A 57304-nucleotide genomic window follows, 5' to 3' on the forward strand; every position below is an offset into this window, starting at 1 on the left:
GCATCAGGTACACTTCTTCGGCCAGACCGTTATTGGCGGGATAGGCCGCAGCTTGTTCCACCATCGCAGAACTGCGCGGATCGGCCGCCAAGCGCGACACCGAAATCAACTGTCCTTCATCCGCCAGCAGCATCGCCAGCTGGTCGGTACACAAATTCAGCGACACAACGCGAGAGGGGGCATCCGCCGAAAGCGGCGCCCCCCCGAAGAGTGCGCAAAGCGCAGCCATGCCCGCTAGATTGGCGGACAGACTGCGCCGCGTGCGTTGTTTAGAAGTCCGCACGAAGACCGAAGTACGCAGAACGGCCGGGTGTATTGTAACCACCGGCTGTCTCGTAATCTTCGTCGAACAGGTTCTCGACCCGCAGATAGGCCTGTGCAGAGTCGGTCAGATCATAGGATACACCAGCACCGACAAGGGTGTAATCGCCGACCTTGTGATCCGCCGGAGCAAAGGCGCTTGGCACCACATCCCCGACAAAGCGCACATCCATCGACGCGCTGAGGCGGTTGGTGATATCCGTATCCAACCCGAGCACAAGATCGTGGCGCGGTGTACGCTGCAGGCGCGCGCCATCCGTCTTAGCATCGGTGTAGGTGTAGTTACCGTAGAGTTTGGTTGTGTTGTTCAACGCATACGTACCGGAAAGCTCGATCCCGCGGGATTTGGTGGTGCCTGCAACCTGATTGTAGCAGCCGAACCCGCTTCCGCAGGCGGTCGAGGCGCCGTCAAATGCAATCAGATCGTCAATCTCGGTATAGAAAAGCGTGGCTTTGATGCTGGCGATCTGGCCATAGGTTTTTTCAATGCCCAACTCGAAGCTGCGGCTTTCTTCGGGGCTCAGGCCTGCATCACCATAAACGCTGAACCGCTCGTAAAGCGAAGGCGCGCGGAAACCTGTGCCGAACACAGCGCGCAGGGCCAGATCCTCACGCGGGCGCCAGACGCCTGCCAGACGACCCGTTGCCTTGCCGCCAAAAGCGGAGTTATCGTCATAACGCAGCGCAGCAGAAAGATCGACGTTGTCTGTGGGTTTGAACAGCAGTTCCGCCTGTGCAGAAACAGTGTCTTCCTCGCCGTTTTGACCGCCTGAATCAAACGCTTCTTCCGTGCGGTCCAGACCGAAGTTCAGGGTGTAGCCGTTTGCAAGTGCGGCAGTCGCCAGATAGGATAGGCGTTCACGCTCGCCGGTGAACAAGGTGGTGAAGCCGGTAGGATCACGGCGCTCAATGTCGAAATAGGAATAGGCAAGGGTGTGAGTGACATTGCCTGTCACCAACTCGCCGTAAACACGCGCGCCAAGCTCTTCGAAATAGTTCTGTCCGGAATTGTCGGTGGTGGAGCGGTCAATTTCCAGCACGCCATCACGGGAGTTGACGGCAATGCCGACCTTGAAATCGTCGGTCACGGCGTAGCCGCCTGTGAAGGTCAGCGTGGTCTGGCGGAAGCTGTCGTCTTCGTCGTCATTGGCGCGGGCGGAGAAGCCGTCACTGACGATGCGCCCGTAGGTGAAGGCGATCTCGCTACGATCGGTCAGATGGCCAAGGCTGAGGGTGCCGGAGGTGGTGCCGTAGCTGCCTGCTTCAATCCCCGTGCGAACAGAAAAACCGTCTTTGGTGGGGCGGTAAGTGGTGATGTCGATCACCCCGCCAATCGCTTCGGAGCCGTAAAGCGCGGATTGGGACCCTTTTAGAACCTCGATCCGCTCGATCCCCGAAGGGGTCAGCGCGCCGAAGTTGAATGCGTTTTGCGTGCCTGACGGATCGTTCATGTCGATACCGTTCACGCGCACAACAACATAACGGGCAGGCAGGCCGCGCACCTGAAGCGATGCATTGGTGCCGAGGCCGCCATTGGCGGTGGAGCTGATGCCGGGAAGGCGGTCAAGCCGCTTGATCACGGTGGTGTCGCGCGCGGTGATATCGTCGGCTTCAAGCACTTCGACGGTTGAGCCGGTCTGATCACGTGCAACGGGTGACAGGCTGCCCGAAATGATGAGTTCACCCAGATCGAATGCCTGCTGGGCCGCTGCGGGGGTGATCAGGGAAGGAACAATGGCGACGGACGCCAAAAAATAGGAGCGGAGCATAAATTAACCCTCGGGTACGGCCTGTTTTGGACCGGTAGACGCAGATATGTCATTAGAGGGACGCGCCCCCGCAGACGGTGATAACACCACAAGCGGAAGTTCCGCAGTTCTGACGCCCCTCGCGCCCGAACAGGGTGAACACCTCGGCAGGTCTCCTGACTCGCGGGTCGATGCTGCACCGGTCCTTCCCACCACGCAACGTGCGGGGCAGTGGATATACCGGCTTCGCTCTCCGCCTACAGTTGCGGGGGCAGTCGTGGATTTGATCGCTGATCGAACCACGTTCCCTTTTAACCGGACGACGAAACCGTCCGGACCGAAGTGTCCTTTCCCTACACAGATGCCGCGATTCTGGAAAGGGCAATCTGTAAGGATTTCCTAAACGCTGCCAAATGGGACGCGGAGCTGCCACCGGTCTTATGTTTGTCTGTTCCGTCACAGCGGATAACGGGGCGTTGTGACGACGCCTTTAAAAGTGTCATATATTCTGTGAATATCGATGGTCCAGCTTGAACAGCGCAACCACTGCCGCTTATTCAACCATTTATGGCGGTTTTAATGCCTCAACCGTGGTGCCGCCCTTCTAGGGTTCCGGCAAGACGGTAAAGGCAGGCACGATGGGCGATCTTTGGGCAGGATTATCAGAGGCATTCCGGCTGCTTGTCACGCTGGACAGTGACCTTGTGGAAATCACCTTGCGCTCGCTTCAGGTGACGCTGTCGGCGCTGCTCATCGGTTCTGCAATTGCTTTGCCACTGGCCTCGTTTCTGGCCGTGCGCCGGTTTCGCTGGCGGCGCGGCGTGATTGCAATCCTCAACGCGTTGATGGGGTTGCCTCCCGTAGTGGTCGGACTGGTTGTATATGTCATCCTGTCCCGTTCTGGGCCATTGGGGGTGCTTGGCCTGTTGTTTACCCCTACGGCGATGATCATTGCGCAGGTGATTATTATTGTGCCGCTGATCGCCAGCATCGCCCACCAGTCGTTGCGCGATTTATGGTCGGAATATCATGATTTGCTGATTTCGATGAACGTCACACAGGGTCAGAAGATGCGCACGTTGCTGTGGGACGCGCGGCGTGCGCTGCTGACAGCATCATTGGCGGGATTTGGGCGTGCCATCGGTGAGGTCGGCGCGATTATGATTGTTGGCGGCAACATTGATCACGCAACACGCGTGCTGACCACAGCAATTGCGCTTGAAACCGGCAAGGGTGATTTTGCGCTGGCACTGGGCCTTGGCATCATTCTGGTCGGGTTGGCGATTGCGGTAAATCTGTGCATACACTGGCTTGGCCGGACCGAACAGGAGGGCCGCTGGTGAGCATGTTTCCTCTCAAGGTGCGCGGCGCACAGACTGCGCGGCGCGGCAAGGTTCTGGTGGGGCCGGTGGATCTTGATCTGCGCGGCGCAGGGACCACTGTTGTTATGGGGCCGAACGGATCGGGCAAGACCACATTGTTGCGGCTGCTGCATGGGGCGGCGCGGTTAACAGCGGGACAGATTGAATGGGCCTGCGACGAGGTGCAAGCGCGCCGTGATCAGGCGTTTGTGTTCCAGCGTCCGGTGATGCTGCGCCGCAGTGTTCTTGAGAACCTGATGTACCCTTTGCGTATGCGCGGTGTGGCACGCCCTGCCGCATTGGTTGCGGCGGAACGCTGGGCCGTGCGCGTGGGGCTGGACGCGATGCTGTCACGCCGCGCTACACATCTGTCGGGCGGGGAGCAGCAAAAGCTGGCGCTGGCGCGGGCGATGATCACCAAGCCACAACTGCTATTTCTGGATGAACCAACGGCGGCGCTGGATGGCCGTGCCACTCGCGAGGTCGAGGCGGTTTTGCGTGCTGCACGTGATGGCGGCACGCACCTGATCCTGTCGACGCATGATCTGGGGCAGGCCCGCCGCCTTGCCGACGAAGTTTTGTTCTTGCTGCACGGGAGTGTGCGTGAACACGCCTCCGCGCAGGAGTTCTTCAACGGGCCTGAATGTCCTCAGGCCCGCGCGTTCCTCAGAGGAGATATAGTGGAATGAAACGTATGATTTATGCTGCCGCCTTGATGGTTTGGGCAGGGGGCGCTGTGGCGCAGGATGTGATGCGCATGGCCGTTACAACTTCCTTTCATAACTCGGGGCTGGCGGATGTGCTGCTTCCGGTCATCGCGCAGGATCTGGACCTTGAGGTGCAGCTTCTGGTGGTTGGTACCGGACAGGCGCTAAAGCTGGGGCAGGCGGGTGATGTGGATGCGATCCTTGTGCACAGCCGCAGCGCGGAGGAGGCGTTTGTGGAGGAAGGTTATGGCCCGCACCGCCGCGAGATCATGTATAATGACTTTGTGTTCATCGGCCCTGATGATGATCCGGCCCGGATCAGTGAGGCCAAAAATGCCGCCGGTGCGCTTCAGGCGATTGCGCAAACCGAAGCAGTCTTTGTCAGCCGCGGGGATGACAGTGGCACCCATAAAAAAGAGCTGAGCCTGTGGCGCGCGGCGGCTGAAGAACCGGCTGAATTCGGCTCTTGGTACAAGGCAGTCGGCGCTGGCATGGGCGCAGCTCTTAACACTGCTTCGGGGCTGGATGCCTATATCCTGTCGGACCGCGCAAGCTGGCTGAACTTTGGTAACAAAGGTGATCTGGCGATCCTGTTTTCGGGCGATCCGGTGTTGTTCAACCAATACGCCTATCTGCCTGTCAGTGCTACGCGACATCCGCATGTAAAGGCGGAACTGGCGGAAAAGCTGGAAGGCTGGCTGACCAGCGCGCGCGCGGCAGAACTGATCAACGGCTATACCGTCAGCGGCGAAACCCTGTTCTCTTTCAATGCCAAACCCTAGGCTTTTATACACGCAACCTTGTGATCGGCAGCCACTGCATCAAGCGGTGGTTGTGCCGCGCGGCAGGCATCCTCGACCAGTGGACAGCGCGAAGCAAAACGGCACCCAGCTGGCGGATTGAGCGGATCGGGTGGATCACCGGGGATCAGCATCCGCTCCACCTTGCGCTTTTGATCGACCGAAGGCACCGCAGACAGCAACGCCTTGGTGTAGGGATGGCGCGGATCGTTGAACAGCGACAAGCGGTCGGCGTGTTCGACAATTTTACCCATATACATCACCGCGATATGATCACTCATGTGCTGCACCACGCCTAAATCGTGGCTGATGAACAGATAGGTCAGCCCCAGTTCACGCTGCAAGCGGCGTAGCAAGTTAAGAATTTGCGCCTGTACCGCCACGTCCAGCGCGCTGACGGCTTCGTCGCAAATGATCAGCTCGGGGTTGGTGGCAAGCGCACGGGCGATGCCGATCCGCTGGCGTTGACCGCCTGAAAACTGGTGGGGGAACAATTTCATTTGTTCGGGCCGCAGGCCAACCTGTTTGAACAGTTCGGCGACCCGCGCGGGGCGTTCGGCGACGGGCAGGGTGCCCAGACTGTCCATCGGCTCCCGTACAATAGCCTCTGCCCGCAAACGGGGGTTAAGCGATGAATACGGGTCCTGGAAAATGACCTGTACTTTCGCGCGCGCCTTGCGCAACGCTTCACCCTCCAGCGCCAGAAAATCACTGCCGCCCAGACCGACTGTGCCGCCGGAATTTGCGACCAGCCGCGCGACGCCGAGGGCGGCAGTTGTCTTGCCAGACCCGCTTTCGCCCACAATCGCCAATGTTTCCCCGCGCTGCACCTCAAAGGAGACATCATCAACAGCGTAGAGCCAACTGGTTTGCCCCCAGCGGCGTTTGATCGGGAAACGGACAGAGAGGTTTTGCACATTGAGGAGCGCGGTCATATCTGGTCAGCCTTCCAGCAGGCGGAGCTTTGATCGCCAAAGACGATTTCAGGTGGGCGTTTGCTGCGGCATTTGTCATCGGCCAGATAGCAACGTGAGGCGAAAAGGCAGGCATCTACCCCGAAACTGTCGAGGCTCGGTACAATGCCGGGGACTTCGGTCAGGTCTGGCCGCTCTTCGGTCAGTTCAGCCAGCAGGTGCGGCACACAAGAAATCAGACCCTTGGTATAGGGGTGGCGCGGGTGGCTGATTACGGGGGCGACCGGGCCATATTCGGCCTTGCGGCCTGCATACATTACCACCATGCGATCCGCCATTTCGGCCACGGCACCCATGTCGTGGGTGATGAGGATAATTGCCGTTCCTGTTTCACGCCCCAGATCGCGCAGCAGATCGAAAATCTGTGCCTGTACCGTTACATCCAGCGCGGTTGTCGGCTCATCCGCGATAAGGATTTTGGGCGAGCAAGCCAGCGCGATTGCGATCATCACACGCTGACGCTGGCCCCCCGACATCTGATGCGGGTAATCGGAGATACGCGCCTTGGCGTTGGGGATGCGCACGGCATCCAGCAGTTCGATTGCACGCTTCCATGCGTCGCGTTTGTTCATCCCTTTATGACGGCGCAACACCTCTGCAATCTGTTCGCCCACCGTGTAAACGGGGTTCAGCGAAGTCATCGGCTCCTGAAAAATCATCGAGATTTCGTTGCCGCGGATTGCGCGTAACTGGCTACTGTTCATCTGGGCCATATCATTGCCCTGAAACAGGATGCGGCCCTGTGCGATTGAGCCAACCTTTTCCGGCAGCAGACCCATGATGGCGAGCGCGGTCATCGATTTACCGCAACCGCTTTCGCCGACAAAGCTGAGCGTTTCGCCTGCATTCAGTTCCAGTGACAAATCGTCAATTACCGGTGCTTGACCGCTGCGCAGCGCAAGTTCGATCCGCAGGTTTTCGATTTTAAGGAGGGGTTCTGTCATCGCTGTCTCAGTTTCGGGTTGAGCGCGTCGTTGAGGCCGTCACCGACCAGTGAAATCGCAAGTACCGTGATGAAGATCGCTACACCGGGAACGGTCACCGCATAGCTGGCATCAAGGATATATTCGCGGTTGCTGCCGATAATCTGGCCCCAGCTTGCGACATTGGGATCGGTAAGGCCGAGAAACGACAGGCCCGCCTCGAACAGGATCGCAGAGCCGACCATCAGCGCGGCCTGCACAATGATCGGGGGCAGGGCGTTTGGCAGGATCACACTGAAAATCAGCTTGCCGTTTTTGACACCACCTGCTCGGGCTGCGGTCACATACTCCAGCTCGCGGATGCGCATGAATTCGGCGCGGGTGATACGGGCCACGGCGGGCCAGCTGACCAGTCCGATGGCGAGCGTGATCATAAACAGACTAGCCCCGAACAGGGATACGATCACCATGGAAAACAGCAGTGTCGGAAGCACCTGAAAGAACTCTGTAAGGCGCATGAGCAATTCTTCGACCCAGCCGCGGTAGAACCCGGCAAGCGCGCCAACGGTTATACCGATTGAGACAGTTACAACAGCCGCGGAAACGCCGATCGTCAACGAAACTTTCGCGCCGTGGATCAGCAGGGAAAGTAGGTCGCGACCCAGATAATCAGTGCCCATCAGGTATCCCTCTTCACCCGGCGGGGTGAAAGGGACCCAAACCATATCGAACGGATCACCGGGATAGACCATCGGCCCGATGATTGCCACTGCGACAATCAACAACAGCACCACCAATCCGGCGACGGCTGCATGGTTGCGGCGAAACATCTCGGACGCTTCGGAAAACGGTGATCGCGCCTTGGCGGGAATATCGTCTATCTGGGTCATGCGCGGCCTCTTACACGGGGGTCGATGGCGCGAAGCACCAGATCGGTCAACAGGTTGCCGATAATCACGACGAGGGCTGAGAAAAACAGGATGCCGAGGATCGTTGGCGTATCACGCGCAAGGATGGAGGTAAGCGCAAGCTGCCCCAGACCCGGCCAGGAGAATACCGTTTCAACCAGCACCGCGCCGGAAATCACCGCAGAAAACTGCAAACCGGCAAGCGTGACAACAGGGGGCAGTGCGTTTTTCAGCGCGTGCTTTAGCACGATCTCACGCTGGCTCAGCCCTTTGGCTTTGGCTGTGCGCACATAGTCGGAGCCCAGAACCTCTAACATCGAAGCGCGCGACAGGCGCGAATAGAGTGCGAGGAAAATAGAGCCAAGCGTGATCACAGGCAGAACCATATGGTGTGCCACATCCACCGCTTTGACGAAGAAGTTACCGTCAACAGTGATGTCGCTCATCCCTGCGACAGGAAACAGCGGGATTTTTAGAGAAAAGGCGATTAGCAGCAAAATACCCGTCCAGAACACCGGCGCGGCATAGCCAAACAGCGCAATCAGCGTGACGAAGTAATTGGCGATGCCATTAGGGTGGCGCGCAGAGAAGACGCCCAGCAAAACCCCAACAACCAGCGCGAGGCTTTGAGCCACAAGAACGAGTAGAAGGGTGGCAGGGAGTTTTTCAAAGATCAGCGTAGTTACGGGAGCGTTATAGAAGTACGAATACCCCAGATCAAAGCTCAGCACGCGGCTGACATAGGCGAGGAGTTGCACAGGAAAGGGCTGGTCCAGCCCGTATTCCGCACGAATTTGTTCCATCATTTCGGCGTCCGCTCCCCCCATCGAAGCGGCGATTGTGTCTGCTATATCGCCGGGGGCGAGGTTCATCATGGTGAAGTTCAACACCAGAACCGCAATCAGCAGCAGTGCGGCGTACAACAGCCGCTGGAGTATTGTCATGAAAATGGCCATGGGCACCTTGCGAACGCTGGGGTGAAGCCTGCCCCACAGAATACGGAGCAGGCAGTTTGCAGATTACTCTTTCAGGTAAACCAGATCATAGGGTGAGCCGGAAGCCCAGATGCCCAATGGCGGATTGCCCACTTTGGTGGAGTAAATCGTATGGTAGGGCAGGGTGTTGGTCCAGTAAACCGGCAGGTCTTCGGCCAGAATTTCCTGAAACTTGGCGTAGATTTCCTTGCGCTTGGCAGGGTCGATCTCTTTTGCGCCCTGCTCCATCAATGCGTCGATCTCCGGGTTGACGTATTGCTGGGTGTTGGACCAGATCACACCGGGCTTGATATTGTCCGAGGAGTAGGTGCGGTGAACACCGATTACCGGATCGCCCCAGTTGAACACTGTATCCCAAGTCATGTCGAAATTGTGGTTCGAGATTTTCTGTGCCCATGTGGGAAAGTCGACATAGCTGTTCACGCTGACATCAATACCGACCTTGGCCAGTGACGCCTTGGTAAATTCTGCCTGCGCTTTGGTGGTAGGGTTGCCATAGTCGATGGTCAGGCTGAAACGGTTGCCATCTGCGCCGCGTTCGAAACCGGCTTCGTCCAGCAGGGCATTCGCTTTGTCCAGATCCAAATCATAACTGTTTACGTCGTCGTTATAGAGCGGCGATCCAGGGTGGATACCAGTCTTTGCATCGGTGCTGAGGCCTTGCATGATTGCCTTCAGGATGAACTGCTTATCGATTGAATAGGCAATCGCCTGACGCACACGCTTGTCTGACAGTGGCCCTTCTGAGCCTGTGTTGAACGCCAGCCAGTTCAGCGGGCCAACAGCGGCGTAACCTTCATCGGTTACAATCAGGTTTTCGTTCTTTTTCATCCGCGCGATGTTGCGCACAGTTGCTTCAAACGTCGCCATGTGCAGCTCACCATTCTCAAGGCCGATGGCACGGGAAGAAGCATCCTTGATGATACGGTAAACGATTTTGTCCAGATAGGGGCGACCCTCGATGAAGAAATCGTCATAACGTTCCAAAACGATGTTCTGGTCGCGGTTGAATTCCGCCAGCTTGAAGGGGCCGGAGCCTACTACGTTTTCGCTGTTCTGCGGATGCGACTTTACGTCCTGTCCGTCGCCGTAAACGTGCTTTGGAATAATCGGCAGCAACTGGCTGGACATCGCCAGCAGCAGGGCTGGGTGCGGCTGGCTGAGCTTGAGAACGGCAGTGTTTTCGTCGGGTGTTTCAACAGAGGTAACAACGTCGAACATGGATTTGAAGGGGTGGTTTTCCTGCACTGTCTTTACAGAAAACGCGACGTCTTCTGATGTGATCGGTTTGCCATCATGGAACGTGGCACCCTTCACCAGCTTGAGTGTCATCGACAGCCCGTCATCAGACCAATCCCAGCTTTCTGCGAGATATGGCTGCGGTGTCCAGTCCTCGTCATACCGCAGGGGGGCGGCAAACAACTGTGTGCCGGGCGCGCCTGTCGCGATGCCGGATTGTACCGCTGGATTCAGGTGGCGGGGATTCTGGGGTAGCGAGTGGATAAGCGTACCGCCGCGCACTGGTTCTTCGGCCTGTGCGCCAAAAGCAATAATGCTTCCCAATGCTGTCGCCGCCAGCATGGATTTGAAATGTTTGGTCACGTGTCGGACTCCCTTTTATGATTATTGGTGATGAGGCTAACGTGAGGTCATACCCACACAAAACAGTTTTTCTAAATTCAGTTAGTGCATTTTATGGTGGAATAGTTCGTCAGCTAATGATTGTTGAAAACCATCAGGGGATACGCACTGCCATATGTTCAAAGCCCCCCTGCATGCGGATCATTTCGCAATGGGCGTGAAAATCAGCGACCGCGCGAGGCTGGCGAACGCGGGTCTGCATGACCAGACCAAAATCTCTGGGCTTGATCCTGTCCCGCAACGGCACAGCGACTATTCCGGCGCGCCGGTCTATTGCAGCGAGCGGTTTTGCGTTGAGCAGGGTAAACCCCAGATTCGCAGCAATCATAGTGCGAATCATCGCAACCGAAGACGAGCTGTGTACAACATTCACATCTATCTTTGCTTTGCGGAACAGATCGGAATAATGGCTGCGAGTCTGGGGCAGGAACAGTTCGATCATCGGCTTTGCAGCCAATTCGGACAAGCAGGTGCTGGGTTGGTTTGCGATGGGATCGTCCGCGCAGAGCAAGGCAAAATAGGGCAGATCTATAATCTGATGAAACAGCTGATTGTCTCCTACCGTTTCGTGATAGGTAAAGGCCAGATCAGCGCGCCCGTTTTCCAGATAGCCGACCACAGTTTCCATATTCCCTTCGACAATTTCAAACCGGATGCCGGGATGTTGGCGTTGAAAGCTGGCGATTGCGTTGGGCAAAAACGTAGCCGCAGCAGCGGCAAAGCAGGCAAGCCTGATAACGCCGGTCGAGGTGCCGCCGATTGCGCTCAGCTCGGCTTGGAATTCGCGAAAGCGACCCAGAAAATCAGCGATCAATGTGAGACACTGCTGACCGGCAGAGGTCACCAGCAGCCCTTTCGCAGGCACGCGGGTGAACAGATCAAACCCGACATCCGCCTCCAGCGCGTCAATTGCTGCGGTGATCGAACTTTGTGAGATATTCAGATCAGCTGCCGCCGCAGCGATTGATCCGGTGCGGCCTGCCGCCTCTACATAGCGAAGTTGTTTGATGGATAGGGTGGTTACGGCTTCCCCCAGAAAATGTGTTTACTGCTGTAGTTAAAACCAGTTTTTGCGAGGAAGCAAATTCAATAGCGTTTGACCAACCGATTAACCCGAGGAGATACCGATGATCACCATCTACAAAGCCCGCAAGATCATCACGATGAACCCTGCACACGCCCACACAACCCATGTGGCGGTGCGGGATGGAAAAATTCTGGGCACCGGCCCGCTGGAGGATCTGGAAGGCTGGGGTGACTATACGCTGGACGACCGATTTGCCGACAAGGTGTTGATGCCTGGCCTGATCGAAGCGCACAGCCACCTTATGGAAGGCTCGCTTTGGGCCTATACCTATGTCGGGTTCTTTGACCGGATGTCGCCCGAGGGTGAGATGCAGAAAGGCTCCAAGAACCTGCAAGAAGTGCTGGCCAAGCTAAAAGAGGCCGAATCGAAGATCGAAGACCCCGATGCACCGATGCCTGCGTGGTCCCTCGACCCGATCTATTTCGACAACGTGCGCGTAACGCGGCACGATTTGGATCAGGTCTCGTCAACCCGCCCGATCGGAATCATGCATGCGTCCGGCCACATCATGAACGTGAACACCAAAGCGCTTGAGCTGGCTGGCATGATGCGCGCAGGAGTTAACCATGACGGCGTGCCGTTGGGCGATGATGGTATGCCCTTGGGAGAGTTGAAGGGACCGGACGTGATGACACCCGTGTCGCCGTTTGTAGGGTTTGATCGTGATATGCTGGCCTGCGATGAAAAGGGTATCTGGCGTTTTGGCAAGCTATGTGTGCGCGCCGGCGTGACCACCGCAACCGATCTGGCGAACAAGCTACCGGACGAGACAGTAAACATGTTCACCAAGATCACGGGCCAGACCAAATACCCCACACGTATCGTTTCGCTGAGGTTTCATCACGGGATCAGCCCCGAAGACCTGATTGATCATGCCATTGCGCTAAAGCCGAAAAGCACCGAGATGCTGCGGTTGGGCAAAATCAAGGTGATTGTTGACGGCTCTATTCAGGGGTTTTCGGCGCGTCTTCGCGAGCCTGGGTATTTTAACGGGGCGCCGAACGGGCTGTGGTATATCTCTCCCGAGCATCTGAAGTACATTCTGGAAAACGCTTTGGAGAAGGGTATTCACATCAACACCCACACCAACGGCGATCAGGCTACGCAACTGGTGATCGAAACGATGACCGAAGCCTTGCGTAAACACCCCAGCTCCGATCACCGCTTTGTGCTGCAGCACTGCCAACTGGCGGATGCCGCGCAGTTCCGCAAGATCGCCAAGCTGGGGATGTGTGTGAACCTGTTTGCCAACCACCACTTCTACTGGGGGGACGAGCATTACAAGCTGACGGTCGGGCCAGAGCGTGCGGAGCGGATGAACGCCGCAGGCACGGCTCTGCGGGAAGGGGTTCCGATGACAATCCACTCGGACGCGCCGATCACGCCGCTGGGGCCACTGTTTACCGGATGGTGTGCGGTCAACCGCCTGACCGCATCGGGGCGGACCCTTGGCGAAGCGGACAAAATCACCGTTGACCAAGCGCTCTATGCGATCACGTTGGGGGCGGCCTATACACTGCACATGGATCAGGAAATCGGATCAATCGAGGCAGGCAAGCGCGCGGATTTTGCGGTGCTGGAGGACGATCCGGAAGAGATTGGCAGTGACAAGCTGAAGGATGTGCGCGTCTGGGGCACGGTGCAGGGCGGTCGGGTGTTTGCCGTGGCAGATATATGAGCCTGCCCGTCACCATCCTGAGCGGGTATCTGGGGGCTGGCAAAACGACGCTGGTTAACCAGATGCTGCGGCAGGCAGATGGCAAGCGGCTGGCGATTATGGTCAATGAATTCGGCGATCTGCCGATCGATGCAGACCTGATCGAAGCAGAGGGCGACGATATGATCGCCCTCGCGGGGGGGTGCGTCTGTTGCAGCTATGGGGATGATCTGATGGCGGCGCTGACGCAGATGGCTGCGATGCAGCCGCCGCCCGATCACATCATACTCGAAGCAAGTGGCGTTGCCCTTCCCGGTGCCATTGCTTCCAGCCTCGGCATTGTTGCGGGGATCAGAGCGGCGGGTGTTGTTGTACTGGCAGACGTGGCCCAGATCGAAGGGCAGCTTGCCAACGACTATATCGGTGACACCGTCGTACGCCAGTTGGCTGCGGCGGATCTGGTGGTGCTGACAAAGGGTGACATTGCAGGCGCGGCACAGGTTGCACATGCGCGCACCACGGTTGCAGCCCACGCCGACAGTGCCGCTGTGGTGGAAGCGTCCCATGGCCGTGTGCCGCTGGATGTGGTGCTGAACCCTGTTCAGATAGCGATCCCGCAAAGGGGTGAACCCCATGGCAACGCTGCGGGATTGATCAGCGAAGTCGATGTGCCTGAGGGTGAAGTCGACGCCGATGACTATGCGCGCGAGCTTGCAAGCCGCACCGAGGTGATCCGCGCCAAGGGCCATGTGAACACCGCGCAGGGGCTTCGCACCGTGCAGGTTGTGGGGTCACAATGGGAGGTCAGTGCACCGCCGCAAAATGCGCAGGCCGGCGTTGTCGTGATCCGTCTGAAAGACCCTGTCTAGCAAATTGGTCGCCTGATCCGCCGCTGCGGGTCAGGCGTTTTCGTCGCGCTTTGTTCAATCCTCAAACACTGCCATGCCCAACCATTCAGCGATGAGGGCGGGGGTTTCCTCGCCCTCGATTTCGATGGTCAGCAGGTTCTCACGCAGCATGTTGACCGGCCCTTTGGCGGATACCTTTTGCAAAGTGAAGCGCCCGCGCAAGCGGCTACCAGCGACCACAGGTTTCAGAAACCGCAGTTTATTCATGCCATAATTGATGCCCATCACCTGTCCGGGCAGCATATCGAAACAGTCATAGGCAAACCTGCTGGCCAGCGAGAGTGTCAGAAAGCCGTGTGCAATGGCCCCGCCAAAAGGAGTTTCAGCGGCAGCGCGTCGCGGATCAACGTGAATCCACTGCTCGTCATGGGTGGTTTTGGCAAAATCGTCGATCATCTTTTGATTAACGGTGATCCAGTTGGATACGCCTACTTCCTCACCGATCTGTTTTTCAGCTTCGGCAATGGCCGTTTGCAATGCAGACATGTGTTTTCTCCCTTATTGCGGATCAGCAGACACGCGCACCATGCGCTTGCCCTTGTTGTCACCGTTCAGCAGACCGATCAGCGCGGCGGGGGCGTTCTCCAAACCATCGACGATATCTTCGGTCACTTTCAGCTGGCCACGCTCCATCATCCCTTGCATGGCGCGAATCGCCTTGGCGTCATTATGCGCCCAGTCCATCACGATGAACCCTTCCATGCGCAGGCGTTTTACCACAATCGCGCCGGGAAGGTTGCGTGGGCCTGTAGGAGTGGTGCTTTGATACTGGCTGATTGCGCCACAGCACACAACGCGCCCCCGTTCGTTCATCAGGTTCAGCGCGGTTTCAAGGATCACACCGCCCACATTGTCAAAATACACATCCACCCCGTCAGGGCAGGCAGCGCGCAGGGCTTTGAACAATCCGTCAGCGCGGTAATCAATACAGGCGTCAAAACCGAGTTCTTTCACCACCCAATCGCATTTCTCCGGCCCACCGGCGATGCCAACTACACGGCAGCCAATGCTTTTGGCAATCTGGCCAACATAACCGCCCACCGATCCGGCAGCGGCAGACACAAGCACCGTTTCCCCCGGCTGGGGTTGGCCCACAGACATCAGACCATGATAGGCCGTTTTGCCTGCAATGCCGAAAACCGACATCAGGTTTGACAGCGTCGGCACCTTCGGCAGTTTCTGTACCTTATGCGCGGGCATGGTAACATAGTCGGACCACGTGGCCTCTGCCGCGACGATATCGCCTGCAGCCAGCTTGGGGGAATTTGTCTCTACCACTTCGCAGATTGCATAGGTGGGCATTGGGTCACCGGCGTTGACGGCGGCGCGGTAGGTGGCACCTTGCATCCAGCTTCGGTTCGCAGCGTCGATTGACATGAGAATCACACGCAACAGCACTTCGCCCTCTGCGGGGCTTGGCATTTCTGCTTCGGTCAGCTTGAAATGATCTTGGGTCAATTCGCCTTTGGGCAATTCGGCGACAACGATCTGGCGGTTTGTCATTTTATGGTCCTTACTTGGGCAAATGAATTCGAAAGGGTGAAACGATGGGGAATGAAGCGCGACAGCACAGGTTTGAACCGCCGCAAGGTGCGTGCGATATTTTGCTGATCCGTCACGGCGAAACACAGGCTGCCAAACGCGGCGAGATGTTTCCGATGGTGGGCGGGCAGGGTGATCCGGCGTTGCGCCCCGAAGGCGAGGCGCAAGCAGTTGCGATTGCCGAACGCCTCAAGCACGAAGCGATTGACGCGATTTACGTCACCACCATGCAGCGCACCCATCAAACCGCGGCCCCGCTTGCGCGGGCCTTGGGCCTTGCGCCAATGGTCGAACCGGACCTGCGAGAGGTTTTTCTGGGTGATTGGGACGGCGGCGAATACCGTTTTCGCGCCGCGGCCAATGACCCGGCGTTTGTGCGTGCGCGTGATGCCCACGAATGGGGCGAGATCCCAAATGCAGAAACCACCGCGCAATTGCAGGCCCGTGTGATGCACGGGTTGCGCCGTATCGCGGCAACGCACCCCGATCAACTGGTTGCAGTCGTTGTGCATGGCGGCGTGGTCGGCGCGGCGCTGTCGATGGTTGCACAATCGCGCCCGTTTGCGTTCAACGGGGCCGATAACGGCTCGATCAGCCGTATTGTGATCAACGGTGAACAGATGATCCTGCGCGGGTTCAATGACGTGGCGCATCTTTAAAATGCGCCACATTCAGGTATTTTAGAGTAGGGCATAGAGCCTACTCCACATCCAGCACAACCTTGCCCTGCACCTTGCGATCCATCATCAGGTTCAGCGCATCGGCGGCTTTCTCAAGCGGGAAGCGTGCCGAAATGCGCGGCTTGATTTCGCCGCTGGCATACATGCGGAACAGGTCTGCCATGTTTTCGGCGTGCATGTCCGGCTCGCGCAGGGTATGCGCGCCCCAGAAAACGCCGACAATCTGACAGCCCTTCAACAGGGTCAGGTTAAGCGGGATTTTCGGGATACCTGCGGGAAAGCCTACCACGAGGAAACGACCTTTCCACGCCAGTGCGCGCACGGCAGGTTCAGCGTAGGCGCCACCGACCGCATCATAGACAACATCAACACCGTCACCGCCTGCCAACTCTTTAATCTTGGCTGAAAACGCTTTTTGCGCGTCGCGGTCATCCATGTCGCGGGTGTAAATGATGGTCTCGTCCGCGCCGAGATCGCGACAGAACTGCGCTTTTTCCTCGGAACTGACAGCGGCGATGACACGTGCGCCCGCAGCCTTGCCTAGTTCGATCGCAGCGGCACCAACTCCACCCGCCGCGCCAAGGATCAACAGCGATTCGCCTGGCTTGAGTTCTGCTCGGTTTTTCAGCGCGTGATGGGAGGTGCCGTAGGTCAGCATCAGACATGACGCTTCGTCAAATGGCATCTCGTCGGGGATCTTCATGACCCGTTCGGCTTCAATACACAAATGAGTCGCAAAGCCGCCAAAGCCCGTCATTGCCAGAACACGGTCGCCGACGGCCAGCCCTTTTACACCTTCACCGACCGCTTCAATTTCGCCCGAAACCTCACCACCGGGGGCAAAGGGGCGGGGCGGCTTCATCTGGTACATATCCTTGATAATCAGGGTGTCAGGAAAGTTCAAGCCAGCCGAACGCACGCGGATGCGGACCTGCTTTTTCGAAGGTTCGGGCGTCTCCATCTCGGTCAGTTTCAGCGTCTCCGGTCCCCCGGGCTCATGGCTCAACATTGCTTTCATCTTGGCGTCTCCTCCGGATTTGATTGAACACAATGGGCCAGTGCAACTCTTGCTTGTCAATCGAATTTCGAAATGCAATTCTGCTGTGCGGAATGGTCGTTCGCAAAAGACCACATGCGTTTAACGGGAGGATAACGGATGGCAGACGGATCAGCGGCAAATGAATTTCGCACGCAATTGCGCGAGTGGCTGGAGGCAAATTGCCCCGCCGAAATGCGCGAGGGGCGGGGCACCGAGGCCGCTATTTGCTGGGGTGGCAGGAACTGGGCGTTCACATCCCAAGCCCAAAAGGACTGGCTGGAGCGGTGCGCCGCCAAAGGCTACACGGTGCCGACATGGCCGGTCGAGTATGGCGGTGCAGGACTGACACGCGAGCAGGAAAAGATTTTTCACGAAGAAATGGCGCGAATCAATGCGCGCTCGCCGCTGGAAAGCTTTGGCATCTGGATGCTGGGGCCTGCGCTGCTGCATTTCGGAACCCATGAGCAAAAGCTGCACTACCTGCCCCCGATTGCGCGTGGCGAGGTGCGTTGGTGTCAAGGCTATTCCGAGCCGGGTGCGGGATCGGATCTGGCAAATGTGCAGACCCATGGCGCGGACAAGGGCGATCACTGGCTGGTAAACGGCCAGAAGATCTGGACCTCTTACGCTGATAAGTCCGACCAGATTTTTGCGCTGGTGCGCACGGACCGCGATGCGCCAAAGCACAAGGGCATTTCGTTTTTGCTGATCGATATGGATGATCCGGGCGTCGAGACGCGACCGATCAAGATGATTTCGGGCATATCCCCGTTCTGCGAGACATTCTTTACCGACGTAAAAGTACCCAAAGACCGGATTGTCGGAACAGAGAACCGCGGCTGGGACGTAGCAAAATACCTGCTCACTCACGAGCGTGAAATGATTTCCGGCGGTGGTGGCGGATTGTTGGGCGGTGGCCGTGCTTTGGGAGCTGTGCTGTCTGACACGATGGAGACTCTGGATACCACGTTGCGCGCGGATGCGATGCGCTGCGAGATTGACGGTTTGGCAATCGGTCTGACGCTGGAGCGGTACAAGGACCAGTCAGAAGCAGGGCAGGGCGCGGGCGATGCGTCTGCTATGTTGAAATATATGGGCACCGAGTTGAACAAACAGCGCCACGAACTGATGATGACAGCGGGCGGTTCTGCCGCGCTGGAATGGGACGGTGCTGTGGGTAATCGTGCGGGCGACTGGCTGCGCACAAAGGCAAACTCAATCGAAGGGGGTACCAGCGAGGTTATGCTAAGCATCGTATCGCGCCGCGTGCTGGGGTTACCGGCATGAGCAAACTTGTCCTGAGCGAAGAAGAAACAATGTTGGCCGATATGGCGCGCGGTTTTCTGGATGGCGCCGCCCCTGTAAGTACGTTCCGCAAGATGCGTGACGAAGGCCGCACACATGACGCAAAGCTGTGGAAAGAGATGGCGAATATGGGCTGGGCCGGTGTGCTCGTGCCCGAGTCGGCGGGTGGCTCTGATATGGGGTTCGCAGCGGCAAACGTGATTGCGCAGGAAATGGGCAGGACGTTGGTGATTTCGCCATTTCTGTCCAGCGCTGTCATCGCGGCGACTGCGCTGCGGCAGGTAAGTGATGAACGCGCCATGGCGGCATTGGCAAAGATTGCCAGCGGTAATGTCACCTATGCGCTGGCTGTGGATGAGGGGATCAAACATAATCCTGACGCCACCGCGATGGAGGCGAAGGCGGACGGTAACGGCTTCCGGCTGACAGGCAAAAAGACATTCGTTGTTGATGGCGCCATGGCCGACCGTCTGTTGGTGCTGGCCAAAACCGCCGAAGGGCTGACCCTGTTTGATATCCCTGCAGATCGCGCGGGGATCAGCCGCGAAAAATCAAACATGATCGATGCACGTGACGCGGCAAAAATCAGCTTTGATGATGTCGAGGCAACGGGCGACGATGTGCTGGGGCAGGTTGACAGCGCCATGAATGTTCTCAGACCGGCCTTGCAGGCAGGGCAGGCCGCACTGGCCGCCGAAATGACGGGCCTTGCCGCTGGGGCAATGGCGATGACGGTCGGCTATCTGAAGGAGCGCAAGCAATTTGGTGTAGAGATTGGCCGCTTTCAGGCATTGCAGCACCGCGCGGCCCATCTGTGGTGTGAGACAGAAGTGACCCTGTCCGCAATCCTGAACGCTGGCCGGATGCTGGACAATGACCCCGAGAATGCAGAGCTTGCCGTTTCACTTGCCAAGGCCCGCGCGACAGACACAGCTATTCTGGCCGTGCAGGAAGGTGTTCAGATGCACGGCGGGATCGGAATGACAGACGCCTATGACATGGGCTTTTATATGAAACGCGCGCGCGTTGGTGCAGAGTGGTTGGGTGACTACAGCTATCACGCCGAAAAAGTCGCCGCATCGAGAGGATTTTAAGATGGATATTCAAACGTTGTTTGGTCTGGAGGGAAAGACCGCATTGGTAACGGGCGGTGCCACCGGCATCGGTCGCATGGCGGCAGAATCGCTGATGCGTGCGGGGGCCACCGTGCTGATCGCCAGCCGCAAGGGAGACGCGTGCGAAGCGGTTGCAAAAGAACTGAATGCGCTGGGTGCCAGTGGCAAGGCCATCGGCTTTGCCGGTGATGTTGGCACCGAAGAGGGTGTCGATGCGCTGGTCGCGGCTGTGAAAGAGCGCACCGAAACGCTCGATATTCTGATGAACAACGCAGGCATCACATGGGGCGCGCCGCTGGGGGAATTTCCGCACAAGGCGTGGTCGAAGGTGATGGATGTAAATGTAGCCGGGCTATTTGATCTGACGCAAAAGCTGCTGCCAATGCTCAAGGCTTCGGGTACAGTCGATGACCCCGCGCGGGTGGTGAACGTGGGCAGCGTCATGGGAGAGCGCGAGATGGGCGATGGCGCGTACAGTTATTCTGCCTCCAAAGCTGCGGTTATCCACCTGAGTAAAATTCTGGCCAAGGAACTGGCCGGAGATGCGATCACTGTTAACGCACTGGCACCGGGGCCGTTTGTAAGCCGGATGACCGCTTTTGCGACCCACGATGAGGACATGCGCAGCAAGGTCGGAGAGGATGTGCCGCTGAAACGTGTGGGCCGCGACGAAGATATCGGCGGCTGCATGTTGTTCTTGTGCGGGCGCGGCGGTGCCTACATTACCGGCGCTGTGATCCCCGTGTCCGGCGGCATCAACGTGATGTCCGGCCCCAACATTTTTGAACACGCGTTGCACTGATGGCTGATATTCGATTTGATGGACAGGTTGCGATTGTTACCGGCGCGGGAGTCGGCCTTGGCCGCTGTCATGCGCTGGGGCTGGCGGCGCGCGGTGCGAAGGTTGTTGTAAACGATCTGGGTGTTTCAACGGATGGCACCGGAACATCTTCGGAAGCGGCGCTGGCTGTGGTCGAGGAAATCAAGGAGATGGGCGGCGATGCAATGGCGCATGGCGCTGATGTGTCCGACGACGATGCCGTTAAGGACATGGTGGCCCAAGCCATAGACGCATGGGGGCGCATAGACATTTGCGTCAACAACGCGGGCATCCTGATGGACAAGACATTTGCCAAGATGGACATGGCCGCATTCCGCAAAGTGGTTGATGTGCATTTGATCGGCACTGCCAATGTAGCACATGCCTGCTGGCCGCACATGCGGGCGCAGAAATACGGGCGAATTGTGCTGACATCCAGCGCGTCAGGGCTTTATGGAAACTTTGGTCAGTCCAACTATGGCGCGGCAAAGGCGGCGATGCTGGGGCTGATGAATGTGCTGCACATGGAGGGCGCGCGTGACAACATTCGTGTCAACACGCTGGCCCCCACCGCAGCCACCCGCATGACGGCCGGTCTGTTACCCGAAGCGGCGCAGGAATTATTGGCACCCGATACCATCACGCCGGGCTTGCTGTATCTGGTAAGTGAAGACGCGCCCAGCCAGGTGATCCTTGGCGCGGGTGCTGGCAGCTATGCCGAAACGCGCATTTACGAAACGCAGGGCATCACTCTGATGGGCGAGGATAACACGCCCGAAGCTGTTGCCGCGCAATTCGACCAGATCCGCAACCCTGAAAACCAACAACAACTGGGCGATGCTTTCGGCCAGACGAAAAAGTACGCCCTCAACGCAGCCAGGGCCCGTGGCCTGAAGCTCGACTGGTAATTCATAGGAGACTACACATGCGTGACGCAGTAATTGTATCAACCGCCCGTACCCCGATTGGCAAAGCTTATCGTGGGGCGTTCAACAACACCACGCCGCAGGCACTGGCCGCCCATGCGATCGAGCACGCGATCAAGCGCGCTGGCGTTGATCCTGCCCAGATCCAGGATTGTGTCATCGGTTCGGCCCTTCAGCAGGGCCACGGCGCGGGCAATATCGCCCGTCAGGCGGCCATTCGTGCGGGCCTGCCCGTCACGGTCGCAGGCATGTCGCTGGACCGGCAGTGTGCCTCAGGCATGATGGCGATTGCCACTGCGGCCAAGCAGGTTGTTATGGACGGAATGGATGTGGTCATCGGCGGCGGTGTCGAAAGTATTTCGATGGTGCAGACACCCGAAATGCGCGTGAAGGGCGATCCGTGGATCAAAGAGCACAAGCCAGAGCTGTACATGTCGATGCTGGAAACCGCCGAGACAGTGGCCGAGCGGTATAATGTCAGTCGTGAACGCCAGGACGAATATGCCGCACGCTCGCAGGAGCTGACGCATCAAGCGCAGGAAGCGGGCCGTTTCGACGATGAAATTGCGCCAATGACTTCCAAAATGATGGTGCAGAACAAAGAAACCAAGGAGATCACCGAACACGAGGTGACGCTGGAGAAGGACGAGGGCAACCGCCCCGGTACAACAGCCGAAAGCCTTGCGGGCCTCAAGCCGGTGCACAAGGACGGTATCCACATTCAGGAAGGTAAATTCATCACAGCAGGTAACGCCTCGCAGCTGTCTGATGGCGCGTCGGCTACGGTAATTATGGAAGCCAAAAAGGCCGAACAGATGGGGCTGCAACCGCTGGGCCGCTATGTTGGGGTGATGGCCGCAGGCTGTGAGCCGGACGAAATGGGCATCGGCCCGATTTATGCCGTGCCCCCGCTGCTGAAAGCACATGGCCTGACCATGGATGATATCGGCCTTTGGGAGTTGAACGAAGCCTTTGCGGTGCAGGTGATCCAGTCACGTGATGTGCTGGGCATCCCTGATGAATTGTTGAACGTGAACGGCGGCGCGATTTCCATTGGCCACCCTTACGGCATGTCCGGCGCGCGCATGGTCGGTCATGCGCTGATCGAGGGTAAACGCCGTGGCGCGAAATACGTTGTCTGCACAATGTGTGTGGGGGGCGGCATGGGTGCTGCGGGTCTGTTCGAGGTTCTGTAAACTTTGCAATTTGCCAACAAGAGGGGCGGTTTCAGCCGCCCCCTGACCGTCACTATGAATTCAGGAGGCTCTATGGCCCGCGACGACTCCCATCTGCCCAAGGCGCTGCAAGGTTTGCGCATCCCTCTGATTGCTTCGCCGCTGTTTATTATCTCGGTGCCCGCGCTGGTGATTGCCCAGTGTAAGGCAGGGATCGTTGGATCGTTTCCCGCGCTGAATGCCCGCGAGGGCGAGGGGGAGCATCCGCTGCTCGACACTTGGCTTACCCAGATCAAGGAAGAGTTGGACCGTCATAACCAAGCCAACCCCGACAATCCGGCCGCCCCTTATGCGGTAAACCAGATTGTCCACCGCACCAACACGCGACTGGAACGGGATCTGGAAATCTGCGTCAAACACGAAGTGCCGGTCTGGATTACGTCGCTGGGCGCGCGTGTGGATGTGAACGAGGCGGCGCATAGCTGCGGCGGGATTGTGTTGCATGATGTGATCAACAACCGATTTGCCAAAAAGGCGATTGAAAAAGGTGCCGATGGTCTGGTGGCTGTTGCCGCAGGTGCGGGTGGCCATGCGGGGCAACAATCTCCATTCGCATTGGTGCGCGAAATCCGCGAGTGGTTTGAAGGGCCGGTGGCATTGTCCGGTTCTATCGCTACAGGTGAAAGTCTGCTGGCGGCACGGGCAATGGGTGCCGATCTTGGCTATACCGGATCGCCGTTTATCGCGACTGACGAGGCGAACGCCGATCAGGCCTATAAGGATATGATTGTGGAAAGTGGCGCGGAAGACATCGTATATTCCTCACTGTTCACGGGTGTCTGGGGCAACTACCTCAAAGGCTCTGTAAAGAACGCAGGCATGGACCCGGACGACCTGCCACAGTCGGATTCATCGGCGATGACATTCGCCGCGGACCGTGAAAAGCCCAAAGCGTGGAAAACCATTTGGGGTTCGGGGCAAGGTATTGGCGCGATCAAATCCGTTGGCCCAGCGGCGCAAATCGTCGACCGGATGGCAAAAGAATATTTTGCGGCTGGCAAAAAGCTCGCGGCGGAGTTTTCGTGAATAAGACACTACATCTAACGGGGCGTACGAATGCGCATTCTGTACGGTGCGCCCTTGAGGTGCACCGTGGCTGAACTGCTTGTTATACGTCACGGGCAGGCCTCTTTCGGGGCGGCAGATTATGATGTGTTGTCAGAGCTGGGGCGCGCACAATCGCGTGCCGCCGGTGACTGGCTGCGCTTGATGGGCTGGGAGCCTGACCGGGTCGTCACCGGGACTTTGAACCGCCAGATTGATACTGCAGCAGAAATGGGTTTCGCTTCTGCGCGCGAAGAACACGCAGGCCTCAACGAATACGATTTCGGTGATCTGCTGACAGCACGGTTCAAAGGGGATATCCCCGAGATGGTGAAGGGCGACCGCAAAACCCATTTCCGCACGTTGCGCGAAACCGTATTTGCATGGCAAAAAGACGAAATTGAAAACCCGTATGAGACATGGGGTGATTTTGCCGCCCGGATCGAAGCTGCGCGCGCATTTGCCGTTGATACCGATGCCAAGCGGGTGCTGGTTGTCAGTTCCGGCGGGGTGATCGGGCAGCTTGCGGCAGTATCATTGCAGGCACCTGTCCAGCATATGATGCACCTCAACCTGCAGATCAAAAATGCCGCCATGACGCGGTTTATTTTCTCCGGTAACCTGTTTTCGCTGAGCGAATTTAACGCAACGCCGCACTTTGCCACGCCGGATGGTGCAAAATTGATGAGTTACAGTTAGGGACGCCTTGCATGACCGATACACAGACCCTCGATGAAGCTGCCGTATATGCATATCTGACCGAAAACCTGGAAGGGTTTGAAGGCCCGATGGAAGTGACCAAATTTCAGGGCGGTCAGTCCAACCCGACTTTCATGCTCAAGACGCCTGCGCATTCGTATGTTCTGCGCCGCAAGCCGCCGGGTGTATTGCTGAAATCCGCGCATGCGGTTGATCGCGAATTTCGCGTGCAAAAAGCGCTTGAAGGTTCGGATGTACCTGTCTCCAAAATGCATCTGTTGTGTGAGGACGAAAGCGTCATCGGCTCCATGTTTTATATTATGGATCATGTAGAGGGCCGCAATTTTAATGAACCGGCAATGCCTGATGTATCAAAAGCCGACCGTGGCAAGATCATCGATGAAATGAATCGCGTTTTAGCGGCGCTTCATTCGGTTAATATCGATGCAGTTGGTCTGGCGGATTACGGACCCGAGGGAAATTACTTTGAACGGCAGGTGGGGCGTTGGTCAAAACAGTACCGCGCCTCGGAAACGCAAAATATTCCGGCAATGGATGAGTTAATGGAGGCGCTGGTGGGCCAGCGCCCTGCCGATGACGGGCAGCGTACGCTGGTGCATGGCGATTACCGGATCGACAATATGATCTTTGACGCAAAGGGAACGCAATGCCGTGCAGTGCTTGATTGGGAGTTGTCTACGATTGGCCATCCGTTTGCCGATCTGGCTGCCGTAATTATGCAATGGCAACTGCCTGCAGGGTCCGAAGGTCGTGGCATGGGCGGTCTGGATCGCGCGGCGCTCGGCCTGCCAAGCGACGAAGAATTTATCGCAGCTTACTGCGCGCGGCGCGGTTTGGATGGCATCGACAACTTTGGCTATTATCTTGCGTTCACCTTTTTCCGTATGGCAGCGATTATTCAGGGCGTATTGAAACGTGCACTGGACGGCAATGCTTCCAACCCCGAACGGGCGTTGAAAGTGGGGGCTTTTGTTCCGGTGTTTGCCCAGCACGGGCTTGATGCCCTAAAGCGGGGTTAAGCATGGATCATTTTGACCCTGATCCGGAAAACAAAGACCGCAACTTTGTAACTGCGCTGGCGCGGGGTCTGGAAATTTTGCGCTGTTTCCGGCGGGATGATCTAACGTTGACCAACAGCGATTTTTCGGAACGCACCGGCCTGCCAAAGGCCACGATTTCACGGCTGACGCATACACTGTGTGAGCTTGATTATCTGGTGGCTGACAGCCGAGTGGGCACTTACCGCCTCAGCGCGGGTGTGCTGCGCCTTGGTTTTAGCCGTCTTGCCGCAATGGATATGCGCGACCGTGCAAAGCACGAAATGAAAGCGCTACGGCTGAACGGACCTAACCCGTTTATCACGGTCGCACTGGCCGAACAGCACCGCACCGAAGTGATCTATCTGGCGACAGAAAGTTCTACCGAGGGAGTTACGCTGATGGTGCGTGTCGGCACCCGTCTGCCCCTGTTTCACTCGGCCATTGGCAAGGCCATTCTGGCGGTTACCCCAGAAGAACGATGCGAACAGATATTCGGCTTTGCCCGCACTGAGGGTGAAGAGGTAGAGCGCGACGCGCGCGCGTGTTACCAGCAGGCGCTTAGCGAGTACGCCGCGAACGGATATTGCACAGGATACGGTAACTGGCGTTCGGACGTGAACGGCATTGCGGTACCGGTGCATTCTCTCAGTGACGGACGAATTTACGGTCTCAATGTCGGGGGTCCGTCATTCCGGGTCAAACCCAAACAGTTGGAAGGGGTGTACGCCGAGCGCTTGTTGAAAACAGCACAATCGCTCAGCTTGCAGCAGTAGCACATCATCTCAGCGGATTCGCAGGCGTAAAATTTGCGGTTGTTTGTTCCGCATAGCGGAATTTCGTCGGGCTGTTTGGGCCTGACCGATGCTATTTAGCAGACATATTTTTGGCGGTATAACCGCATATTTTTTAACGTGTCAGTCCCTTCGTGTGACAATTTATTCGCGAGCTAATTAATATTCAATTCTATACTAACCGTTTCAAGACAATGGGTTGAGTGAGATTCCCAACTTGAAAGTCATATGAAATATGTATCACGAATTAAATTTTCTCGTGTCAGGCTGAAAAAACCGTCCCGCTGTTGCAATGTGAGTGCTTGACTTACTGCGGTGGTGTGTAACTCTCGCCAAATAGCCCACTCATAGAGATCGCAAACAGCGGCGGGCTGTCCTAGGGAGGAACATTATGAAGAACATCACAAAACTGGGTGCTGTATCGGCACTATCACTCATTATCGGCGCGAGCGCCGCATTCGCCGAAGACATTAAGGTGGCGTTTATTGATCCGTTGTCGGGCCCGTTTGCCAGCACGGGAACCAATGGCCTGCACCAATTCGAATTTGCTGCGGATTACATGGTAAATGAAAAAGGCGGCCTGTTAGACGGCAAGAAGATAGAAGTCGTCGGGTTCGACAACAAAATCAGCCCCAAAGAATCTTTGATCCAGCTTCAGGTCGCAATTGATCAGGGTGTCCGGTTTGTTGTGCAGGGTAACTCGTCCGGTGTTGCAAACGCGCTGACCGAAGCCATTGACAAGCATAACCGCCGCAATCCCGACAGCCGTGTTCTGTTTCTAAACTATGCCGCTGTTGATCCGGCACTAACGAATGACAAGTGTAACTTCTGGCACTTCCGCTTTGATGCCAACTCTGACATCAAGATGGATGCGTTGACAGACGTGATTGCCGCCGACGATGAAGTTAAGAAGATTTATGTCATCGGTCAGGACTACTCTTTTGGTAAAGCTGTTTCTGCCGCCGCCAATTCAATGCTGAAAGCAAAGCGGCCGGATATCGAAATTGTCGGTGACGAACTGCACCCGATTGGCAAAGTGAAAGATTTCACACCGTACTCACGCAAGATCGTTTCATCGGGCGCGGATGCTGTCATCACAGGTAACTGGGGTGCGGACATGCTGGGTCTTGGACGCTCCATCATCGAAAACGGCTTCACTGGTCCGATCTATACCTACTACGGTGCGGGTTCGGGTATGACGGCAGCCTTTGGCGATTCCGGTAAAGGTATTATTCGCCTGATCAGCGAAGGGCAGGTTAACCCGCCCCCGACACCCGAAGCGTCAGCCTACTACGATGCGTTCAGCGCTAAATACCCTGAAGGCAATATCGACCAGACACGCATTTCCAATACCATTGGGATGCTGGCTGCGGCGATTGAAAAAGCCGGTACAGCCGACGATGTGGTTGCAGTGGCAAATGCGCTTGAAGGCATGGAGTATGAAAGCATGTGGGGTGGCACGCTCTTTATGCGTCCCAATGACCACCAGTTGATTCAGGACATGCACATCGCGGCGCACACAAACGAAGGTATCACCTACACCTTCGACAGCTCCGACTATGGCGTTTTGGTTGAATCAACCGTTGAGATGGCGTCGAAAGACAGCGAAAGCTCATGTGAAATGAAGCGTCCGTAAACGGATCTTCTCCGGCCCGTCCGCGCTATTGTGCGGGCGGGCCACCTTCCACGTAAACATTTTTCTACCGGAGGGGCCTCATGGACCTCATTCTCGTCAATCTGATCGACGGGCTGGTGACCGGACTGCTGCTGTTTATGCTGTCCGCCGGCCTGACCCTTATTTTCTCGATGATGGGTGTACTAAACTTTGCCCATGCCAGTTTTTACATGCTGGGGGCCTACTTTGCCTACCAGATCAGCATCGCGCTGGGGTTCTGGATGGGGCTGCTGATTGCGCCCTTGCTCGTAGGTGTTATCGGCGCGGGGGTTGAGCGATACGGGTTAAGGCGAGTTCACCAATATGGTCACGTACCTGAATTGATATTCACATTCGGTCTTGCCCTGTTGATCGAAGAACTGGTGCAATTTATCTGGGGGAAGAACCAGATGCCCTATAACGGGCCGGAAATTCTCAACTTTACCGCATTCGCTATCTCGGGCAATTCCATTCCTGCCTACAAGATTTTCATGATATTTATCTCGGTCGGCATCTTCCTTGGTCTTCTGTATGTTTTGACAAAGACCCGTGTTGGCATGATCATTCAGGCAGCGCTCAGCTATCCGCGCACTGTTGAGGCGTTGGGCCATAACGTGCCGCTGATCTTTATGGGCGTATTCGGTGTGGGCACTGCGCTGGCCGGTGTGGCCGGTGTTATTGCGGGGCCGGTATTGGGCACCTTCCCCGGAATGGCTTTTGTGCTGGGGTCGATTGTTTTTGTGACCATTGTGATCGGGGGGCTTGGCTCGCTCTGGGGGGCGTTGGTGGCCTCGTTGTTGATCGGCTGGATCACGACGTTTGCCAAATCTTACAACATTGAAATGGAGGATATCCTGAACGGGATCGGCATCAGCACACCGGAGAATCTGGATGATAACATCTTCCGCGATTTCTGGAGCCTGACCAGCCCGCAGATCGCCGACATCCTCCCCTATATCCTGATGGTGCTGATCTTGATTTTCCGCCCCGCAGGTCTGTTCGGAAAGCGCATTCAATGACCAATAAAGATCCACGCACCGATATCCCCAAGGGCGCAAAGCCGTCCGAACAGATAATGACTGACCCCTCAAAAGCAAGCGAGCGGATGCGCGCAGGATCCATGACTCTTACGCTGGTCCCTTGGGTAGTTGCCGCTGTTTTGCTGGCGATCCTGCCGCAACTGTTCACCAACAACTCCGCACTGACAATTATGAACCAGATGTCGATCACGATCGTCTTCGCACTGGCCTATAATATGTTGCTAGGTCAGGGCGGGATGCTATCATTCGGCCACGCGGTTTATGCAGGTGTGGGCGGCTTTGCCTGTATGCACATCATGAACATGAGCGATTTTTTCGCTAGTATTCCGCTGGTGATCCTGCCGGTTTTCGGTGGTCTTTTCGGGATGGGCCTTGCGATGATTGTCGGATCATTCTCGACGCGCAGCGCAGGCACGGTTTTCGCCATGATCTCACTGGGTGTGGGAGAGCTGATTGCAGCCTGTTCGGTAATTATCGTTGCATTTTTCGGTGGTGAAGAAGGCGTCAGCGGTGATCGTACCTATGCACAGCCGTTCTTTGGCGTTGAATTCCTCCAACAGGAAGAAGTCTATTACCTGACAGCAGCATGGGTCATTATATCAGCCGCTCTGATGTACCTATGGAGCCGCACACCCGTCGGCCGTATGGCGAACGCCGTGCGCGACAATCCCGAGCGCGCCGAATTCTTGGGCTATTCCTCCCGCTGGGTGCGCTACTACAGCTTTGTTGCATCGGGATTTTTTGCCGGTGTTGCGGGTGGTTTGTTCGCGATCAACTACGAAATCCTGACCGAAGAAAACCTGAATACGGCTTCTTCTGGTGTGATCCTTCTTGTTACATTCCTTGGTGGTGTCGGGTTCTTCTTTGGCCCGATCATCGGTGCGATTGCCTTCACCCTGTTGCAAACCGTGCTAAGCCTCTCAACAGAGCTTTGGGCATTTTATGCGGGCTCGTTGTTTCTGGCGACGGTTATGTTTTTCCCCGGTGGGCTGGCGGGGCTGATCATGATGCATGTGCCCGCGTTCAAGCTGGGCAAAGCGGGGAAGCTGGTGATGCCCTACATTAAAACCCTGCTGCCAGGGGCAATCGGAATTCTTGGTCTGGCGGCGCTGGTCGAGATGACATTCCACTATCGCCACGCTGCAACCGGAGATGATGAAATGACGATTTTCTGGACAACCTTCGACAGTCATAGCCTTATGCCGTGGATCATTGCAGGTGCTCTGACCTTGATCGGTCTTGGCATCGCCCGCGCCACCGCACCCGCGCTCAAGGATGCGTGGAGCGAAGCTAACTCGGCAGGAGGCGCATCATGAGTACACCCGCACTCGAACTGAACGGACTCAAGAAAAGCTTCGGCAAAGCCGAAATTATCCGCGGCATTGATTTGTCGATTGGCAAAGCAGAGAGGCACGCGATTATCGGTCCGAATGGGGCTGGCAAATCAACCCTGTTTAACCTGATCACCGCGCGTTTTGCCCCGACCGCAGGCACGGTAAAGCTGCACGGTGAAAACCTCGCCGGGCTGGAGCCGTTCCAAATCAACCGCAAGGGGCTGAGCCGTTCATTCCAGATCACCAACATCTTTCCGGCGATGACAGTGTTTGAGAACGTCCGCTGCGCCTTGTTGTGGTCGCAAGGGTACAAGTACAGCTTCTGGCATCTGGTGAACAAAAAACGTGATCTGACCGAAGGAGCCGATGCCATTCTTGACAAGATCAACCTGCTGGAGCGGCGCAATCTTCCGGCAGGTACACTCAGTTATGCCGAACAGCGCGCGTTGGAAATAGGTATCACCATTGCGGGTGGCGCTGATGTGATCATGCTGGATGAACCCACTGCCGGGATGTCGAACACCGAGACTGATTACATCACGGATCTAATTCTCAAGGTGACCGAGGGCAAAACACTGATCATGGTTGAACACGACATGAGCGTGGTCTTCGGTCTGGCTGATCGGATCAGCGTGCTGGTCTATGGCGAGATCCTTGCGACGGGCAAGCCCGCAGAGGTGCGCGCGGATGCAAAAGTACAAGAAGCCTATCTGGGCGCTGCATTGGAGGCAGAACATTGATCGAAGTCACCGACATGCACGCCTATTATGGCAAATCCCACATCCTTCAGGGGGTGTCCCTTAATGTTCAGGAAGGTGAAATCGTTGCGCTGCTTGGCCGCAACGGGGTTGGCCGCTCGACCACCTGCAAGGCGATCATGGGCGAAGTCACGCCGCATGGGTCTGTCAAATTCAAGGGTCAGGAAATTGCCGGTAAGAAAGCTTATGAAGTTGCAAATCTGGGGATTGGATATGTCCCCGAAAACCGTGATATTTTTCCGGGCCTGACCACGCGCCAAAACCTGACACTGGGCTTGAAGCCCGGCCAGAGGGATGGCGCGGGGCGCTGGTCAATGCAGATGATGTTCGACATGTTCGAAAACCTTGATCGTCGCGCAGATGTAGAGGCATCGGTGCTATCGGGAGGGGAGCAGCAGATGCTGACCATGTGCCGCACATTGATGGGCGACCCCGATTTTGTGATGATCGACGAGCCGACAGAGGGCCTGTCGCCGCAGATGGTGCAAAAGGTCGCAGAGGTTCTGCAAGAGATCGCCAAGCGCGGCATATCTACCTTGCTGGTTGAACAAAAGCTGTCCATCGCGATGGATATCGCGGATCGCGTGTACGTCATGGGCCACGGTCAGGTTGTATTCGAAGGTACACCGGCCGAGTTGAAAGCCCGCGAAGATGTTCGCAAGGAGTGGCTGGAGGTCTGATGATGGCGTTTGACAGCACGCGCCTGAACCGCATCAGTACATGGATGCAATCCTACGTCGACACCCGCCGGTTCGCCGGTGCATCGGTTCTGGTGTCTCAAAGCGGTGAAGAAGTGTTTTACGATGATTGCGGCCTGCGCGATGTCGAAAACGCCGCCCCTTGGCAGCGCGATACCGTGGCGCGTATTTATTCGATGACCAAACCCGTCACATCGGTGGCGCTGATGATGTTGGCGGAACGTGGTCTGTTCCACCTTGATGCGCCTGTATCCGATTTTATTCCCGCATTTTCCGACATGCATTGCCTGCTGGATGGCGCAACAGGGATTGATCAGGTGATGCCCTGTGCAACACCCACTTTGCACCAGTTGCTGACCCACACGTCGGGACTAAGCTATGCATTCAACCCCGGCATTCTGGGGCAGGAAATGACGGCGCAAAAGATCGAATTCCGTGGCGATCGTGAAACGCTGGCGCAAGCCTGTGACCGCGTTGCAGCGTTGCCGCTTGCTTTTGCTCCCGGAACGCGGTGGGAATATTCAGTCGCGATCGACATCATCGGGCGGGTTGTCGAAATCGTTTCTGGCAAATCGCTCGAGCAATTTTTTGTGGAAGAGATTTTCGCACCGCTTGGCATGGATGAAACCCGTTTTTCGGTTCCCGCCGCTTTACGCGACCGTTTTGCCGCCTGTTACACCCCGCTTGCGGGGGATGCGTTTTCAGTGGGCAAAGTCGCTGCTGCTGATAATACGCTGCGCCTGATCGACGGTGTCGATAAATCGCCCTTCCTTGATGCAAACCTCTATTCCGGCGGTGGCGGATTGGTCGGCACAATCGATGATTATCTTAAATTTTGTGAAATGATGCGCACAGGGGGCAGTGGCCTGATTGGCCCCAAAACCCTCGAATTTATGATGCGCAACCATCTGGGCGGCGATATCGCGTCAATGGGACCGAGCAGCTTTGCCGAGCAGCCAATGGAAGGCATGGGGTTTGGAATTGGCGGTGCTGTGTTGCTGGACGCTGGCCGCGCACGGGCACCGGGAAGTGTGGGTGATTTCAGTTGGGGCGGCATGGCGTCCACCTTCTTCTGGATCGATCCGGTGACTGATCTATCGGTCGTCTTCTTTACACAATTGATCCCCAGCAGCGCCTATCCCGCACGCCCGCAACTGAAAGCACTTATCCACGGAGCGATGACATGAGCCGCGTTTTGTGGCGCCCCACTGCGGAGCGCGCAGACAATTCCACTATGGCCGCGTTCGAGCGGTTTTTAAATGATACACGCAATCTGACCTTTGACGACTACAATGAAATGTGGCGGTGGAGCGTTTCCGATCTAGAAGGTTTCTGGGCCGCGATCTGGGATTTCTTCAACATTCGCGCCAGTGTGCCCTACACGCGTATTCTGGGAAAACGCACCATGCCGGGTGCAGAGTGGTGCCCCGGCGCGATGTTGAATTACGCCGATAACATACTGCGTCACGCCGAGGGTCGTGAAGACCACCCCGCCATCGTCAGTCTGTCCGAGACATCGGGCCGGATGGAGCTTTCATGGGGCGAATTGCGCGCGCAGGTCGCATCCGTGGCTGCTCATCTGCGGCGCATGGGGGTAGAGGAGGGCGACCGTGTAGTCGCGATCCTACCCAATACAGAGGCGGCGCTGATTGCCTTTCTCGCCTCCGCCAGTATCGGCGCGGCTTGGTCGCTATGCGCGCCGGATATGGGGCATGTCGCCATTCTGGACCGCTTCAAACAGATCGCGCCAAAGGTTCTGATCGCGCAGGACGGATATATTCACGGTGGCAAAACGATCGACCGACGTGATGTGCTGGCGCAGATTACTTCGCAACTGCCCAGCGTTACGCAGTTTATTACCCTTCCGGTTATTGGTGAAGTGCCGCAGGGACATATCGCCTGGGACGGCCTGCTGCACGATGATGCGACGTTCGAGGCGACGCAGGTGCCGTTCGACCACCCCCTCTGGATTGTTTATTCATCCGGCACGACAGGCAATCCCAAACCCATCGTTCACGGGCATGGCGGTGTCGTCCTCGAAGCGGCCAAACAATCGCTGCATCACGATCTCGGTAAAGAAGATCGTTTTAGCTGGCTGACATCTTCAGGGTGGATCATGTGGAACGCCCAGTGGATGGCCCTTGGGCAAGGGGCAACCGTCTGCCTCTACGATGGCGCGCCAAACCATCCCGATATGCTAACGCTTTGGCGCTTTGCCGCAAATGAAAAGCTCACGTATTTCGGCGCAGGCGCAGCGTTTTTCTCCGGTTGCCTGAAAGCGGGTATTTGCCCGCGGGAGGCTGTTGATTTGTCGGCCTTGCGTTCGCTCGGCTCAACAGGCTCACCGTTGAGCGCGGATGTCTATGACTGGATTTACCGTGATGTGAAGGAAGATGTCTGGCTTGCGCCAATCTCGGGCGGTACCGATCTGGCGGGAGCCTTTGTGCTGGGTCATCCCGCAATGCCGGTGCGCGCGGGTGAAATGCAGTGTCGCGCGCTGGGTAACGCCGTGCGCGCCTTTGATCCCGACGGAAACGAACTGATTGGTGAAGTCGGCGAACTTGTCTGCACCGAGCCTTTACCTTCCATGCCGCTTTTCTTCTGGGGCGACGATGACGGATCGCGTCTGTTCGAAAGCTATTATGATACCTATCCTGGAGTATGGCGTCACGGGGACTGGATCAGCATTGATGAAAACGGCGCAAGTGTGATCTATGGCCGCTCGGATGCCACGATAAACCGCAAAGGGCTGCGCCTTGGGTCGTCAGAGATCTATCAGGCCGTTGAAGGACTTGAGGAAGTTCTTGATAGCCTCGTCATTGATCTGGAGTTTCTGGGTCGCGACAGTTTCATGCCATTATTTGTTGTGCCTGCAGCAGGGGTGGCATTTGACGAAACACTCAAAAACAAAATCAACGAGGCGATCCGCAGCGGTGTTTCCGCACGGTTCATCCCTAATGAAATCATCGAAGTTGCGGAAATTCCTCGCACTCTTTCGGGCAAAAAGCTTGAGGTTCCTGTCAAAAAGCTATTGTTGGGGGGTGACCCCGAGCGCGTGGTGAACCGTGACAGCATGGCCAACCCCGCGAGCTTTGACTTCTTTATCGCCTATGCGAATGCACGGGCCACCACGTAAAAGGCCATCCCATGAACCCCGTCGCTGAACAACTTCTGGACCTTCTCGATATCGAACAACTCGAAGTCGACCTGTTTCGTGGCGTAGGCTCGGGTGGTGAAACAACGACGCGCATTTTTGGCGGCCATGTCATTGCACAGGCATTAATGGCAGCCTACCGCACGGTGCCGGATCGGCTGTGCCACAGTTTGCACGCTTATTTCATCCGTCCCGGTGATCCAGCAATTCCGGTGATCTATCAGGTCGACCGCGCCCGCGACGGAGGCAGCTTTACCACCCGCCGCGTTGTCGCAATCCAGCACGGCAAACAGATATTCAACCTGTCCGCATCCTTTCACAAGGAAGAAGAGGGCTGGGCATACCAGCACACGATGCCACAGGTAGGTGAGCCGGAAGAATGGCCGAACCGCGAAGAACTGCGTGAAGCTAATGTGGAAAAAATTCCTGAGAAATACCATGATGATTTTCTGCGCCGCCGCCCCATCGAACTGCGCGAGGTAGCCCCTCGAGACTTCTTTACACCTCAAAAAGAAAGCGACCAGAACCGCCTATGGTTCCGTATGGAGGCTGCGAAAGGCCAGAACCCCCAAATGCAGCACTGCCTGCTGGCCTATGCTTCAGACATGAACTTGCTCGGCTCGTCTTTGCGGCCCCACGGATTGACGTGGTTTCAGGGCAATGTAATGACAGCCAGCCTGGATCATGCCATGTGGTTTCACAGCCCGATCCAGTTCAGTGACTGGCACCTCTACGACATGGATGCCCCGTGGACCGGCAACGCGCGGGGATTTAACCGCGGTTCTATCTACAGCGCAGACGGAACATTGGTAGCCAGCGTCACACAGGAAGGATTGATGCGCCCCATCAATAAGAAATAGGCACATCTCTTCATTTTTCCAATAAACGGAATCCGGCACGTCGTTTAAACGTGCCGGATTTTGTTTATCCGAACATAAAGAAACACAGTTTGTTACCGTCAGGGTCACGCACATAGGATCCGTAAAACCGATCCTCAATGCGCTGTCCCGCAGGCCCTTCACAGGTGCCGCCCAGCTCTAGCGCACGCGCGTGCAATTTGTCGGCATCCGACTTCTCGCCGACCGGAAATGCTATCATCACACCGTTTCCAGGAGTGGGGGCTTCCTTGTCAAAGGGTTCGCAAACCGCCAACATCGGTTCGCCGCGCTTGGTTCCGATAAAGGCAATGCGCCCCATGTCGATAACAACTTTTGCACCTTGGTTTGCAAACAGGTCAGTGTAGAATTTCTTGGCGCGCTCCATGTCGTTCACGCCGATAGTCGTATAGCCGATCATTGTATTTCCTAACTGTCAAAGCTGCCAAAGCGGCGGTTCAGCTTTCGCATCCCCCCGATCCAGCGGTCATAATTGTCTGTTTTGTTACGCATATATGTTTCGACTTCTTTGTGTGGCAGCACAAGAAATGTCTCGTTGCGGATGGTCTGCACGCAGGCTTCGGCGACGGGTGCAGGCTCCATCATGCCGTCAATTGCGGCAACATGATCTTCGTGTCCGCGTGTCATTTCGGTTTTCACCGCTTGCGGGCACAACACGGAAACTTTGATGCCCTGATCGCCGTAGCTCAGCGCCAGCCATTCGGCCAGTCCGACTGCCGCGTGTTTGGTTACGCCATACGGCGCGCTGCCGATCTGGTTCAGCAGTCCCGCTGCCGAAGCAGTGTTCAGTAAATAGCCGCCGCCGCGTTCAGACATCAAGGGGACCAGATGGCGCGCCGCCCAGACGTGCGACATCACGTTGATTTCCCAGATCCGCTGCCAATCTTCATCGGCCACCTCAACACCACCGGCGACAGAAATACCCGCGTTCGAGCAGAACAGATCAATCGGGCCTGCATCAGCTTCCACCGTGTCGATCATCCCGGTGATCTGGTCTTTTACCGAAACATCAACTTCATAGGCTGTGCCGCCCATCATAGCGGCTGTTTCCTGCGCGCCCTTCATGTCACGGTCTACGCATGCAATGAATTTGGCACCTTCTTCGGCAAAGCGCAGACACATCGCACGGCCAATGCCTGATGCAGCGCCTGTGACCACAATGATTTTGTCTTTCAGTTCCATATCAGGTCCACATGTTAGAGCCGCCGCAGACGGTCAACGCCTGTCCGGTCATGTATCTGGACGCATCAGATGCAAGGAATACAGCGAGACCTGCAAAATCTTCCGGCTCGCCCAACCGTCGTAGGGGGATTTCGTTTTCGATCCGCTTGGCAACTTCGGGATTGTCCCACAACTCGCGTGCGAATTCGGTTTTCACCAATCCGGGGCATATCGCATTAAAGCGGATGCCTTTTGGTCCGAACTCTGCCGCGAGGTTGCGTACCAATCCGATCAAGGCCAGCTTTGACATCCCGTAAGTGCCCAGCATTTCAGATGGTTTGAACGCCCCGATGGAGGAGGTGAATGCCATCGAACCGCTGCCGGATGCCACCATATCCGGTGCCACCATCTGCGCCAGCCACAGGTTAGACCGCACATTGGCATCCATCGTTTTGGTATAAGCGTCGTCGGGTATTTCCGACGTTTTGCCGTAATAGGGGTTCACCCCCGCGTTGCCGATCACGATATCAATCGGCCCGGCCAGCTCATGGGTTTTATCGACCAGCGCTTGAAGCTGTTCTTTATATCCCACGTTGCACGCGACTGCATGTGCAGTGCCTTTACCGAGGGCATTGATGCCCTCGGCTGCGGTATCGAGCTGGTCTTGCTTGCGCGCAGAGATGACGACAGTTGCACCATGCTCTGCCAGTGCGGTCACCATCGCCAGTCCCATCCCTTTGGAGGCGCCGGTCAACAGCGCTACCTTTCCGGTCAGATCAAACAACTTGCTCATACACCGCCCCGTGTGCGGCCCGTAGCGATCTCGCTACGCGCGCGATCCGTGCGTGAATTGGAGTTTTGATAATCCTTCACCTCGGCTCGGGCGATCACATGGTGGTGCACTTCGTCTGGGCCATCCGCATAGCGCAGGGTACGCTGTGCTGTGTACATCCCTGACAGGGGCGACCACTGTGAAATACCTGTGGCACCGTGTACCTGCATAGCATCATCAATAATGTTACAGACCTTTTCCGGCACCATCGCCTTGATCATGCTTACCCAGATGCGCGCCTCTTTGTTACCCAGCACATCCATCGCCTTGGCCGCTTTCAGAACCATCAGGCGCATCGCTTCGATCTCGATCTTGGAGCGGGAGATTGTCTCCATGTTTTTGCCCAGATCAATGATCTTCTTGCCAAATGCTTCGCGTGACAGACCGCGCTCGATCATCAGATCCAGTGCCTTTTCCGCAGCCCCGACAGAGCGCATGCAGTGGTGGATACGACCAGGCCCAAGGCGAACTTGGGAAATCTCGAAACCACGGCCCTCACCCCAAAGTATATTTTCTTCAGGAACACGCACATTTGTAAACTTGATGTGCATGTGGCCATGTGGTGCATCATCGTGGCCGAATACATGCATTGGCCCGACAATCTCGACACCGGGCGTGTCGATCGGCACCAGAATTTGTGACTGCTGGCGGAACGGCTCTGCGTCGGGGGATGTTTTGACCATGGTGATCATAATTTTACAGCGGGGATCACCCGCGCCGGAGATATAGTATTTCTCGCCGTTGATCACCCATTCACCGTTCTCCAATACCGCAGAGGTGCTGATATTTTTTGCATCTGATGACGCCATATCAGGCTCGGTCATGGCAAACGCACTGCGGATTTCACCCGCCAGCAGTGGCTTTAGCCATTTTTCTTTTTGCTCCGGCGTCCCGATCCGCTCCAGCACTTCCATATTGCCTGTATCGGGCGCCGAGCAGTTCAGCGTCTCGGAGGCCAGCGGGCTTTTGCCCAATTCCGCAGCGATATAAGCGTAATCAAGGTTGCTCAGCCCTTCGCCGGTTTCCGCATTTGGCAGAAAGAAGTTCCAAAGCCCGTTCTCGCGTGCCTTTTTCTTTGCCGTTTCGAGCAGTTCAAGCTGACCGGGCGCATATGACCAGCGGTCGGTACGGCCTTCACCCAAAGCAAAATATTCTTCGGTGATCGGGTCCACGTTTTCGCGGATGTGTTTGATAACCGCTGCAAGCAGCGGTTTGTTTTTCTCGGACATGCCAAGATTGTTCATTTCCATTGGTGTATCAGACATTTCTGTCTCCCTCTTAATTCTATCGCCTGTCGGCGTTATTTGTTGACCCATTCGGGTTTGCGTTTCTCGACGAAAGCGTTCACGCCTTCTTTGAAGTCTTCTGTTTTAGCCAGTTCAGCGATCACTTCACGGGAATAGGCGATGCTGTCTTGCATGCCGTCACGGGCGTACATGTCGTTCAGCACGCGCTTGGTCGCTTTGACAGACGATGGTGAAACGGCGCAAAGCTCCTCTGCCTTCTCTATTGCCTTCTGCATCAGTTGATCATGTGGATGCACGGCGTTTACACAGCCCAGCTCCAGCGCTTCGTCAGGCAGAATGGTGCGCCCTGTGAACATCAGTTCCTGCGCGGCCAACCGCCCGATATAGCGCGACAGACGTTGCACACCGGATGCTGCAGCAAACAGCCCGACCTTCACTTCGGGGAGTGCAAATTTTGCGTTTTCCGACGCGAGGATGATGTCGCATGACAAGGCTGTCTCAAAACCGCCCCCCATGGCAAAACCGTTCACGGCTGCGATGATCGGCTTGTCCAGATCAAACCGCGATGACAGACCAGCAAAGCCACTGTCAGGCGTGCCCCTCTTGTTGCCGCCTGTGGCAGTGGCCTTCAGATCGTTGCCAGCGCAAAATGCCTTGTCACCTGCGCCTGTCAGTACCGCCACCCACAAATCCTGATCGGCGGCAAATTCATCCCAGCATTGCGCCATTTCGAAATGCATGTCGGAATGAATGGCGTTGTACACATCGGGCCGGTTCATCGTCACAACCAGAATGTGACCCTTCTTCTCGGTTTTTATGTAATCGTAGCTCATACCTTCAGACCTCCAGTATCGATTTCGGTAAATTTTCCGCCAGTTGCGGCGAGTTTGCGCAATGTGTCTGCGGGGGTGAAATCAGGGTCGTCAGCGCCGAGTTCCTCCATCCGGTCCAGAACAGCCTGCGCGCCGACCATGTCACCATAAAACATCGGGCCACCCTTATCGGCAGGCCAGCCATAACCGTTCAGCCAGACCACATCGATATCAGATGGCCGCTGCGCCTTGTTTTCCTCAAGAATTTTCACAGCTTCGTTGATCATCGGATAAATGCAGATTTCGATGATGTCTTCCGCGCTCATCGTGGCGGGTTCGGCGCCTGTCACATTCTTGATAATACCAGCAGTGATCTTTGACGGGACGGGGCGTCGGTTTTCGTCGTAATCATAATACCCCGCCTGGGTTTTCTGCCCGCGCCTGTCCATTTCGCACAGCATGTCGCGGATCGGGTTGTCTGTTTTTGCGCCTTTGGACCAGCCGATGTCCAGACCGGCAAGATCGCTCATCTGGAAGGGGCCCATTTTGAAACCGAACGTGTTCAGTGCGGCATCTACATCCCAAGGCATCAATCCCTTGGCGAGCAGTTTGTTTGCCTGAATTTGGCGGGCAAACAGGATCCGGTTGCCCACAAATCCGGGGCAAACGCCGACAAGGGCCGCGATCTTGTTGATCTTCTTTGCCAGTGCCATGCAGGTGGCCACCACATCATCAGCGGTGTGGTGCGCACGCACGATTTCCAGCAGCTTCATCACATTGGCAGGTGAGAAAAAGTGCAGCCCGATCACGTCTTCGGGGCGCCGTGTCATCGCGGCAATTTCGTTGATGTCCAGCGCCGATGTATTGGTGGCAAGAATCGCGCCTTTCTTCATCACGCTATCAAGCTCGGTGAAAATTTTGCGCTTTAGATCCATGTCCTCGAACACGGCTTCAATCACCAGATCACACTCTGCCAGATCGGCCAGTTCCAGCCGTCCGTCAAAACGGCCCATGCGCGCCTCTACCTCGTCCTGTGGAAAGCGCCCCTTGTCGGAAGAGCGCTGGTAATTTCCGCGCACCACGTTCAGGCCCCGATCCAGCGCCTCTTGGGTGGTTTCTACGATTTTCACGTCATACCCTGCCGTGGCAAAGTTCATCGCGATGCCGCCACCCATTGTGCCCGCGCCGATGATGCCGACAGTCTTGATTTCACGATGCGGCGTGTTCGGGTCAAGGTCCGGCACCTCCCATGCCGCTTTACCTGCTGCCGCGATATAGTCGCCGATTTCTTCGGTTGTTGCTGTCATGTTTTTGCCTTTTCCATTTCCAGACAGGCCGCGCGCAATCCGCGCCGGTCTATCTTGTCGGTTGTCCCCCGCAAAAGCGGACCTGATTGTGTCCACAAATGCAGCGGTATTTTGAATTTGGCGAGATGCCCTTCAAGCGCTTGGGCCATCTGCTCCTGGGTCATTTCCACCCCTTCGCGCAGTTGCACACAGGCCCCGACAGTTTCGCCCAGCCTGTCATCGGGGATCGAGAAAACGCAAGCTTCGACCACATCCGGCAGCCGGTGCAATGCGCCCTCTACATCAAGGCAGGCGATGTTTTCGCCGCCCCGTATGATGATGTTTTTCTTGCGGTCCAGTATCGTGACGTAGCCTTCGCTGTCCATCACAGCCAGATCACCGGTGCGCAGCCAGCCGTCCTGCAAGGTCTTGGCGGTTTCTTCGGGCTGGTTGAGATAGCAGCGCATGTTGGCAGGGCTTTTCACAGTTATTTCGCCCAATTTGCCGAGCGGCACCTTATTGCCTGCGTCATCCAGCAGTCGCAATTCCTGCAAAGGAGGATGCAGTTTGCCTGCACATTCGGGGCGGTTGAGGTAATCATCGCCGATCATTCCGATGCCTAATGCGTTCGTTTCTGTCATCCCCCATCCGGTGGCGACATTTGCGTTCGGGAAAGTCTCGGCCAGTTGTGCCACCTGCGTACCGGGGCGTTTTGCACCGCCAGCGCCGATGTAATCCAACGTCTTCAGCGTCTCCCCCGATGCGCGCGCGGCGTTCATCAATTCGGCAGATTGTGTTGGCACACCCAGAAAGCGGGTGATATTTTCGGCATTGATCAGGCGCACGGCCTCATCGGCATCCCATTTGCGCATCAGGGTGATCCGCGACCCTGCGATCAGGCTCAACAGGAACAACGGGTGGGTTGCGGTGACGTGGAACAGTGGCGTGACCACCAGCGCCGAGGGGCGCGGCGCCTCGGGCGCGTCGTCTGGTGGCGGATTGACCAGCGGGGCCATAACAGCCTGCATCAGCCAACTGAACACGGCACTCACTGCGCTGCGGTGGGTCTGCACAACCCCTTTGGGATGTCCTGTGGTGCCGGATGAATACATCACGGCAAAATCATCATCTGTGTCGATCTTTGCGTCAAGCGGGGTATCAGGTGCGGTTGTTTGCAGAGCAGTATAGCTGTGATCAACCATTCCTTCGCCATCACGCACCCCCACCAGCGTCAGGCTTAAACCGTCAACCAGCGGCAGAAGCCGCTCGATACGCTGGGCATCAGCAAAGACCAGCTTGGCAGCACTGTCGCGCAGCGCGTATTCCAATTCGTCCGTGGTCCACCAGGCGTTGACAAATACAACTGTCGCCCCTGTCGATGATATCGCCAGTACAAGTATCATAAGTTCGGGATAGTTGCGCATCGCAATCGCAACGCGGTCACCTTTGCCGATGTCGAATTTCGTGTGCAGCATCTGCGCCACGCGCCGAACTTCGGCACAGAATTCACCATACGTCCACCGCTCGCCCTCATAAAGAAGGTAGTGGGATGCCCCGTTGTCATGCTGTGCCATGCCTGCGGCCATCAGCGCAGGAACGGTAGGCGGGATGTTCTGGAAAGCCGTGAACGTAACGCCACGGATCACGGTCGGGGCGACGGCGAAGGTCGGGTTTGTCGTTGTCACATGCACTACGGCGGCTTCCGGCGTCATCGCATTCATCGGATGCAACCGCGCTTTCGATGGGTGTTCGTCATGGTGTCCCTCCCGTATGGTCAAGCCGCACAACCGCAACCTCCCCGCGGTGCGCGACTCTCTTTCATCAAGAGACTAGGCGGAAAAATCGGGGCTGCCAATACCGCACTACGGAACTTCGTTTCGCAAAATGCGTATTTCCATGGCATCCGGTTGCAAAAGGACGGTTCGCCGCAGTGCTTGATGATCCGTCGATAGCTGGTATTGCCTTGGCCTAGGGGGATCGGCGCAGTAGGTCACCGGTCTGGCAAACCCGTAGCGGAGGTATCAATCCGATGAACGATAAAGAGGTATGGGTTGACCGGTTTCCGGGGCTGTCACGTCTGGAAGAACCGATAAAGAAGCTGTTGCTGTCTCAGAGCCGGATCATTTCCGCGCCCGGGGGGCACACTGTTTTCGGTCCGGGAAATTCGCCGGAAAATATGTTGTTCCTGTTGGATGGCACGGTGCGGGTGCAGCAGGTATCCGAAACCGGACACGAAATCGTCTTGTACCGGATACACGCAGGGGAAAGCTGTGTTTTGACCACCGCATGTCTGCTGGCCTTTGACGACTATTCTGCCGAAGGGATCGCGGAAACCGATGTGCGTGCAGCCGCCGTGCCGCGCGGTGTGTTCGACGATCTGGTTGCGCAGTCCAAATCATTTCGTGATTTTGTTTTTGCTGCCTTTTCCAAACGGATCACCGATTTATTCCTGATGATTGACGAGGTTGCCTTTCAGCGGATGGATGTTCGACTGGCGCATAAACTGATCGAATTGTCAGGCGGCAAGGATGTTGTTGTCACAACCCATCAAAAACTGTCGGTCGAACTTGGCACAGCGCGCGAGGTCATTTCCCGCCAACTACAGGAATTCCAACGGCGGGGATGGATCGCACAAAGCCGTGGCAGCGTCAGTTTGCTGGACAAAGTGCGACTGGAACAGTTGGCGGATCATCACAGCTAAATAAAGAAGCACGCTTGGTGACAATGTCACCAATAGAAAGAGCCTGTCGCGCTAGACAGGACGTAACTTCATCAGGAGACAGAAAAATGACTGCAAATATCGGCAACATTGATCGTATTATCCGCATCGTTCTGGGCATTGTCCTGCTCCTTGCGCCGTTCGTGACGGGATGGGCAATTTTTGCATCCACTACGGCCACCGTGATTTCGGTGATCTTGGGCATTGTGATGCTGGCAACTTCGGCGATGCGGTTTTGCCTGCTATATCGTATCTTTGGCATCCGGACGTGCCAGCTATGATGGAGACTGTTTTCACACCGTTTCAGTCGCTTGCGGGCGGGGCGTTGATTGGCCTCGCCGCTGTTCTGTTGATGGCCGTTCTGGGCCGCGTGATGGGCGCGACCGGTATTCTGGCAGGGCTGTTGCAGCCTGCAGGATGGTCTGACTGGTCGTGGCGCGCCGCAGTGATGGCCGGTATGATCAGCGGCCCCGCTGTTGTTTTGCTGCTCACAGGTCAAATGCCCGTGATTCAGGTACCCGGAACAACTGCGATGCTTGTGGTCGGCGGCCTGTTGGTTGGGATTGGCGTTACCTTCGGTGCGGGGTGTACATCGGGTCACGGTGTATGCGGCAACGCGCGTCTTTCGCCACGCTCCATCGTGGCAACGCTGACCTTTATGCTGACCACTGCGATCACGGTTTATGTGATCCGCCATCTGACCGGAGTTTAATATGCGTTTGATTGTTTCTTATCTGATCGGCCTTGTGTTCGGCATCGGGATTTCCATATCCGGAATGGCGAACCCTGCAAAAGTGTTGAACTTCTTTGACATCGCCGGATCTTGGGACCCGAGCCTTGCGTTTGTGATGGGCGGCGCGCTGGTGGTGACGTTTATCGGCTACCGCTACGTACTGCGCCAGCCCTCGCCGTTGATGTCGCCCAAATTTCTGCTGCCAACGCGGCGTGATCTTGATCTGCCGCTGATCGGCGGATCGGCTGTGTTCGGCATTGGCTGGGGCATTGCAGGCTTCTGCCCCGGTGGGGCGTTGCCCGCATTGGGGACTGGCCGCACAGAGGTGTTTGTTTTTGTGGCATCCCTGCTTGCAGGGATTGTGATAGCAAAGTTCTTGCAAGCCGCACTTGCACGCCGCACCCAAGCCACCGCCTGAGCTATAGGAGTGACCAAAATGAACTACCCCGTTGATATGTCCGTCAAACCAGAGGTGAGCGCCTATTTTGACGAGGCAACGAATACCATCAGCTATATCGTAAAAGACCCCGACAGCCTGCATTGCGCCATCATTGATAGCGTTATGGACATTGATTACGCGGCGGGGCGGATCACCTATGACCACGCTGACGCCCTGATCGCGACGATCAAGGAACAGGGTCTGACACTGGACTGGATCATCGAAACACACGTGCATGCCGACCACCTGAGCGCTGCACCCTACATCCAGCAAAAGCTGGGCGGTAAGATCGGTGTCGGAGAGAAGATCATGGTGGTGCAGGATACTTTCGGAAAAATCTTTAACGAAGGTACCGAATTCCAGCGTGACGGATCGCAATTCGATGCCCTGTTCAAGGATGGTGATACCTACATGATCGGCACGATGCAGGCGTTTGCCATGTACACTCCGGGACACACGCCTGCGTGTATGGTGCATGTGATTGGCGATGCTGCTTTCGCGGGTGATACGCTGTTTATGCCCGACGGCGGTTCTGCGCGCGCGGATTTTCCGGGCGGATCGGCAGGTGAGCTGTATGACAGCATCCAAAAGGTGTTGGCGCTGCCCGATGATATGCGTCTGTTTATGTGCCACGACTATGGCCCGAACGGTCGCGCGATCGAATGGGAAACAACCGTAGCCGCGCAAAAGGCCGAAAACATCCACGTAGGTGGCGGCAAAACCCGCGAGGAGTTTATCAAATTCCGTACCGAACGTGACGCGACACTTGCCCTGCCAACATTGATTATTCCGTCGTTGCAGGTGAACATGCGCGCAGGCGAAATCCCGACCGACAGGGACGGAAAGCCGATGTTGAAAGTGCCGATCAATGGCCTTTGAGGTCGGTCCCTGAATCCAATAATTGACGCGCCCTTTCCCTGACGAGGGAGCGCCAAACAGCCGCGAGAGCCCGATGACATTGTCAAAATACCTGCCGATCCTGACTTGGGGGCGGCAATACAATCGTACGGCACTGTCGAATGATCTTGTCGCCGCTGTGATTGTTACGATCATGCTGATCCCGCAATCGCTGGCCTATGCGCTGCTGGCAGGTTTGCCGCCGGAAGCGGGGTTATACGCCTCTATCGCCCCTATCTTGCTGTATGCGGTTTTCGGAACCAGCCGCGCTTTGGCGGTGGGTCCGGTGGCGGTTGTGTCTTTGATGACGGCCGCAGCGCTTAGCAATATCGTAGAGCAAGGCACAATGGGCTACGGCATAGCCGCGTTATCGCTCGCCGCCTTGTCAGGGGTTATCTTGCTGGGGATGGGTCTGTTCCGGCTGGGGTTTATCGCAAACTTCCTGTCGCATCCGGTTATTTCCGGATTTATCACTGCATCCGGCATTATCATCGCGGCGAGCCAGTTGAAGCACATTCTGGGCATTGATGCAGCAGGTCACAACCTGCTGGATTTGGGATTATCATTGATCACGAACCTGCCTGAAATTCATTGGATCACCGCGGTGATCGGTGCTCTTGCAACGGGATTCCTGTTTTGGGTGCGCAAGGGATTGAAGCCGCTGTTGCAACGGCTGGGTGCGGGCGAGGGCGTGACAGATGTGCTGGTAAAAACCGGACCGGTTGCTGTTGTAGTCGTCACTACGTTTTCGGTTTGGGCTTTCGGGCTGGCTGCGCAGGGCGTGGCGATTGTTGGCGACGTGCCACAAAACCTGCCGCCGCTGACCCTGCCGTCATTTTCCCCCGATTTGTTGGGCCAGTTGTTGCTGCCTGCCTTTCTGATCTCGATCATCGGGTTTGTTGAATCAATCTCCGTTGCGCAAACGCTGGCCGCGAAAAAGCGCCAGCGGATCGACCCCGATCAGGAGCTTATCGGCCTTGGGGTAGCAAATATCGGCGCTTCGCTGACGGGCGGTTTTCCGGTGACGGGCGGCTTTTCCCGCTCGGTGGTGAATTTCGATGCGGGTGCGCAAACCCCCGCTGCCGGAGCGTTCACAGCTGTCGGATTGGCGATAGCAGCACTTGCACTAACGCCTCTGATCTTCTTTTTGCCCAAGGCGACACTGGCCGCAACAATCATCGTTGCGGTCCTCAGCCTTGTTGATTTTTCAATATTGAAACGCAGCTGGGGGTATTCGAAAGCTGATTTTGCCGCCGTTCTGATCACCATTCTGATGACCCTTGCTATGGGAGTAGAGGCGGGTGTTTCAGCAGGTGTAATGCTGTCGATTGTGCTTCATCTGTATAAATCGTCCAAGCCGCATATCGCCGAGGTGGGGCAGGTGGCAGGTACTGAACATTACCGCAACATTCTGCGCCACGAAGTGATAACCGACCCTGCAGTTGTCACCTTGCGCGTCGACGAGAGCCTCTATTTTGCAAACGCGCGTTATCTTGAGGACCGGATTCACAACCGCGTAGCGGGGGATAAATCCATTCGCCATGTGATCCTGCAATGTTCAGCCATCAACGAAATCGACCTGAGCGCGCTTGAATCCCTCGAGATGATAAACGAACGGCTGCGCGAGATGGGTGTGACGCTTCATCTGTCAGAGGTCAAAGGCCCCGTAATGGACAGGCTGAAAGAACAGCATTTCCTGAAAGAAATGACAGGCAATGTCTATCTGTCACAGTACGAGGCGGCGCAAAAAGTCCGCGCACTTTGCTGACGTTTCGCGCTTAGGTGCGCCCCTCAAATGTTTGTACGGTGATGTCCGCGTCCTCAAGCGCACCCCGCACAGATGATGCGATTTGCACCGCTGTGGGCGTGTCACCATGCAGGCAGATTGTATCAATCGCAGCGGGAATATGTTTGCCGCTTTGCGTAATGATCGCGCCTGCCTTGACCATTTCCACCATGCGCGTTCCGGCAATTTGCGGGTCATGGATCACCGCGCCTTCGATACTGCGGTCAACCAATGTGGCATCGTCGTTATACGCGCGATCTGCGAAAATCTCTCCCGCCCATGCGCAGCCCAGCTCCTTTACCGCGTCCTGCTGGGCGGTGGCGGCAAGGACCATCACGATCAGATCGGGGTCGACAGAAAGGGCCGCCTCGTACAGATCAAGTGCCAGAACGGCATCCTCGGATGCCATGTTTGCCAATGCGCCGTGCAGTTTGAGGTGGCGTACAGATGCACCCAAACTGCGTGCCATGCCGATGCTGGCGGCCACCTGATAGCGGATCTGGTTTTGTAGCGTGGCGCGGGGCACCATCATCCGGTTGCGCCCGAAACCGGCCAGATCCATGAAACCGGGGTGTGCGCCGATACCAACGCCACCGTCACGGGCAAGGGTCATTGTGGCCGCCATCACATCTGCATCACCGGCATGGCCCCCGCATGCGATATTGGCCGACGTCACCGTGCGCAACAGCGCCGCATCATCGCCCATCTTCCACGCGCCAAAGCTTTCGCCCATATCGGCATTCAGGTCTACACGCATGATTATTCCTTTTCTGTGGTGGGGGCGGGGGTGCCCGATACAACGCCGCTGATCAATTGATAGGACAACAGATCGCGGATACTGTGGGGATCGCGCAGCAATGGCGTTACATTGTTAGCAAGTGTGTTGCGCGCAGCATTTGCACGCTGTTCAAGTGTGCGGGCCTCTGACAGATCAACAAACTCGAATGTGATCGGCGCACCGGCGGCAGCTTGGGCAACCCTTGCCATATCGGAGGGAATGACAGTGCCAATGCGGGGATAGCCGCCAGTGGTCTGACACTCACACATCAGCACAAACGGCGCGCCATCGCCGGTGATCTGGATATCGCCGGTTACAATTATGTCGGACAAGATGGTGAGTTGACCCTTTGCTGTGAACGGCTCTGTCTCATGCGCCATTCTGACGCCCATGCGATTGGCGCGGGCATCGCGATGAAACTGCGTCCGGGTGAAGCGTGCCTGTGTTTCGGGATCGAACATATCTGTCTGCATTGATGCAACGATGCGAATTTTTCCGCCCTCGAAACGGTTCTCAACGGGCAGGGTCATGCCTGTGGCAGTGTTGTTGTCCTTGCCCACCGGTAAGTCCTGACCTTCGGTCACCGCAGCGCCCAGACCCGCGCTCAGGTGCGCGGCGCGCGCGCCTATCATCACGGGTGTATCGATCCCTCCGCCGACATGCAGATATCCGTATGTTCCGCTGCGCACTCCGCCGATTTTTAGAATACTTCCCGCAGGCATCAAATGGCTGGCGTGCCATGCAAGCGGGGCATCATCCAGCGTGGCGATCATCGGCGCGCCCGTCAATGCGATGCGTATGTCGCGGCTGGCGGAAAAGTTGCCGCCGAACCCCACCATTTCAAGCGCGGCCAGATCAGGCGATTGGCCCAGCAGTGCTGCCCCTTCGTACAGCGCTGAAAGGTCGGCAGCACCGCCGCGAGTCAATCCTTGGGCCAAATACCCCCTGCGCCCCTGATCCTGTACCGTCACAGTCGGCCCGCACGCGTGAATTTTCAAGAATGTACTCATGCCAACACCCTGCGCTGCGCGCCGCCATTGCCCGAGGTGTCGCGCTGTTCGATCTGCGCGTATTCTGCCGCTGTGACCGCAGGAAAGCACATCTCGTCCCCCGGCGACAGGGCGATCGGTGTGTCACTCTCGGGGCGAAAGGTGCGAAAGGCGGTCTGGCCCACATGCCGCCAGCCCGTTGGCGTTGCGTTGGTAAAGATAATGAGTTGCCGGATCGCCACCACCAGCGCGCCTGCCGGCACGGATTTACTCAGTGCTTGCTGGCGGGGAATATCCCAATGGGGTGGCAACTCTCCGGTATAGGGCTGACCCGGCGCAAAACCGATGGTCAGTACACGCACTCGCGCTGATGACAGCTCGGTAATTGCCTGTTGCGGGCTGACGCCTGCGGCTTCGGCCGCTTCTTCAAGTTGGGGCGCGGCCTGGGTGCCGTAGAGTGTGGGGATTTCCCACAAACTGCGCCCGGCGGGCAGCTCAGCTTTGTACCAGTCGCGCGAAAGCAGCAGATCCTGTAATTGTTCGATAAGGCGTTCCGGTGGTGCGCTGACAAGATCGGCACTGATAAACGTAGAGACAAGAGATGTCGAAGTCTCGCAAACCTCTGCCCAGTTTTGTTCATCGACAGCCGCACGAAACGCAAGAGCCGCGCGGTTTGCAGGTTCGCTCATCCCTGCGCCGAACTGGACCAGCAGACCGGACAGACCGACAGGTCGGATACGGGGATATTTAGCCATCGTGCAATGCCCTTCAATAAAAATGCAGAAGCAGGATAGGTGCGGGATACACGGATAGCAGGCAACAGCCAATAACGATCAGCAATAGCGTAACCGTTTCATACAATATTATAGCAAGAAACAGCGCGATTATATAGATACCAGCACTCTTCGTCGCCGCAGTCCGACGTCAGGCGCGGAGTTTTACCATGCGGCATATCCGGTTGCGTTGATTTGGATCTGGATTATCATATGCTTACATCCGAAACGGCATTGATCCTATTGCTCTCCATCAGAGAAAGACCTTTCTTTATGTCCGACAATGCCGGCCAAGCAGAAAAAACTATCCCGACCAACCTGAGGTTGCTGCTGCTGTTGGAGGAGCTGGCGAGGGCAGGGACGCCTATTACGCCCACTGTCGCGAATGAGGTTTTGTGCCTGCCCAAACCTACCATCCACCGCTTGTTCCATACGCTGGAGCAAGAAGGATTTTTGCAGCGCGACATCGACGGGCGTTCCTATGCGCCGGGCGGGCGGCTGCGCAGGCTGGCCAGTTCGGTTCTGTCAACATCACGCATCCGGCAGGTGCGGCAGGCGATACTGAAAGCCTTGGGTGATGAAGTAGGCGAGACGTGCAATCTTGCCATCCCTGAACGGCACACAATGATTTATCTGGACCGCGTCGAGACGAAATGGCCCTTGCGCATCCAGTTGCCGGTCGGAACAGAAGTGCCGTTCCATTGTACCGCAAGTGGCAAAATGTACCTCAGTTCGCTGAAGCCAACGCTATTTGCCAAATATCTGGATGCTGTCACGCTGGAAAAGCATACTGCCCGCACCCTGACCACCGCAGATAGCCTGACCACCGAGATAGAGAGTATCCGCGCGCGCGGATATTCAACAGATGACGAAGAATTTATGGACGGAATGGTAGCGATTGCGGTTCCGTTGCTGGACATACAGGGCCGGCTGATGTCGACGCTGTCGGTTCACGCTCCTGTGCAACGGGTCAGCCTGAAAGATTTGAAGGCGCATCTGCCGCGGCTGAAATCTGCCGCTGCGGAACTGTCAGAACTGGTGTTGAGCTGACCGTTTCAGCCAATCGTTGTCAAATTCAATCTTGCTTACCCCCGCCAGCCGTTTGATCCGGTCAAGCTCTGCCTCGAAAGCGCTATGGCGGCCTTTGCCCCATGCGATGCCCTGTTCGGGCCAGAGGGCGCGGATACGCAAGGTGTCCTCCGCGCGAAATGCCTTCATGTCGACCCGCCCGATCAAACGATCCCCTTGTAACAGAGGAAAGACGTAGTATCCAAAGATCCGCTTTGCCTGCGGCACAAACACCTCGATACGGTAGTCGAAACCGAACAAAAATTTTGCACGTTTGCGATCCCGCAGGGCAGGATCAAACGGGCTAAGCACCCGTACGCGTTGTGGTGCGGCTTGCTTAGTCGCGGTATCGGCAATGATGTCCGGGCGGGCGAATGTGCGTTTGACAGTGCCGTCCGCCCCGATGATTTCGATCTCTTCAATCGCGCCGGTTTGCAGCGCGCGCACGCACCACGCCCGGGCCTCCGCTGCGGTGACATGTGCCCAAAATGCCGCGATCTCGCCCGATGTGGCAAAGCCAAGCCTGTCCAGCGCACCGTTGCAGCACCAGTCGATTGTCTCCGCTTCGCTCGGGGTATTGTCGGGCGCGTGGTATTGCGGGTTCAGTGCCCGCTCTGACAGATCATAGCGTTTCTGGAAATTTTCGCGTCCCACGACATGCAAGGCACCGCTGCGCCACAAATATTCAAGCGCGGTTTTGGACGGGTGCCAGTCCCACCACCCGCCAGAGCCACGCTTTTCGTCTTGCCCGACATCGGATGACCCGCAAGCACCATTTTCGCGAATGTGGTCCAGAACTGTTTGCAACTGCTCTTCAAATCCGTCGCGCCGCCAACTGCGCCATTGTTTGCGCAGTTTCGCGGTATCGCGTGTGCGCCGCAATTGCCACTGGGGGTAATACGATAGCGGAATCATCGCTGCATCGTGGGTCCAATGCTCGAACAGGCCCTTGTCACGTTCGTAAAGACGTTTCAGATCATCGGTGCGATAACGTGGTTTGCGCGCAAACAGGATCAGATCATGCGCGCGCGCAACCGTGTTGATGCTGTCCAGCTGGACAAATCCCAGGCGCTCGAACAACGAAAGCAACGATGCGCTATCCGCTGGCCCTCGGGGCGTTTCAAGCAGCGCATGACGATCCAGAAAAATGCGCCGCGCCGCTGTGTTGTGCAGGCGCGGCAGGCTCATCCGCGGCGACGACGGCGCAGGGTATCACCCAAAGACAGCGTTGGTTTCATGGTGATGACGCGCTGAATGCTCGGGTCCGGTTCAGGGCTGGAATCGTTGAGAATGATTTTGGCCGCCGCCAACCCAATTTCGCGACGACAGGCATCTGTAGTGGCCAGTTGCCGTGGCAATCCCGCGAGCAATTCAACCCCGTTAAATCCGGCCAGCCCGATTTTTCCAGGCACATCAACGCCTTCATCCAGCAGGTGCAGCAGCCCCCCCGCACCGATCATATCATTCGAATAATATAGAAAATCCAGATCGGGAGAGCGCTCAAGCATGTCTTTTGTCATCTCGCGCCCCTTCAAAAGGGCAGAACCGCCGGAATAAAACGCACGGTCCTCGATCTCGATCCCTGCTTTGGTCAGCGCTTCGGTGAACCCTTCAAAACGTTTGCGTGCGCGGTGGTCCAATGGCATTTTTGTGCCCAAAAATCCGATCCGCTCATACCCCTCGCGCAGAATTTCACGCGCCATATCGCGCCCTGCCTGCCGGTGCGAAATACCCACCATCGCGTCAATCGGATTGCCGTCAACATCCATAATTTCAACCACGGGAATACCCGCGTTCAACAGCATCGCACGTGTCGCCTCTGAATGTTCCAGCCCTGCGATGATTACGCCCGATGGCCGCCAAGACAGCATTTCATAAAGTACCTGCTCCTCCTTTTCAGGGCGATACCCCGTGACCCCTACAACCGGCTGCAAGGGCGTGTTGTCAAAGGCTTCGTTGATGCCATTCAGGACCTCGGGGAAAACCATGTTACTTAGGGACGGGATAATCACCGCCACCAGATTGACCCGCTGCGAGGCAAGCGAGCCCGCGATCTGGTTGGGCACATAACCCAGCTCTTTAGCTGCGGCGAGCACGCGCTCGCGGGTGGCTGCCGATACATCACCGCTTTTGCGCAGCACGCGACTTACGGTCATTTCGGATACACCACAGGCTTCGGAGACATCGCGCAAGGTGAGCGGGCGTTTGGGCGTTTGTGACAATGCGGCAGTTCCTGATGCTGGATACGGATGCGCGCAGCGTAGACAGTCAGAACGAGACAGGCAATCGAGGATATGGGCCCACGCGGCGCAGTCGCGCACATATTGCACCGCGTTCAACCCGAAAATTTGCAAATTTCCCCCTACCGTAAGTCGCCTTCACATCATAAGAAGTCTCCACCACAAATCACCGCGCCTGCCAAAGTCGCGAAATCTCCGTGGCCCCGTGGCTCAACTGGATAGAGCAGCCCCCTCCTAAGGGGCAGGTTGCAGGTTCGAATCCTGCCGGGGTCACCAGTCTTCCTGATATTATCGGATGAAACGGCTACACATCCAAGGTGTGTAAATCACGGATGCGCCACCTCCTGTCGAATGCGGCTTCCAGTCACTTTCTGGCTCCGTTTATTACGGTTACGTTGCCGCCTTATCATGGCTGCTCTTTCAAAAGGATTGCTGAGTTTTTTTGCATGGGGATTGGTTGCCAAGGTCATATGCTGGCCAAGTTGGACCTGTCGCGTTTTCGTGCCGCCCCAAGTGCTCGTTCAGACCACTTTACTTTCAAAGGCGGCGGGGCTTTTCCAATCCAGTGCTGAGTGTCGGCGGCACGGATTGTAGAAGCCATTGATGTATTCGAAGATGGCCATTTCAGCCTTGCGGCGTGTTTCCCGAGGGTGCCGCCAAATAAGTTCTGCTTTGATGGTTTTGAAGAACGTCTCAACAGCCGCATTATCGTAGCAATTAGCTTTGCCAGACATCGATACCTTGAACCCATGCTGGCGCAGGATTTTCTGATAGCATGAGAACAGAATTGTGACCCGCGATTCGTGTGGTGGATGCAGTCTCTGGGTGGTATTCTGAGCGCAACGTCCGTTTTCAACGCGCGGATCATCAAGTCCCGTTTCATCCGATGGCTGCACCACTGCCCGGCAGTGCATTACGCAGCAATGTCACGATAGGGGGTCCAGCCAATGACACGGCGTGAATGCAGGTCCAGGATCACGGCCAAGTACAACCAACCTTCTGGGGTCCAAACATAGCTGACGTCACCGACTTATTTCTGGTTAGGCGCGTTGGCGGTGAAGTCACGGTTCAGCAGGTTCGGCGCAATGTTGAACTTGTGATTGCTGTCTGTAGTGAGCTTGTGTTTACGGGTTCTGACAACGGACATATACCATCCTAACGCATCAATCTGCCAACTCGGCGAAGCCCGACGTTCAAGCCGATTTCCTTCAGCTCTTCGCTCATTCGCGGCCTGCCATAGCTGCCCAGACTGAGACATGAATGTTCCTTATATGTGGCCAGCGTGCGCTGACGCCAACGTCATCGCACAAGCGAATAGCTGGAAAGCGGGCACTGTGTTCTTCAATAAACCTAATTCTCATTGCTTTAGGCCCGCGAAGACCAGGGTGGCCCTTTTTAGGATTTCCCTCTCCTCCTTGAGGAGCCGGATCTCACGTCGAAGTCGATCATTCTCTTTGGCGAGGCTCAGATCATTCTTCGACACTACAACTGCGTCCCGATGGGCTGTGATCCATTTATTCAGCGTCGACATCGCGACACCTGAATCATCAGCGACCTGCTTACGCGTTAGGCTACTGGTAAGCGCAATACACACCGCATCCTTGCGGAATTCGTCCGCTCGTTTCAGTTTCATAGTTCATCTCCTTTGTTGCAGTAAATGCGATCAATGGAGCGGCACCAAACCGCGACAGGTCCAAGCCGAGGGCTGAGGTAATAAGGATAATCAAAGGATCAAATGCGAGCGTTGCCCAAGGCAGACCTAGTTTATCCAGGTATCGACGGCTGGTTGCTTCTCTCTTCTGATCTCGCTGCATAGGTTGTCGATGCCAGTGTTCACTGCATTCATCGCGTAGCGGGGGTGGGTCCTCAACGTTCAATCAGAGGTCTGTATGGCCGTTCGCCAGACACGATATTGTTTTCATTGGAACCTTATTACATCGGCGTGCGTTACACTATCAGACATAGTTTCGCTTAAATTACGGTGATTTGCGGAATAGTTTAAGTTCTCGTTGGTGGCTGGCTTGCGGGAGCGCAGACCTTGGAGGACAGACGATATGAGCACAGTAACACGCCGGAATCTGCTTGGTATGATCGGAACTGTTGCGGGAAGTACCGCAATGTATCACGCCATGGCAGCAATGGGTCATGCACAGCAATCAAGCTACACTGGTCCGATCAAGCTTGACGGTGCGCCACAGGGAACCAAGATCCTCATTCTCGGAGCGGGACTGGCCGGCATGACCGCGGCGCTCGAAATGCGGGCGGCGGGATACGAGGTCGAGGTTCTCGAGTTCAGGGAGAAGGCCGGCGGACGTTGCTGGACCTTGCGGGGCGGTGACACTTATACTGAACTGGGCGGTGCGGTGCAGAATGTGGATTTTGCCGAAGGCAACTACATCAACCCCGGCCCGTGGCGCATACCGTATCACCACCATGCGGTACTGGACTACTGCGGCCGCTTGGGTGTTCAGCTGGAGCCTTTCGTTCAGGAAAACTATCAAGCATATCTGCATCGCTCGGACGTCAATGGAGGTGCCCGCCAACGGGTGCGGGATGTGAAAGCGGATTACCGTGGCCATGTCTCCGAACTCTTGTCGAAGGCGGCTGAAAAAGGGCGCCTTGACGACATGGTGACAGAAGAAGACCGCGAGATTCTCATTGAAAGCTTGCGTGATTTCGGCGGTCTGACTGACGCAGGCGAATATAAGCGTGGCGCAGAAAGCGCCGAGTTGCGCGGGTACGACCGCTGGGCTGGGGCAGGTGCAGATGGTGCGCCCATACCATCGGATCCTGTTGACCGCGACGAGGTTTTGCGGAGCCGTTATTGGGAGTATCTGGCCGCGAACCAGATCACCAATCACCAAGCGACTATGTTCCAGCCCGTTGGCGGTATGGACTCCATCGCGCGCGGCTTTGAACGTGAGGTAGGCGATCTAATCACCTACAATGCCAAGGTCACCGCACTGCAACAAGACGAAAACGGCGTCACCGTGACATGGACCCCGACGGAGGGGGGGGAACAGCGCACTTCGACGGCTGACTATTGTGTCTGCACAATTCCGTTCTCTATCCTCAGTCAAATCGATCACAATCTGTCGTCTGGTATTTCGAACGCGATTTCGGAGATGCCCTACAATGGATCTGTGAAATGGGGACTTGAGTTCAAACGTCGTTTCTGGGAGCAGGACGACAGGATTTATGGCGGCGTAAGCTTTACCGATCAGGCCATTGGCCAAATCAGCTATCCTTCGACGGGTTATCTGTCGGACGGTCCGGGCGTTCTGCTGGGTGGATACACTTGGCGCGGACCGGAATCCTACAAGTTCAACGCGATGCAGCCCGAAGAACGCATCGAGTGGGCATTGCGTATGGGTGAGAAAATACATCCCCAGTATCGCGACGAATACAAGACCGGCGTTACCGTTTCTTGGCACAAGGTGCCTTGGGTTCTGGGTTGCTCAGGTCTGTGGAATGATCGCGAGCGCGATTACGCGGATGCCATCAAGGTGGATAATCGCGTAGTCTGCGCAGGTGAACATCTGTCCTATCTGCCCGCGTGGCAGGAGGGTGCGATCCTCTCTTCGCTTGATGCCATCGGGCGTCTTCACAGTAAAATTGTCCAAGGGTGAATGCCATGAACACCACATTTCCAGCAACAGTCCTTCTCGCCGCTTTGGCGGCAACCACTGCCTACGCACAAGAGCCCGGTTCTTACGGTCACGA

At 56.5% G+C, this 57304-nt stretch carries 55 protein-coding genes, 1 tRNA gene, 1 pseudogene and 1 riboswitch (2 of these 58 running past the window's edge); of the genes and pseudogenes, 33 read left to right on the plus strand and 24 right to left on the minus strand.

Annotated features, from left to right (window positions below):
• Together OS189_RS13775 and OS189_RS13780 are read right to left on the minus strand one after the other, a co-directional pair.
• Positions 1–229: the 5' end (the start) of an ABC transporter substrate-binding protein gene (locus OS189_RS13775; protein WP_267167910.1), read on the minus strand. Its footprint begins 590 nt before the window's first position; the window shows 229 of its 819 coding nt (coding positions 1–229); it begins with the start codon at positions 227–229; its stop codon lies off the left edge, out of view.
• Between the two features lie 40 nt (positions 230–269).
• The gene (locus OS189_RS13780) at positions 270–2090 is read right to left on the minus strand and encodes a TonB-dependent receptor plug domain-containing protein (protein WP_267167911.1); all 1821 of its coding nucleotides are present in this window, start codon (positions 2088–2090) and stop codon (positions 270–272) included.
• Positions 2091–2218: 128 nt separating this feature from the next.
• Positions 2219–2426, minus strand: a riboswitch (cobalamin riboswitch).
• Positions 2427–2707: 281 nt separating this feature from the next.
• Here OS189_RS13780 and OS189_RS13785 point away from each other — a divergent pair.
• The 3 genes from OS189_RS13785 to OS189_RS13795 are packed head-to-tail and all read left to right on the plus strand — an operon-like array spanning position 2708 to position 4919.
• Complete coding sequence (locus OS189_RS13785) at positions 2708–3412, plus strand: ABC transporter permease (protein ID WP_267167912.1); 705 nt, start codon at positions 2708–2710, stop codon at positions 3410–3412.
• A 2-nt stretch (positions 3413–3414) separates the two neighbouring features.
• Positions 3415–4119: an ATP-binding cassette domain-containing protein gene (locus OS189_RS13790; protein ID WP_267168010.1), complete on the plus strand. Its 705-nt coding sequence runs from the start codon at positions 3415–3417 to the stop codon at positions 4117–4119.
• On the plus strand, positions 4116–4919 hold the full coding sequence (locus tag OS189_RS13795; protein ID WP_267167913.1) for an ABC transporter substrate-binding protein: 804 nt from the start codon (positions 4116–4118) through the stop codon (positions 4917–4919). The genes OS189_RS13790 and OS189_RS13795 overlap by 4 nt, the downstream gene beginning before the upstream one ends.
• Here the strand turns inward: OS189_RS13795 and OS189_RS13800 are convergent.
• The 6 genes from OS189_RS13800 to OS189_RS13825 form a co-directional block, all read right to left on the minus strand.
• Entirely contained in the window at positions 4916–5872 is a 957-nt protein-coding gene (locus OS189_RS13800) for an ABC transporter ATP-binding protein (RefSeq protein WP_267167914.1), read from the minus strand. The genes OS189_RS13795 and OS189_RS13800 overlap by 4 nt on opposite strands.
• Positions 5869–6855, minus strand: coding sequence for an ABC transporter ATP-binding protein (locus tag OS189_RS13805; protein ID WP_267167915.1), 987 nt, complete (start codon positions 6853–6855; stop codon positions 5869–5871). The genes OS189_RS13800 and OS189_RS13805 overlap by 4 nt, the downstream gene beginning before the upstream one ends.
• Positions 6852–7724: an ABC transporter permease gene (locus OS189_RS13810; RefSeq protein ID WP_267167916.1), complete on the minus strand. Its 873-nt coding sequence runs from the start codon at positions 7722–7724 to the stop codon at positions 6852–6854. Before OS189_RS13810 ends, OS189_RS13805 begins: the two co-directional genes overlap by 4 nt.
• The gene (locus tag OS189_RS13815; RefSeq protein ID WP_267167917.1) at positions 7721–8698 is read right to left on the minus strand and encodes an ABC transporter permease; all 978 of its coding nucleotides are present in this window, start codon (positions 8696–8698) and stop codon (positions 7721–7723) included. The genes OS189_RS13810 and OS189_RS13815 overlap by 4 nt, the downstream gene beginning before the upstream one ends.
• Positions 8699–8761: 63 nt before the next feature.
• Entirely contained in the window at positions 8762–10339 is a 1578-nt protein-coding gene (locus OS189_RS13820; protein ID WP_267167918.1) for an ABC transporter substrate-binding protein, read from the minus strand.
• Positions 10340–10472: 133 nt separating this feature from the next.
• A complete protein-coding gene (locus tag OS189_RS13825) occupies positions 10473–11414 on the minus strand; it encodes a LysR family transcriptional regulator (protein WP_323380234.1) in 942 nt (313 codons plus the stop codon).
• Positions 11415–11505: 91 nt separating this feature from the next.
• On the opposite strand from OS189_RS13825, the gene OS189_RS13830 reads away from it, so the two are divergent.
• Both OS189_RS13830 and OS189_RS13835 read left to right on the plus strand, forming a co-directional pair.
• Positions 11506–13143, plus strand: a complete 1638-nt coding sequence (locus OS189_RS13830) for an amidohydrolase (protein ID WP_267167919.1) — start codon at positions 11506–11508, stop codon at positions 13141–13143.
• Positions 13140–13991 carry a CobW family GTP-binding protein gene (locus OS189_RS13835; protein ID WP_267167920.1) on the plus strand — a complete coding sequence of 284 codons (852 nt, stop codon included), beginning with the start codon at positions 13140–13142 and terminating at the stop codon, positions 13989–13991. The genes OS189_RS13830 and OS189_RS13835 overlap by 4 nt, the downstream gene beginning before the upstream one ends.
• A gap of 54 nt (positions 13992–14045) precedes the next feature.
• On the opposite strand, the gene OS189_RS13840 is transcribed toward OS189_RS13835, so the two are convergent.
• Together OS189_RS13840 and OS189_RS13845 are read right to left on the minus strand one after the other, a co-directional pair.
• Positions 14046–14516, minus strand: coding sequence for a MaoC family dehydratase (locus tag OS189_RS13840; protein WP_267167921.1), 471 nt, complete (start codon positions 14514–14516; stop codon positions 14046–14048).
• Positions 14517–14528: 12 nt separating this feature from the next.
• Complete coding sequence (locus tag OS189_RS13845; protein ID WP_267167922.1) at positions 14529–15533, minus strand: NADP-dependent oxidoreductase; 1005 nt, start codon at positions 15531–15533, stop codon at positions 14529–14531.
• Between the two features lie 44 nt (positions 15534–15577).
• Here OS189_RS13845 and OS189_RS13850 point away from each other — a divergent pair, with 44 nt between their 5' ends.
• On the plus strand, positions 15578–16231 hold the full coding sequence (locus tag OS189_RS13850) for a histidine phosphatase family protein (protein ID WP_267167923.1): 654 nt from the start codon (positions 15578–15580) through the stop codon (positions 16229–16231).
• Positions 16232–16271: 40 nt separating this feature from the next.
• Here the strand turns inward: OS189_RS13850 and OS189_RS13855 are convergent, their stop codons facing one another.
• A complete protein-coding gene (locus tag OS189_RS13855) occupies positions 16272–17270 on the minus strand; it encodes an NADPH:quinone oxidoreductase family protein (protein WP_267167924.1) in 999 nt (332 codons plus the stop codon).
• 138 nt (positions 17271–17408) lie between these two features.
• Here OS189_RS13855 and OS189_RS13860 point away from each other — a divergent pair, with 138 nt between their 5' ends.
• The 17 genes from OS189_RS13860 to OS189_RS13940 all read left to right on the plus strand — a co-directional run bounded on the left by OS189_RS13860 (position 17409) and on the right by OS189_RS13940 (position 35785).
• Positions 17409–18578 carry an acyl-CoA dehydrogenase family protein gene (locus OS189_RS13860; RefSeq protein ID WP_267167925.1) on the plus strand — a complete coding sequence of 390 codons (1170 nt, stop codon included), beginning with the start codon at positions 17409–17411 and terminating at the stop codon, positions 18576–18578.
• Positions 18575–19690: an acyl-CoA dehydrogenase family protein gene (locus OS189_RS13865; protein WP_267167926.1), complete on the plus strand. Its 1116-nt coding sequence runs from the start codon at positions 18575–18577 to the stop codon at positions 19688–19690. Before OS189_RS13860 ends, OS189_RS13865 begins: the two co-directional genes overlap by 4 nt.
• A 1-nt stretch (position 19691) precedes the next feature.
• Positions 19692–20513, plus strand: a complete 822-nt coding sequence (locus tag OS189_RS13870) for an SDR family oxidoreductase (protein ID WP_267167927.1) — start codon at positions 19692–19694, stop codon at positions 20511–20513.
• Positions 20513–21439, plus strand: coding sequence for an SDR family NAD(P)-dependent oxidoreductase (locus OS189_RS13875; RefSeq protein ID WP_267167928.1), 927 nt, complete (start codon positions 20513–20515; stop codon positions 21437–21439). Before OS189_RS13870 ends, OS189_RS13875 begins: the two co-directional genes overlap by 1 nt.
• A 17-nt stretch (positions 21440–21456) precedes the next feature.
• Complete coding sequence (locus OS189_RS13880; RefSeq protein WP_267167929.1) at positions 21457–22653, plus strand: acetyl-CoA C-acyltransferase; 1197 nt, start codon at positions 21457–21459, stop codon at positions 22651–22653.
• Positions 22654–22725: 72 nt separating this feature from the next.
• Positions 22726–23718: an NAD(P)H-dependent flavin oxidoreductase gene (locus OS189_RS13885; protein ID WP_267167930.1), complete on the plus strand. Its 993-nt coding sequence runs from the start codon at positions 22726–22728 to the stop codon at positions 23716–23718.
• 66 nt (positions 23719–23784) lie between these two features.
• The gene (locus OS189_RS13890) at positions 23785–24435 is read left to right on the plus strand and encodes a histidine phosphatase family protein (RefSeq protein ID WP_267167931.1); all 651 of its coding nucleotides are present in this window, start codon (positions 23785–23787) and stop codon (positions 24433–24435) included.
• Positions 24436–24446: 11 nt separating this feature from the next.
• The gene (locus OS189_RS13895; RefSeq protein ID WP_267167932.1) at positions 24447–25475 is read left to right on the plus strand and encodes a phosphotransferase family protein; all 1029 of its coding nucleotides are present in this window, start codon (positions 24447–24449) and stop codon (positions 25473–25475) included.
• Positions 25476–25477: 2 nt separating this feature from the next.
• Complete coding sequence (locus OS189_RS13900) at positions 25478–26269, plus strand: IclR family transcriptional regulator (protein WP_267167933.1); 792 nt, start codon at positions 25478–25480, stop codon at positions 26267–26269.
• Positions 26270–26678: 409 nt separating this feature from the next.
• On the plus strand, positions 26679–27923 hold the full coding sequence (locus OS189_RS13905) for a branched-chain amino acid ABC transporter substrate-binding protein (RefSeq protein ID WP_267167934.1): 1245 nt from the start codon (positions 26679–26681) through the stop codon (positions 27921–27923).
• 80 nt (positions 27924–28003) lie between these two features.
• Complete coding sequence (locus OS189_RS13910; RefSeq protein WP_267167935.1) at positions 28004–28960, plus strand: branched-chain amino acid ABC transporter permease; 957 nt, start codon at positions 28004–28006, stop codon at positions 28958–28960.
• The gene (locus tag OS189_RS13915) at positions 28957–30297 is read left to right on the plus strand and encodes a branched-chain amino acid ABC transporter permease (protein WP_267167936.1); all 1341 of its coding nucleotides are present in this window, start codon (positions 28957–28959) and stop codon (positions 30295–30297) included. The genes OS189_RS13910 and OS189_RS13915 overlap by 4 nt, the downstream gene beginning before the upstream one ends.
• Positions 30294–31055, plus strand: a complete 762-nt coding sequence (locus OS189_RS13920; protein ID WP_267167937.1) for an ABC transporter ATP-binding protein — start codon at positions 30294–30296, stop codon at positions 31053–31055. Before OS189_RS13915 ends, OS189_RS13920 begins: the two co-directional genes overlap by 4 nt.
• A 14-nt stretch (positions 31056–31069) precedes the next feature.
• On the plus strand, positions 31070–31753 hold the full coding sequence (locus OS189_RS13925) for an ABC transporter ATP-binding protein (protein WP_323380235.1): 684 nt from the start codon (positions 31070–31072) through the stop codon (positions 31751–31753).
• 2 nt (positions 31754–31755) lie between these two features.
• Complete coding sequence (locus tag OS189_RS13930) at positions 31756–32958, plus strand: serine hydrolase domain-containing protein (protein ID WP_267168012.1); 1203 nt, start codon at positions 31756–31758, stop codon at positions 32956–32958.
• The gene (locus OS189_RS13935; RefSeq protein ID WP_267167939.1) at positions 32955–34907 is read left to right on the plus strand and encodes an acetoacetate--CoA ligase; all 1953 of its coding nucleotides are present in this window, start codon (positions 32955–32957) and stop codon (positions 34905–34907) included. The genes OS189_RS13930 and OS189_RS13935 overlap by 4 nt, the downstream gene beginning before the upstream one ends.
• Positions 34908–34918: 11 nt before the next feature.
• Positions 34919–35785, plus strand: a complete 867-nt coding sequence (locus tag OS189_RS13940; protein ID WP_267167940.1) for an acyl-CoA thioesterase — start codon at positions 34919–34921, stop codon at positions 35783–35785.
• Between the two features lie 64 nt (positions 35786–35849).
• On the opposite strand, the gene OS189_RS13945 is transcribed toward OS189_RS13940, so the two are convergent.
• The 7 genes from OS189_RS13945 to OS189_RS13975 are packed head-to-tail and all read right to left on the minus strand — an operon-like array spanning position 35850 to position 42880.
• On the minus strand, positions 35850–36221 hold the full coding sequence (locus OS189_RS13945; RefSeq protein WP_267167941.1) for a VOC family protein: 372 nt from the start codon (positions 36219–36221) through the stop codon (positions 35850–35852).
• An 8-nt stretch (positions 36222–36229) separates the two neighbouring features.
• On the minus strand, positions 36230–37003 hold the full coding sequence (locus tag OS189_RS13950) for an SDR family oxidoreductase (RefSeq protein ID WP_267167942.1): 774 nt from the start codon (positions 37001–37003) through the stop codon (positions 36230–36232).
• Position 37004: 1 nt separating this feature from the next.
• On the minus strand, positions 37005–37775 hold the full coding sequence (locus OS189_RS13955) for an SDR family NAD(P)-dependent oxidoreductase (protein WP_267167943.1): 771 nt from the start codon (positions 37773–37775) through the stop codon (positions 37005–37007).
• Positions 37772–39058 carry an acyl-CoA dehydrogenase family protein gene (locus OS189_RS13960; RefSeq protein WP_416237485.1) on the minus strand — a complete coding sequence of 429 codons (1287 nt, stop codon included), beginning with the start codon at positions 39056–39058 and terminating at the stop codon, positions 37772–37774. The genes OS189_RS13955 and OS189_RS13960 overlap by 4 nt, the downstream gene beginning before the upstream one ends.
• Positions 39059–39114: 56 nt before the next feature.
• On the minus strand, positions 39115–39894 hold the full coding sequence (locus OS189_RS13965; RefSeq protein WP_267167945.1) for an enoyl-CoA hydratase-related protein: 780 nt from the start codon (positions 39892–39894) through the stop codon (positions 39115–39117).
• Positions 39891–41180 carry a 3-hydroxyacyl-CoA dehydrogenase gene (locus tag OS189_RS13970; protein ID WP_267167946.1) on the minus strand — a complete coding sequence of 430 codons (1290 nt, stop codon included), beginning with the start codon at positions 41178–41180 and terminating at the stop codon, positions 39891–39893. The genes OS189_RS13965 and OS189_RS13970 overlap by 4 nt, the downstream gene beginning before the upstream one ends.
• Positions 41177–42880 carry a class I adenylate-forming enzyme family protein gene (locus tag OS189_RS13975; RefSeq protein ID WP_267167947.1) on the minus strand — a complete coding sequence of 568 codons (1704 nt, stop codon included), beginning with the start codon at positions 42878–42880 and terminating at the stop codon, positions 41177–41179. The genes OS189_RS13970 and OS189_RS13975 overlap by 4 nt, the downstream gene beginning before the upstream one ends.
• A gap of 308 nt (positions 42881–43188) precedes the next feature.
• Between OS189_RS13975 and OS189_RS13980 the strand changes: the two genes are divergently transcribed.
• The 6 genes from OS189_RS13980 to OS189_RS14005 all read left to right on the plus strand — a co-directional run bounded on the left by OS189_RS13980 (position 43189) and on the right by OS189_RS14005 (position 47715).
• A complete protein-coding gene (locus tag OS189_RS13980) occupies positions 43189–43860 on the plus strand; it encodes a Crp/Fnr family transcriptional regulator (protein ID WP_267167948.1) in 672 nt (223 codons plus the stop codon).
• Positions 43861–43946: 86 nt separating this feature from the next.
• Positions 43947–44159, plus strand: coding sequence for a YgaP family membrane protein (locus tag OS189_RS13985; RefSeq protein WP_267167949.1), 213 nt, complete (start codon positions 43947–43949; stop codon positions 44157–44159).
• Positions 44159–44590 (plus strand): YeeE/YedE family protein, encoded by a 432-nt coding sequence (locus OS189_RS13990; RefSeq protein ID WP_267168013.1) that lies wholly within the window; start codon positions 44159–44161, stop codon positions 44588–44590. The genes OS189_RS13985 and OS189_RS13990 overlap by 1 nt, the downstream gene beginning before the upstream one ends.
• Before the next feature lies 1 nt (position 44591).
• Positions 44592–45029 (plus strand): DUF6691 family protein, encoded by a 438-nt coding sequence (locus OS189_RS13995; RefSeq protein WP_267167950.1) that lies wholly within the window; start codon positions 44592–44594, stop codon positions 45027–45029.
• A gap of 18 nt (positions 45030–45047) precedes the next feature.
• Entirely contained in the window at positions 45048–45929 is an 882-nt protein-coding gene (locus OS189_RS14000; protein ID WP_267167951.1) for an MBL fold metallo-hydrolase, read from the plus strand.
• 73 nt (positions 45930–46002) lie between these two features.
• On the plus strand, positions 46003–47715 hold the full coding sequence (locus tag OS189_RS14005) for a SulP family inorganic anion transporter (protein ID WP_267167952.1): 1713 nt from the start codon (positions 46003–46005) through the stop codon (positions 47713–47715).
• 10 nt (positions 47716–47725) lie between these two features.
• On the opposite strand, the gene OS189_RS14010 is transcribed toward OS189_RS14005, so the two are convergent.
• Genes OS189_RS14010 through OS189_RS14020 form a run of 3 tightly spaced genes read right to left on the minus strand, consistent with a single transcriptional unit; the run spans position 47726 to position 50255 of the window.
• Complete coding sequence (locus tag OS189_RS14010; RefSeq protein ID WP_267168014.1) at positions 47726–48493, minus strand: LamB/YcsF family protein; 768 nt, start codon at positions 48491–48493, stop codon at positions 47726–47728.
• Positions 48493–49521, minus strand: a complete 1029-nt coding sequence (locus OS189_RS14015) for a 5-oxoprolinase subunit C family protein (RefSeq protein ID WP_267167953.1) — start codon at positions 49519–49521, stop codon at positions 48493–48495. The genes OS189_RS14010 and OS189_RS14015 overlap by 1 nt, the downstream gene beginning before the upstream one ends.
• Complete coding sequence (locus tag OS189_RS14020) at positions 49518–50255, minus strand: 5-oxoprolinase subunit B family protein (protein ID WP_267167954.1); 738 nt, start codon at positions 50253–50255, stop codon at positions 49518–49520. Before OS189_RS14020 ends, OS189_RS14015 begins: the two co-directional genes overlap by 4 nt.
• A 291-nt stretch (positions 50256–50546) precedes the next feature.
• Between OS189_RS14020 and OS189_RS14025 the strand changes: the two genes are divergently transcribed.
• A complete protein-coding gene (locus OS189_RS14025; RefSeq protein WP_267167955.1) occupies positions 50547–51323 on the plus strand; it encodes an IclR family transcriptional regulator in 777 nt (258 codons plus the stop codon).
• Here the strand turns inward: OS189_RS14025 and OS189_RS14030 are convergent.
• Complete coding sequence (locus OS189_RS14030) at positions 51303–52529, minus strand: winged helix-turn-helix domain-containing protein (RefSeq protein ID WP_267167956.1); 1227 nt, start codon at positions 52527–52529, stop codon at positions 51303–51305. The two genes, OS189_RS14025 and OS189_RS14030, sit on opposite strands and share 21 nt — an antisense overlap.
• Positions 52526–53563: a LacI family DNA-binding transcriptional regulator gene (locus tag OS189_RS14035; RefSeq protein ID WP_267167957.1), complete on the minus strand. Its 1038-nt coding sequence runs from the start codon at positions 53561–53563 to the stop codon at positions 52526–52528. Before OS189_RS14035 ends, OS189_RS14030 begins: the two co-directional genes overlap by 4 nt.
• A 217-nt stretch (positions 53564–53780) precedes the next feature.
• On the opposite strand from OS189_RS14035, the gene OS189_RS14040 reads away from it, so the two are divergent.
• Positions 53781–53857: transfer RNA gene (locus OS189_RS14040), tRNA-Arg, on the plus strand.
• Positions 53858–54102: 245 nt separating this feature from the next.
• Here the strand turns inward: OS189_RS14040 and OS189_RS14045 are convergent.
• Positions 54103–55214 (minus strand): annotated as a pseudogene (locus tag OS189_RS14045) (IS3 family transposase).
• Between the two features lie 421 nt (positions 55215–55635).
• Here OS189_RS14045 and OS189_RS14050 point away from each other — a divergent pair.
• Both OS189_RS14050 and OS189_RS14055 read left to right on the plus strand, forming a co-directional pair.
• Positions 55636–57210 carry a flavin monoamine oxidase family protein gene (locus OS189_RS14050; RefSeq protein WP_267167958.1) on the plus strand — a complete coding sequence of 525 codons (1575 nt, stop codon included), beginning with the start codon at positions 55636–55638 and terminating at the stop codon, positions 57208–57210.
• A gap of 5 nt (positions 57211–57215) precedes the next feature.
• On the plus strand, positions 57216–57304 hold the 5' portion of the coding sequence (locus tag OS189_RS14055; RefSeq protein WP_267167959.1) for a Rid family hydrolase. It continues 826 nt past the right edge of the window; 89 of the gene's 915 nt are visible here — the first part of the coding sequence; the start codon lies at positions 57216–57218; its stop codon lies beyond the right edge, outside the window.

This window comes from Sulfitobacter sp. F26169L, from assembly GCF_026410285.1.
Classification (GTDB): domain Bacteria; phylum Pseudomonadota; class Alphaproteobacteria; order Rhodobacterales; family Rhodobacteraceae; genus Sulfitobacter.

Coding starts and splice junctions, on each gene's coding strand:
- OS189_RS13780 (WP_267167911.1), bottom strand. CDS start 2,090: ATGCTCCGCTCCTATTTTTTGGCGTCCGTCGCCATTGTTCCTTCCCTG.
- OS189_RS13785 (WP_267167912.1), top strand. CDS start 2,708: ATGGGCGATCTTTGGGCAGGATTATCAGAGGCATTCCGGCTGCTTGTC.
- OS189_RS13790 (WP_267168010.1), top strand. CDS start 3,415: ATGTTTCCTCTCAAGGTGCGCGGCGCACAGACTGCGCGGCGCGGCAAG.
- OS189_RS13795 (WP_267167913.1), top strand. CDS start 4,116: ATGAAACGTATGATTTATGCTGCCGCCTTGATGGTTTGGGCAGGGGGC.
- OS189_RS13800 (WP_267167914.1), bottom strand. CDS start 5,872: ATGACCGCGCTCCTCAATGTGCAAAACCTCTCTGTCCGTTTCCCGATC.
- OS189_RS13805 (WP_267167915.1), bottom strand. CDS start 6,855: ATGACAGAACCCCTCCTTAAAATCGAAAACCTGCGGATCGAACTTGCG.
- OS189_RS13810 (WP_267167916.1), bottom strand. CDS start 7,724: ATGACCCAGATAGACGATATTCCCGCCAAGGCGCGATCACCGTTTTCC.
- OS189_RS13815 (WP_267167917.1), bottom strand. CDS start 8,698: ATGGCCATTTTCATGACAATACTCCAGCGGCTGTTGTACGCCGCACTG.
- OS189_RS13830 (WP_267167919.1), top strand. CDS start 11,506: ATGATCACCATCTACAAAGCCCGCAAGATCATCACGATGAACCCTGCA.
- OS189_RS13835 (WP_267167920.1), top strand. CDS start 13,140: ATGAGCCTGCCCGTCACCATCCTGAGCGGGTATCTGGGGGCTGGCAAA.
- OS189_RS13840 (WP_267167921.1), bottom strand. CDS start 14,516: ATGTCTGCATTGCAAACGGCCATTGCCGAAGCTGAAAAACAGATCGGT.
- OS189_RS13845 (WP_267167922.1), bottom strand. CDS start 15,533: ATGACAAACCGCCAGATCGTTGTCGCCGAATTGCCCAAAGGCGAATTG.
- OS189_RS13850 (WP_267167923.1), top strand. CDS start 15,578: ATGGGGAATGAAGCGCGACAGCACAGGTTTGAACCGCCGCAAGGTGCG.
- OS189_RS13855 (WP_267167924.1), bottom strand. CDS start 17,270: ATGAAAGCAATGTTGAGCCATGAGCCCGGGGGACCGGAGACGCTGAAA.
- OS189_RS13860 (WP_267167925.1), top strand. CDS start 17,409: ATGGCAGACGGATCAGCGGCAAATGAATTTCGCACGCAATTGCGCGAG.
- OS189_RS13865 (WP_267167926.1), top strand. CDS start 18,575: ATGAGCAAACTTGTCCTGAGCGAAGAAGAAACAATGTTGGCCGATATG.
- OS189_RS13870 (WP_267167927.1), top strand. CDS start 19,692: ATGGATATTCAAACGTTGTTTGGTCTGGAGGGAAAGACCGCATTGGTA.
- OS189_RS13875 (WP_267167928.1), top strand. CDS start 20,513: ATGGCTGATATTCGATTTGATGGACAGGTTGCGATTGTTACCGGCGCG.
- OS189_RS13880 (WP_267167929.1), top strand. CDS start 21,457: ATGCGTGACGCAGTAATTGTATCAACCGCCCGTACCCCGATTGGCAAA.
- OS189_RS13885 (WP_267167930.1), top strand. CDS start 22,726: ATGGCCCGCGACGACTCCCATCTGCCCAAGGCGCTGCAAGGTTTGCGC.
- OS189_RS13895 (WP_267167932.1), top strand. CDS start 24,447: ATGACCGATACACAGACCCTCGATGAAGCTGCCGTATATGCATATCTG.
- OS189_RS13900 (WP_267167933.1), top strand. CDS start 25,478: ATGGATCATTTTGACCCTGATCCGGAAAACAAAGACCGCAACTTTGTA.
- OS189_RS13905 (WP_267167934.1), top strand. CDS start 26,679: ATGAAGAACATCACAAAACTGGGTGCTGTATCGGCACTATCACTCATT.
- OS189_RS13910 (WP_267167935.1), top strand. CDS start 28,004: ATGGACCTCATTCTCGTCAATCTGATCGACGGGCTGGTGACCGGACTG.
- OS189_RS13915 (WP_267167936.1), top strand. CDS start 28,957: ATGACCAATAAAGATCCACGCACCGATATCCCCAAGGGCGCAAAGCCG.
- OS189_RS13920 (WP_267167937.1), top strand. CDS start 30,294: ATGAGTACACCCGCACTCGAACTGAACGGACTCAAGAAAAGCTTCGGC.
- OS189_RS13925 (WP_323380235.1), top strand. CDS start 31,070: ATGCACGCCTATTATGGCAAATCCCACATCCTTCAGGGGGTGTCCCTT.
- OS189_RS13930 (WP_267168012.1), top strand. CDS start 31,756: ATGGCGTTTGACAGCACGCGCCTGAACCGCATCAGTACATGGATGCAA.
- OS189_RS13935 (WP_267167939.1), top strand. CDS start 32,955: ATGAGCCGCGTTTTGTGGCGCCCCACTGCGGAGCGCGCAGACAATTCC.
- OS189_RS13940 (WP_267167940.1), top strand. CDS start 34,919: ATGAACCCCGTCGCTGAACAACTTCTGGACCTTCTCGATATCGAACAA.
- OS189_RS13945 (WP_267167941.1), bottom strand. CDS start 36,221: ATGATCGGCTATACGACTATCGGCGTGAACGACATGGAGCGCGCCAAG.
- OS189_RS13950 (WP_267167942.1), bottom strand. CDS start 37,003: ATGGAACTGAAAGACAAAATCATTGTGGTCACAGGCGCTGCATCAGGC.
- OS189_RS13955 (WP_267167943.1), bottom strand. CDS start 37,775: ATGAGCAAGTTGTTTGATCTGACCGGAAAGGTAGCGCTGTTGACCGGC.
- OS189_RS13960 (WP_416237485.1), bottom strand. CDS start 39,058: ATGAACAATCTTGGCATGTCCGAGAAAAACAAACCGCTGCTTGCAGCG.
- OS189_RS13965 (WP_267167945.1), bottom strand. CDS start 39,894: ATGAGCTACGATTACATAAAAACCGAGAAGAAGGGTCACATTCTGGTT.
- OS189_RS13970 (WP_267167946.1), bottom strand. CDS start 41,180: ATGACAGCAACAACCGAAGAAATCGGCGACTATATCGCGGCAGCAGGT.
- OS189_RS13975 (WP_267167947.1), bottom strand. CDS start 42,880: ATGAATGCGATGACGCCGGAAGCCGCCGTAGTGCATGTGACAACGACA.
- OS189_RS13980 (WP_267167948.1), top strand. CDS start 43,189: ATGAACGATAAAGAGGTATGGGTTGACCGGTTTCCGGGGCTGTCACGT.
- OS189_RS13985 (WP_267167949.1), top strand. CDS start 43,947: ATGACTGCAAATATCGGCAACATTGATCGTATTATCCGCATCGTTCTG.
- OS189_RS13990 (WP_267168013.1), top strand. CDS start 44,159: ATGGAGACTGTTTTCACACCGTTTCAGTCGCTTGCGGGCGGGGCGTTG.
- OS189_RS13995 (WP_267167950.1), top strand. CDS start 44,592: ATGCGTTTGATTGTTTCTTATCTGATCGGCCTTGTGTTCGGCATCGGG.
- OS189_RS14000 (WP_267167951.1), top strand. CDS start 45,048: ATGAACTACCCCGTTGATATGTCCGTCAAACCAGAGGTGAGCGCCTAT.
- OS189_RS14005 (WP_267167952.1), top strand. CDS start 46,003: ATGACATTGTCAAAATACCTGCCGATCCTGACTTGGGGGCGGCAATAC.
- OS189_RS14015 (WP_267167953.1), bottom strand. CDS start 49,521: ATGAGTACATTCTTGAAAATTCACGCGTGCGGGCCGACTGTGACGGTA.
- OS189_RS14020 (WP_267167954.1), bottom strand. CDS start 50,255: ATGGCTAAATATCCCCGTATCCGACCTGTCGGTCTGTCCGGTCTGCTG.
- OS189_RS14025 (WP_267167955.1), top strand. CDS start 50,547: ATGTCCGACAATGCCGGCCAAGCAGAAAAAACTATCCCGACCAACCTG.
- OS189_RS14030 (WP_267167956.1), bottom strand. CDS start 52,529: ATGAGCCTGCCGCGCCTGCACAACACAGCGGCGCGGCGCATTTTTCTG.
- OS189_RS14050 (WP_267167958.1), top strand. CDS start 55,636: ATGAGCACAGTAACACGCCGGAATCTGCTTGGTATGATCGGAACTGTT.